Origin of the sequence: Herbaspirillum sp. VT-16-41, assembly GCF_001994935.1 — a bacterium.
Lineage (GTDB): Bacteria > Pseudomonadota > Gammaproteobacteria > Burkholderiales > Burkholderiaceae_D > Herbaspirillum > Herbaspirillum frisingense.
The window spans coordinates 1-54,192 of the sequence record NZ_MUXB01000019.1 but is presented as its reverse complement, the minus strand read 5'-3'; the positions used below and the strand labels follow the sequence as shown (position 1 = coordinate 54,192).

Below are 54,192 nucleotides of genomic sequence, written 5' to 3'. Positions count from 1 at the left end.
TCCACGTCAACGCCTACAAGCTCTCCGGCATGGTGCCGGGTGCGCTCTCGCTGGTGCTGGCCGACCAGATGCCGTGGTCCACCGTGTTCTGGATCACTGCCGCCTTCATGCTGCCGGGCCTGCTGTGCTCGCTGCTGGTGAAGGAGCCCAAGGTCTATGGGACGCCGCCCAAGAGCCTCTATGAAGCCGTGGTGCTGCCTTTCCGCGAATTCATCGCCCGTGGCGGCTGGGGCAATGCGCTCTGGGTGCTGGGCTTCATCTTCCTCTACAAGCTGGGCGACAGCATGGCCACGGCGCTGGCCACCAAGTTCTACATCGATCTGGGCTTCTCGATGACCGAGATCGGCGTCGTTTCCAAGACCACCAGTCTGTGGGCCAGCGTGGCCGGCGGCATCATCGGTGGCATCTGGATGGTGCGGCTGGGCATCAATCGTGGTCTGTGGGTGTTTGGCGTGCTGCAGGCGGTACCTATCCTGGGCTTTGCCTGGCTGGCCCATGTCGGCGCCAGCCTGCCGGTGCTGGCCGTGGTGATCGGGCTGGAGGCCTTCGGCGTCGGCCTGGGAACCACGGCCTTCGTCGCCTATATCATGCGCGAGACCGATCCACGCTATACCGCCACCCAGTTCGCGCTGTTCACCAGTTTGATGGCCGTACCCCGGACTTTCGTCAATTCTTCGGTCGGTTATATCGTCGCTGACACCGGCTGGTTAAATTTTTTTCTGATTTGCTTCGTTCTGGCCTTGCCTGGAATGCTGATGTTGCCTAGAATTGCGCCCTGGAATGAAAAGCCGGTTGAGTCGCAGACACAAAAAGCCTGAAGATTCGAAAAAACGTCGCGGGTCGTTCCTCTGAGCAATATCCGGCAGTTGATAAAATATTTAGCCCTGAAGCGAAAATATAGTTGACAGTCCAAAGATGTTCCTCTATAGTTTTGAGTTCCCTGCACGGAGAGGTGGCCGAGTGGTTAATGGCAGCAGACTGTAAATCTGCCCTCTTACGAGTACGCTGGTTCGAATCCAGCCCTCTCCACCATTAGGCCGGGAGTCAAAGCAGTCCTGCAGTACATACGCGATCGAAAGACGCGGCGGTTGTGAAGTGAAAGTTGTTTCCTCGCGGGTGTAGCTCAATGGTAGAGCTGAAGCCTTCCAAGCTTAAGACGAGGGTTCGATTCCCTTCACCCGCTCCAAGTTTTGGTCCGGTTGCATGTTTGGTTGTTGTGCAGTCGGAAAAATGCCCTTGTAGCTCAGTGGTAGAGCACTCCCTTGGTAAGGGAGAGGCCACGTGTTCAATCCACGTCAAGGGCACCAGTTTCTCGTCGTATCGCTGACAAGTCAGTAATCAGTCGGGCGTGTTGCCTGGACATTCTCATCAAATCTAGGAGTCTAAGATGGCAAAAGGCAAGTTTGAACGGACCAAGCCGCACGTGAACGTCGGCACCATCGGTCACGTTGACCACGGCAAGACCACCCTGACCGCTGCAATCGCAACCGTTCTGTCGAAGAAGTTCGGCGGCGAAGCGAAGGCATACGACCAGATCGACGCAGCGCCTGAAGAAAAGGCCCGCGGCATCACCATCAACACCGCGCACGTCGAATACGAAACCGCAAACCGTCACTACGCCCACGTTGACTGCCCAGGCCACGCCGACTATGTGAAGAACATGATCACCGGCGCTGCGCAGATGGACGGCGCGATCCTGGTGTGCTCGGCCGCTGACGGCCCGATGCCCCAGACCCGTGAACACATCCTGCTGTCCCGTCAGGTCGGCGTTCCTTACATCATCGTCTTCCTGAACAAGGCTGACATGGTGGACGACGAAGAACTGCTGGAACTGGTGGAAATGGAAGTCCGTGAACTGCTGTCGAAGTACGAGTTCCCTGGCGACGACCTGCCCATCGTGAAGGGTTCGGCCAAGCTGGCGCTGGAAGGCGACACCGGTCCCCTGGGCGAGCAAGCGATCATGGCCCTGGCTGAAGCGCTGGACACCTACATCCCGACCCCGGAACGTGCTGTTGACGGTACCTTCCTGATGCCGGTGGAAGACGTGTTCTCGATCTCTGGCCGTGGCACTGTGGTGACCGGTCGCGTTGAGCGCGGCATCGTCAAGGTCGGCGAAGAAATCGAAATCGTCGGTATCGCCGACACCCAGAAGACCACCTGCACCGGCGTGGAAATGTTCCGCAAGCTGCTGGACCAAGGTCAAGCTGGCGACAACGTTGGCGTTCTGCTGCGTGGTACCAAGCGTGAAGACGTGCAACGTGGCCAGGTTCTGGCCAAGCCGGGTTCGATCAAGCCGCACAAGCATTTCACCGGCGAGATCTATGTTCTGTCGAAGGATGAAGGCGGTCGTCACACTCCGTTCTTCAACAACTACCGTCCGCAGTTCTACTTCCGTACCACTGACGTGACCGGTGCGATCGAACTGCCGAAGGACAAGGAAATGGTCATGCCGGGCGACAACGTGTCGATCACCGTGCAACTGATCAACCCGATCGCCATGGAAGAAGGTCTGCGTTTCGCTATCCGTGAAGGCGGTCGTACCGTCGGCGCCGGCGTCGTCGCCAAGATCTTCGACTAATCGTCGAATCGCAGTAGTAGCAAGGCAACAAGCAACACTAGTCGCATTTTTAACATCGCCGGGGATGATCCCCATCCCCGGTTCGTTCTTTAAAGGAAAATCATGTCGGTTCCTAGCCAAAAAATCCGTATCCGTCTGAAAGCTTTCGACTATCGTCTGATCGACCAGTCCGCTCTGGAAATCGTTGACACCGCCAAGCGTACCGGCGCTGTCGTCAAGGGCCCGGTTCCCCTGCCGACCCGCATCCAGCGCTTCGACGTCCTGCGTTCGCCGCACGTCAACAAGACTTCCCGCGATCAGTTCGAAATCCGTACCCATCAGCGCCTGATGGATATCGTCGATCCGACCGACAAGACGGTTGACGCATTGATGAAGCTGGACCTGCCCGCTGGCGTTGATGTCGAAATCAAGCTGCAGTAATTGCAGTCATCAGCAGGTGTAGTGTTGGAAAAGCGCACAACCTCGGTTGTGCGCTTTTCTTTTAGGGGCTATAATACTCGGCTTCGATGTGGGTTTTGCGTCCGCAAAGCCTGCAATTTATGGTAGTACGAACATCAGCCCCGCCCAATCGCAGGCGGGAATGGAGAAAACAATGAGCCTGGGCCTTGTTGGTCGCAAGGTTGGTATGATGCGCATCTTCACGGAAGATGGGGATTCGATCCCTGTGACCGTGCTGGACGTGTCCAACAACCGCGTGACACAAATCAAAACGCCTGAAGTGGATGGTTATTCCGCTGTTCAGGTGACCTTCGGTCAACGCCGCGCTTCGCGCGTGGTGAAAGCCGCCGCCGGCCACTTCGCCAAAGCTGGCGTCGAGGCAGGTACTGTCCTCAAAGAATTCCGTGTTGACGCTTCCAAGGCTGCCGAACTGAAGGCAGGCGACGTCGTTGGCATCGGCATGTTTGAAGCTGGCCAGAAAGTCGACGTGCAAGGCGTGTCGATCGGTAAGGGCTACGCCGGTACCATCAAGCGTTACAACTTCGCATCGGGTCGCGCGACCCACGGTAACTCCCGCTCGCACAACGTTCCTGGCTCCATCGGTATGGCGCAGGATCCGGGCCGCGTGTTCCCCGGCAAGCGCATGACCGGTCATCTGGGTGATGTCAAGACCACCGTCCAGAACCTGGAAATCGCCCGTGTGGACGCAGAGCGTCAATTGCTGTTGGTGAAGGGTGCCGTTCCCGGCGCCAAGAACGGTCAAGTGATCGTTTCGCCGGCAGTCAAAGTCAAAGCGAAGAAGGGGGCTTAATCAATGGAACTGAAGCTCCTGAATGACCAAGGTCAAGCTGCTTCGAACGTCGCTGCACCGGATACCATTTTCGGTCGTGACTACAACGAAGCCCTGATCCACCAGGTCGTGGTTGCCTACCAAGCTAACGCTCGTAGCGGCAATCGCAAGCAAAAGGATCGTGAAGAAGTCAGCCACACCACCAAGAAGCCGTGGCGTCAAAAGGGTACTGGCCGTGCACGTGCCGGTATGTCCTCGTCGCCTCTGTGGCGCGGTGGTGGTCGTATCTTCCCGAACTCGCCTGACGAAAACTTCACCCACAAGGTCAACAAGAAGATGTATCGCGCAGGTGTCTGCTCGATCCTGTCCCAGTTGGCACGTGAAGGCCGCCTGTCGGTCGTGGAAGAATTCGCCGTCGAAGCCCCGAAGACCAAGCTGCTGGCCCAAAAGCTGAAGGGCATGGGCATGGAATCGGTGCTGGTTATTACCGACAGCCTGGACGAAAAGCTGCTGCTGGCCTCGCGCAATCTGCCGGGCGTGCTGGTGGTCGAGCCGCGTCAAGCTGATCCCGTGTCGCTGGTGTACTTCAAGAATGTCTTGATCACCAAGCCGGCTCTGGCAAAGATTGAGGAGTTGCTGGCATGAACGCAATCGTGAAACATAGCGAAGAGCGCCTGATGAAGGTGCTGCTGGCACCGGTGATCTCCGAAAAGGCAACTTTCGTCGCCGAGAAGAACGAGCAAGTCGTCTTCCTGGTCGCCAAGGATGCTACCAAGCTGGAAGTCAAGGCCGCCGTCGAACTGCTGTTCAAGGTGGAAGTGGAATCGGTGCAAGTCGCCAACCGTCAGGGCAAGCAGAAGCGCTCGCGCAACGGTATGGGCCGCCGCAACCACACCCGCCGTGCTTTCGTCAGCCTGAAGCCGGGTCAAGAAATCAACTTCACCGAGGAGGCTAAATAATGGCACTCGTAAAAGTGAAGCCGACCTCGCCCGGTCGGCGCGGCATGGTCAAGGTCGTCAATCCCGACCTGTACAAGGGCCGTCCGCTGGCATCGCTGGTCGAAAAGAAGTCCAAGACCGCCGGCCGTAACAACAACGGTCACATCACCACCCGCCACATCGGCGGTGGTCACAAGCAGCACTACCGTGTTGTCGACTTCCGTCGCAACAAGGATGGCATTCCTGCCAAGGTCGAGCGTATCGAATACGACCCGAACCGTACCGCGCACATCGCACTGCTGTGCTACGCGGACGGCGAGCGCAAGTACATCATCGCTCCCAAGGGCGTGTCGGTTGGCGATCAGCTGATCAGCGGTTCTGAAGCTCCGATCAAGTCGGGCAACACCCTGCCGATCCGCAACATCCCAGTCGGTACCACCATCCACTGCGTGGAAATGCTGCCGGGCAAGGGTGCTCAAATCGCCCGTACCGCCGGTGCCGCTGTCGTGCTGATGGCACGCGAAGGTACCTACGCTCAGGTTCGCCTGCGCTCCGGTGAAGTGCGTCGCGTTCACATCGAATGCCGCGCCACCATCGGTGAAGTCGGTAACGGCGAGCACAACCTGCGCAAGATCGGTAAGGCCGGTGCAACCCGTTGGCGCGGTGTGCGTCCGACCGTTCGTGGCGTTGTCATGAACCCGGTGGATCACCCGCACGGTGGTGGTGAAGGCAAGACCGCCGCTGGCCGTCACCCGGTTTCGCCGTGGGGCCAGCAGACCAAGGGCAAGAAGACTCGTAGCAACAAGCGTACGACTTCGATGATTGTCTCGCGTCGCGGCAAGAAATAAAGGATAAAACATGACACGTTCATTGAAAAAAGGTCCTTTCTGCGACGCCCACCTGGTGAAAAAGGTTGAGGCTGCCCAGGCTACCAAGGACAAGAAGCCGATCAAGACCTGGTCGCGTCGTTCGACCATCATGCCCGACTTCATCGGTCTGACCATCGCCGTGCACAACGGCAAGGCACACGTGCCTGTCTATGTGTCGGAAAACATGGTTGGTCACAAGCTCGGCGAATTCGCGCTGACCCGTACTTTCAAGGGTCACGCTGCCGATAAGAAGGCTAAGAAATAAGGTCCTATGATGGAAACTAAAGCTACTCTGCGCGGTGTGCACCTGTCGGCCCAGAAAGGCCGCCTGGTTGCAGACCTGATCCGCGGTAAAAAAGTTGATCAGGCACTGAATATCTTGGCCTTCAGCCCCAAGAAGGGCGCGGTCATCATCAAGAAGGTTCTGGAGTCCGCAATCGCGAACGCCGAGCACAACGATGGTGCCGACATTGACGAGCTGAAAGTCAAGACCATTTATGTGGAAAAGGGTGCGGTCCTGAAGCGCTTCACAGCGCGTGCAAAGGGCCGTGGTGATCGTATTTCCAAGCAGTCGTGTCACATCTACGTGACCGTCGGAAACTAAGGAGTCACGATGGGACAGAAGATTCATCCAACCGGTTTCCGTCTGGCGGTTACACGTAACTGGGGCTCGCGTTGGTATGCAGGCAACAACAACTTTGCCGACATGCTCAACGAGGACCTGAAGGTCCGTGCTTACCTGAAGAAGAAGCTGAAGAACGCCTCGGTCGGCCGTGTGGTCATCGAGCGTCCGGCCAAGAATGCCCGCATCACCATTTACAGCTCCCGTCCGGGCGTTGTGATTGGCAAGAAGGGTGAAGACATCGAAGTGCTGAAGTCGGCACTGGCCAAGCTGATGGGCGTGCCCGTGCACGTCAACATCGAAGAAATCCGCAAGCCGGAAGCCGATGCTCAGCTGATCGCTGACTCGATCTGCCAGCAGCTGGAAAAGCGCATCATGTTCCGTCGCGCCATGAAGCGTGCGATGCAGAACGCCATGCGTCTGGGCGCCCAAGGCATCAAGATCATGTCGTCGGGTCGTCTGAACGGCATCGAAATCGCACGTACCGAATGGTACCGTGAAGGCCGTGTGCCCCTGCACACCCTGCGCGCCGATATCGACTATGGCTTCGGCGAAGCTGAAACCACCTACGGCATCATCGGTGTGAAGGTGTGGGTCTACAAGGGCGATCGCCTGGCAAACGGCGAAGCGCCGGTGCTGGTCGGTGAACCGGAAGACGACAAGAAGCGTCGTGGTCCTCGTCGTGACGACGGCAAGCCGGGTGCACGTCCCCGCTCCAAGACTGGTGCTCCTGGCGCCGGTGCAAAGCGTGGCGGTGGTCGTCCTCAAGCTGCCGATGCCGGTGTGTCGGCTGAGAAAGCAGGAGAATAATCATGCTGCAACCAGCACGTAGAAAATATCGTAAAGAACAAAAAGGTCGTAACACCGGCATTTCGCACACCCGCGGAACCGCCGTCTCGTTCGGCGATTTTGGTCTGAAGGCAGTCGGCCGCGGCCGTATCACTGCTCGTCAGATCGAAGCTGCTCGTCGCGCGATGACCCGTCACATCAAGCGCGGTGGTCGTATCTGGATCCGCGTTTTCCCGGACAAGCCAATCTCCCAGAAGCCTGCTGAAGTGCGTATGGGTAACGGTAAGGGCAATCCGGAGTACTACGTGGCTGAAATCCAGCCGGGTAAGGTACTGTACGAGATGGACGGTGTGGACGAAACCCTGGCTCGCGAGGCGTTCCGTTTGGCTGCTGCCAAATTGCCGCTTGCGACGACTTTCGTTGTTCGCCAAGTCGGTCAATAATTAGGAGCGGAACATGAAAGCATCGGAACTCCGCGGTAAGGACAAGGCAGGGCTGGAAAAGGAACTGGGCGAGCTGTTGAAGGCCCAGTTCAGCCTGCGCATGCAAATTGCGACCCAGCAACTGAACAATACCGCACAGCTGAAGAAGGTACGTCGCGACATCGCACGTGTGAAAACTGTGATCAACTCGAAGGATGGCCAACAATGAACGATCAAGTGAAACAAGCGCTCAAGCGCACGCTGATTGGCAAAGTTGTGTCGGACAAGATGGACAAGACCGTCACTGTCGAAATCGAGCGTCAAATGAAGCACCCGCTGTACGGCAAGATCATCAAGCGCACCAAGAAGTACCATGCGCATGATGAGCAAAACTCGGCGAAGGCCGGCGATGTGGTGGAAATCACCGAAAGCCGTCCGATCTCCAAGACGAAGTCGTGGACTGTGACCCGTGTGGTGCAGGAAGCACAAATCGTCTAAGTAGTAAATGTAGTACTTGCGTGCTCGATATTATGCTGCCATAATATCGAGCTCTTTCTTTGTAAGCATAAGCCTGCAAAGAGAGGCTCAAGAGTAGCTCTATTCGTCCCCTAACTAGCGAGTTCGCTTGCTAACAGGACCAAGACTGACCGCCAGCGCATCGTGCGAAGCGGATTAAGTTGGGAAAGAAAATATCATGATTCAAACTGAAAGCCGGCTCGAAGTGGCCGACAACACTGGTGCGCGCGAAGTTCTGTGCATCAAGGTCTTGGGTGGTTCCAAGCGCCGCTATGCGGGCATTGGCGATGTGATCAAGGTTACTGTCAAGAGCGCAGCACCGCGTGGTCGCGTCAAGAAGGGTGAAATTTATAACGCTGTCGTCGTTCGCACCGCCAAGGGCGTGCGTCGTCAGGATGGTTCGCTGGTCAAGTTCGATGGTAATGCTGCCGTCCTGCTGAACGCAAAGCTGGAGCCCATCGGCACCCGTATCTTTGGGCCGGTGACTCGTGAGCTGCGTACAGAGCGCTTCATGAAGATCGTCTCCCTGGCACCTGAAGTTCTGTAAGGAGTGGTCATGGCAAAGATTCGTAAAAACGATGAAGTCATCGTGTTGACCGGCAAAGACAAGGGCAAGCGCGGTGTCGTGACCGCTCGCGTCAGCGCCGATTATGTCGTCGTGGAAGGCGTGAATGTCGCAAAGAAGGCGACCCGTCCCAATCCGATGACTGGTGCAACTGGCGGCATCGTCGATAAGCTGATGCCAATTCATGTGTCGAACGTCGCGTTGTTCAACGCTGCGACCGGCAAGGCAGATCGTGTGGCTTACAAGGAAGTGGACGGCAAGAAGGTCCGCGCTTACAAGTCCAACGGCGAAGTCGTTAAGGTTTAAACATCATGGCACGTCTTCAACAGTTTTATAAAGATAAGGTCGTCGCCGATCTGACTACGAAGTATTCGTACAAGTCGGTGATGGAAGTTCCGCGCATCCTGAAGATCACCCTGAACATGGGTCTGTCGGAAGCAGTTGCGGACAAGAAGATCATCGAGCACGCCGTTGGCGATCTGACCAAGATCGCTGGCCAGAAGCCGGTGGTGACCAAGGCTCGCAAGGCTATCGCAGGTTTCAAGATCCGCGAAGGCTATCCGATCGGTTGCATGGTGACCCTGCGTGGCGCCCGCATGTACGAATTCCTGGATCGTCTGATCACCGTGGCCCTGCCGCGCGTGCGTGACTTCCGTGGTGTGTCGGGTCGTGCGTTCGACGGTCGTGGCAACTACAACATCGGTGTGAAAGAGCAGATCATCTTCCCCGAAATCGAGTACGACAAGATCGATGCACTGCGTGGCATGAACATCAGCATCACCACGACTGCAAAGACCGACGACGAAGCGAAGGCGCTTCTCGCCGCATTTAAATTCCCGTTCAGAAACTGAGGATGCCATGGCAAAACTGGCACTGATTAACCGTGAACAGAAGCGCGCAGAAATGGTGAAGAAGTATGCTGCCAAGCGCGCCGAGTTGAAGGCTATTATCGACGACCAATCGAAGTCGGATGAAGAGCGTTACGAAGCACGTCTGAAGCTGCAGGCGCTGCCCCGTAACTCGGCTCCGACCCGCCAACGTAACCGTTGCGCGCTGACTGGCCGTCCCCGTGGTACTTTCCGCAAGTTCGGACTGGGCCGTATCAAGGTCCGTGAAATCGCCATGCGCGGCGAAATCCCGGGTTTGACCAAAGCTAGCTGGTAATAGGAGAAGAAGCAATGAGTATGAGCGATCCTATCGCCGATATGCTGACCCGTATCCGCAATGCACAAGGCGTGAACAAGACCACCGTCGTCATGCCGTCTTCCAAGGTGAAGGTTGCCATTGCCAACGTCCTCAAGGACGAGGGTTATATCGAAGATTTCGCCGTGGTTGCCGCAGATGGCAAGGCTGAATTGAAAATCGGTTTGAAGTATTACGCTGGCCGTCCGGTCATCGAGCGCCTGGAGCGCGTGTCCCGTCCGGGTCTGCGCATCTACAAGGGCAAGGATGATATTCCGAACGTCATGAATGGCCTGGGTGTGGCGATTGTGTCCACCCCGCGCGGCGTGATGACTGATCGCAAAGCACGCGCAACCGGTGTCGGTGGCGAAGTGATTTGCTACGTGGCCTAAGGAGTGCAAGATGTCTCGTGTAGGTAAAATGCCTGTTGCACTGCCGAGTGGCGCGGAAGCGACCATCACTGCAGAGCAAATCACCGTCAAGGGCCCGCTGGGCTCCTTGACCCAACCGCTGACCAAGAAGGTCAAGGTGGTCAACAACAATGGCTCGCTGAGCTTCGAAGTGGCTGATGACAGCCGCGAAGCCAACGCGATGTCGGGCACCTTGCGTGCTCTGGTCAACAACATGGTCAACGGCGTCACCAAGGGCTTCGAAAAGAAGCTGAACCTGGTCGGCGTGGGTTTCCGTGCACAAGCACAAGGCGACAAGCTGAACCTGTCGCTGGGCTTCTCGCACCCCATCGTTCACCAGATGCCTGCCGGCATCAAGGTTGAGACCCCGACCCAGACCGAAATCCTGATCAAGGGTATCGATCGCCAGGTGGTTGGCCAGGTCGCCGCTGAAATTCGCGCGTACCGCGAACCCGAACCCTATAAGGGCAAGGGTGTGCGCTACGCTGACGAAGTGGTGACGCTCAAAGAAACCAAGAAGAAGTAATAGGGGTTGACGATGGACAAGAAACAATCTCGCCTGCGCCGTGCGACTCAGACTCGCGCCAAGATCGCAGAACTGAAGGTGAATCGTCTGGCTGTGCACCGTACCAACACGCACATCTACGCCAGCGTCATCGGCCCCGACGCCAACGTGCTGGCCTCCGCTTCCACCCTGGAAGCAGAAGTCCGCGCCGAGCTGGCTGGTCAATCCGGCAAGGGTGGCAATGCCGCCGCTGCCGCCCTGATCGGCAAGCGCGTTGCAGAGAAGGCTCTGAAGGCCGGTGTGACTGAAGTCGCATTCGACCGCTCCGGTTTCCGTTATCACGGTCGCGTCAAGGCGCTGGCTGAGGCTGCGCGTGAAGCCGGCCTGAAGTTCTAAGGATTATCGATCATGGCAAAAATGCAATCGAAAACGCAAAGCGACAAGCCTGATGACGGCATGCGCGAAAAGATGATCGCAGTCAACCGCGTCACCAAGGTGGTGAAGGGTGGCCGCATCATGGGTTTCGCAGCGCTGGCAGTGGTTGGTGACGGCGATGGCCGCATCGGCATGGGCAAGGGCAAGTCCAAGGAAGTGCCCGTCGCCGTGCAGAAGGCAATGGAAGAAGCACGTCGCAAGCTGATCAAGGTCACCCTGAAGAACGGTACCGTGCAGCACACCGTCATCGGCAAGCACGGCGCTTCGTCGGTGATGATCTCGCCGGCCAAGGACGGTACTGGCGTCATCGCCGGTGGTCCGATGCGCGCGATCTTCGAGGTGATGGGCGTGACCAACGTGGTGGCCAAGTCGACCGGTTCGACCAACCCCTACAACATGGTCCGTGCCACCCTGGACGGTCTGTCGAAGATGAACACTCCGGCTGAAATTGCTGCCAAGCGCGGCAAGTCGGTCGAAGAAATCCTGGGCTAAGGTGATCGAGATGGCTAACACAATCAAAGTCAAGCTGGTCAAGGGTCTGATCGGTACTCGTCAGGACCACCGCGCAACCGTGCGCGGTCTGGGTCTGCGTCGCGTCAACTCGGTGTCCGAACTGGAAGACACCCCGTCGGTGCGTGGCATGATCAACAAAGTGTCCTATCTTGTGAAAGTGGTGTCGTAAGCGTCAGCTTGCGAACGGAGCGAATCATGCAATTAAACACTATCCAACCCGCAGAAGGCGCGAAGCACGCTAAGCGTCGCGTCGGTCGTGGTATCGGCTCTGGCCTGGGCAAGACCGCAGGTCGCGGTCACAAGGGTCAGAAGTCGCGTTCGGGCGGTTTCCACAAGGTCGGCTTCGAAGGCGGCCAGATGCCCCTGCAACGTCGTCTGCCCAAGCGCGGTTTCAAGTCGCTGGCTACGCCTTACAAGGCTGAAGTGCGCCTGTCCGACCTGGAAAAGCTGCCCGTCGCCGAGATCGACGTGCTGGCACTGAAGCAAGCCGGCCTGGTGTCGGAACTGGCTCGTGTCGTGCGTATCATCAAGGCTGGCGAACTGACCAAGAAGGTAACCGTCAAGGGTCTGATCGCAACTGCTGGTGCCAAGGCCGCTATCGAAGCAGCCGGTGGTTCCATCGCTGAGTGATCCGGTCCCGGAGCATTAATTGGCAACTACTCCTCAATTAGCGAAAGGTGCCGCAAAAGGCTTCCCCTGGGGGCGTTTGTGGTTCCTGCTGGGAGCGTTGATCGTTTATCGCATCGGTGCACATATCCCGGTTCCGGGTATTGATCCGACGCAGTTGGCGCAGCTGTTCAAGCAGAATCAGGGCGGCATTCTGGGCATGTTCAACATGTTTTCCGGTGGTGCCCTGTCGCGCTTTACGATCTTCGCACTGGGGATCATGCCGTATATCTCGGCATCGATCATCATGCAGCTGCTGTCGGTGGTTTCGCCGCAGCTGGAAGCATTGAAGAAAGAGGGTGAAGCCGGTCGTCGCAAGATCACGCAGTACACCCGTTACGGCACCCTGGTGCTGGCGACCTTCCAGGCGCTGGGCATTGCGGTGGCGCTGGAATCGCAAGCCGGCCTGGTGCTGGATCCGGGTCTGGCCTTCCGTATGACCACGGTGGTGACGCTCATCACCGGCACGATGTTCCTGATGTGGCTGGGCGAACAGATCACCGAACGGGGTCTGGGCAATGGCATCTCGATCATCATCTTCGCGGGTATTGCAGCAGGCCTGCCGAATGCTCTGGGTGGCTTGTTCGAGCTGGTTCGTACCGGTTCGATGAATGCCCTGTCGGCGATCCTGATCTGCGTGATCGTGGCTCTGGTGACGTTCCTGGTGGTCTTCATCGAACGTGGCCAGCGCAAGATCCTGGTGAACTATGCGAAGCGTCAGGTCGGCAACAAGATATACGGTGGTCAAAGCAGCCACCTGCCGCTGAAGCTGAACATGGCTGGCGTGATCCCGCCGATCTTTGCATCGTCGATCATCCTGTTCCCGGCCACGATCACCAGCTGGTTCACATCGGGTGATTCGTCAAATCCCTTCATTCGTTTCCTGAAGGATCTGGCGGCATCGATGGCACCAGGCGAACCGATCCATGCCTTGCTGTATGCGGTGGCTATCGTCTTCTTCTGCTTCTTCTACACCGCACTGGTGTTCAACAGCAAGGAAACGGCAGACAACCTGAAGAAGAGTGGTGCGTTTGTTCCGGGTATCCGTCCGGGTGATCAGACGGCGCGTTATATCGACAAGATCCTGATGCGCCTGACCCTGGCCGGCGCCGTGTACATCACTCTGGTGTGCCTGTTGCCAGAGTTCCTGATCGCACGCTGGAAGGTACCGTTCTATTTCGGTGGCACATCGCTGCTGATCATTGTGGTCGTGACGATGGATTTCATGGCCCAAGTGCAGAACTATGTGATGTCTCAGCAGTATGAATCGTTGCTCCGCAAAGCTAATTTCAAGGGTGGCATGACACCGCGATAAGCGGCCTCATGCCCCAGAGGAAGAAGACACGGAATGGCAAAAGACGACGTTATTCAGATGCAGGGCGAGATTCTTGAAAATCTGCCCAACGCGACATTCAGGGTTAAGTTGGAAAACGGTCACGTTGTACTCGGCCATATTTCCGGCAAGATGCGCATGAATTACATCCGTATCCTGCCTGGTGATAAGGTAACGGTGGAACTGACGCCTTACGATTTGAGCCGGGCACGTATCGTGTTCCGAACCAAGTAACAGTGAAACATTGAAAGAAAGAGGGCCACAATGAAAGTGCTCGCATCAGTCAAGCGGATCTGCCGCAACTGCAAAATCATCAAGCGCAATGGCGTCGTTCGTGTGATCTGCACCGAACCCCGTCACAAGCAGCGCCAGGGTTAACTTAACGTTATTGATCGAGGAATAACGAATGGCACGTATTGCAGGGGTCAACATCCCCAACCATCAGCACACCGTAATCGGCCTGACCGCCATCTATGGTATTGGCCGTCCGCGCGCACAAGACATTTGCGCTGCTACCGGCGTTCCGACCAACAAGAAGGTCAAGGACCTGGACGATAACGAGCTGGAAAAGCTGCGTGACGAAATCGCCAAGTTCGTCGTGGAAGGCGATCTGCGCCGTGAGTTGTCCATGAACATCAAGCGTTTGATGGACCTGGGTTGCTACCGCGGTCTGCGTCACCGTCGTGGCCTGCCGGTTCGTGGTCAACGCACCCGCACCAACGCCCGTACTCGCAAGGGTCCGCGCAAGGCCGCTCAATCGCTGAAGAAATAATCCCGGCAGGCGCAAGCACTGGTCGGATTCAAGGAAGAAATTATGGCAAAGTCCCCCAACAACGCAGCAGCATCGCGTGTTCGTAAGAAAGTTAAGAAGAACGTTGCTGAAGGCATCGCGCACGTTCACGCTTCGTTCAACAACACCATCATCACGATCACCGACCGTCAGGGCAACGCCCTGTCGTGGGCGACCTCGGGTGGTGCTGGCTTTAAGGGTTCGCGCAAGTCGACTCCGTTCGCCGCCCAGGTCGCCGCTGAAAGCGCCGGCAAGGTCGCGATCGAATGCGGCATCAAGAACCTGGAAGTGCGTATCAAGGGCCCTGGCCCGGGCCGTGAATCCGCAGTGCGCGCTCTGAACAACCTGGGTATCAAGATCACCCAGATCCAGGACGTGACCCCGGTCCCGCACAACGGTTGCCGTCCGCCGAAGCGCCGTCGCATCTAAGTTGTAGTATAATCTTGCGCTTTCGCCTGGCTTCAGGTGAAAGCGCTGGAAATCACCCGCCAATCGCCTTGGCGGGTTTTGTTCTTAAGACCACCGTCTGACCGCATGCAGGTCAGACTAGCGTCCGGCAGTCTGGGACGTCATTGATAAAGGAAATACCGTGGCACGTTACATCGGACCCAAAGCAAAACTCTCCCGCCGCGAAGGCACCGACCTGTTCCTGAAGAGCGCACGCCGCTCGCTGGATTCCAAGTGCAAGCTGGATTCCAAGCCAGGTCAACACGGCCGCACCTCCGGCGCCCGCACTTCCGACTACGGCAACCAGCTGCGTGAAAAGCAGAAGGTCAAGCGCATGTACGGCGTCCTCGAGCGTCAGTTCCGCCGCTACTTCGCTGAAGCCGACCGCCGCAAGGGCAACACCGGCGAAACCCTGCTGAAGCTGCTGGAATCGCGCCTGGACAACGTCGTCTACCGCATGGGCTTCGGCTCGACCCGCGCTGAAGCGCGTCAGCTGGTGTCCCACAAGGCCCTGACCGTGAACGGTCAAGTCGTGAACATCGCTTCCTACTCGGTCAAGGCTGGTGACGTCGTCGCCATCCGCGAAAAGGCCAAGAAGCAAGTGCGTATCGCCGAAGCCCTGTCGCTGGCCGAATCGAACGGTTTCCCGCAGTGGGTTTCCGTGGATTCGAAGAAGCTGGAAGGTACCTTCAAGTCCGCTCCGGACCGTAGCGAAATCGCTGCCGACGTCAACGAATCGCTGATCGTCGAACTGTACTCGCGTTAATCCGCCGTACCGCTGTACCTCTGTGCCCACCTCATGGTGGGCATTTTTCCGAACTGCCATCAGCCTTATCGGTGTAACGAGCCGAGGGTATTGAAAAGGACAATTCATGCAAAACAGTTTGTTGAAGCCCCGCATCATCGAAGTGGAAACACTGGCTCCCGGTCACGCCAAGGTCGTGATGGAGCCGTTCGAGCGCGGTTATGGTCACACCCTGGGCAACGCGCTGCGTCGCGTGCTGCTGTCGACCATGAGCGGTTACGCTCCCACCGAAGTCACCATCGCCGGTGTCGTGCACGAGTACTCCTCGCTGGACGGCGTGCAGGAAGACGTCGTGGATATCCTGCTGAACCTGAAGGGCGTGGTCTTCAAGCTGCACAACCGTGACGAAGTCACCCTGACCCTGAAGAAGGAAGGCGAAGGCGCCGTCCTGGCTTCCGATATCGATCTGCCGCACGACGTCGAACTGATCAACCCGGATCACATCATCGCCAACCTGACCGGTGGCGGCAAGCTGGACATGCAGATCAAGGTCGAAAAGGGCCGTGGCTACGTGCCGGGCAACGTGCGTCGCCTGTCCGAAGACACCAACAAGACCATCGGTCGCATCATCCTGGACGCGTCCTTCTCGCCGGTGCGTCGCGTGTCCTACGCTGTGGAATCCGCACGTGTGGAACAGCGTACCGACCTGGACAAGCTGGTCATGAACATCGAGACCAACGGCGTCATCACTCCGGAAGAAGCGATCCGCCAATCGGCTCGCGTGCTGGTTGATCAACTGAACGTGTTCGCTGCCCTGGAAGGCACCGAAGCGACTGCAGAAGCACCGTCGCGCGCACCGCAGGTCGATCCTATCCTGCTGCGTCCGGTGGACGACCTGGAACTGACCGTTCGTTCCGCAAACTGCCTGAAGGCCGAGAACATCTACTACATCGGCGATCTGATCCAGCGCAGCGAAAACGAACTGCTGAAGACCCCGAACCTGGGTCGCAAGTCGTTGAACGAAATCAAGGAAGTCCTGGCTTCGCGCGGCCTGACCCTGGGCATGAAGCTGGAAAACTGGCCGCCGGCCGGTCTGGAGAAGTAATTCCTGCTGCCTGGCTGGCGTGGAGCACCATCCCGCCGGCCAGGCTGGCAAGACGCTGTATCTGTCGCACCCGTCGTACCCGTAGCAATACTTTTATCCGTCATTTACCGGTCCGCGGTCCGGACAGCGAAGCTGGCCTGCCGATAGAAGAACTGGATCAAAACTGTAACCTGAAAGGAAATTACCATGCGTCACCGTCACGGTCTCCGCAAACTGAATCGTACTTCGTCCCACCGTCTGGCCATGCTGCGCAACATGACTGTCTCCCTGCTGCGTCATGAAGCCATCAAGACCACCCTGCCGAAGGCCAAGGAACTGCGCCGCGTCGTCGAGCCGATCCTGACCCTGGGCAAGACCGACACCTTGGCCAACAAGCGTCTGGCCTTCAACCGCCTGCGCGATCGCGAAATCGTCGGCAAGCTGTTCTCTGAACTGGGCCCGCGCTACGCTGCCCGTAACGGCGGCTACCTGCGCATCCTGAAGATGGGCTTCCGCCAAGGCGACAACGCACCGATGGCCTTCGTCGAGCTGGTGGACCGTCCGGAAGTCAGCGACGCCGCTGATGCCCCGACCGCTGAGTAATTCACTCGCTTGTCCGTCTCTGCAGAAAAGCCAGGCTCAGCCTGGCTTTTTTTGTTTTTGGCGGCCCTTTTCCACGGCATGTCCTGAGCTTGCATGGCGGCGCGCCGGCGCAGTCTGTGGTTGAATACGGCATGTGCAAGGAGATGCTGACATGACCTCGTCCCTGTTGAACCAACCGCTTCTGGTCCTGGCCAATGTGCCGGATCAGGCGCTGGCCGAAAAGATCGCCACAGCCCTGGTGGAACCAGGGCTGGCAGCCTGCGTCAATATCCTGGCGCCGGTGAGCTCGGTCTATCGCTGGCAAGGCAAGATGCAGCGTGAGAGCGAAATCCCCTTGCTGATCAAGACCACGCAGGCGCGCTACCAGGAGCTGGAGCGGACCATCCTGCAGTTGCATCCCTATGATGTGCCGGAGATCATCGCCTTGCCGCTCACGGCAGGTCTTCCGGCCTACCTCGCCTGGATGCAGGATGAAACCGCCCGGCCATTACGCCTGTAAAGCACACAAGGAACTCCGTTGAATCTCATGATGACGCGCCACCGGATTGGCCGGCGCCTGCAGCGCTTGTGGCTGCTCTCCCTGCAGTGTCTGCTGATGCTGGTGGCCACGCTGTCCACGATCGTGGCGCATGCCGCCGAAGATTATCTTCCGCCGGAGCAGGCCTTCCAGCTCAGCGGACGCATGGTCGATGCCGGGACCCTGGAATTGAGCTATCGCATCGCCGATGGCTATTACATGTACCGCGACCGCTTCCATTTCAGCGCCGAGGGCGCGACGCTGGGCGAGCCACAATTTCCCCCCGGCAAGCGCAAATATGACGACAACTTCCAGAAGGAAGTGGAGACCTATCACCAATCGGTGACGGCCCGCATGCCGGTCAGCGGCGCTGTGGACAGATTTACCGTGGTGGCGGTGTCTCAAGGTTGCGCCGACAAGGGGCTATGTTATCCACCGATGACGCTCAAGCTGACCATGTCGCCCCAGGCGACCGGCCAGAGCGTGGGCGCGGGCGGCGGTGATGCGATGCAGGCCACCGGCGGCAGCGATATCGACGGAATTGCCGCCGTACTGAAGAGCGGCAAGCTGTGGAGCATCCTGTCGCTGTTCTTCGTGCTGGGTATTGGACTCTCCTTCACGCCTTGCGTGCTGCCGATGCTGCCCATCCTGTCCTCGATCATCGTCGGCCAGCAGACTGCCGCCGGCGGTGGCCGCGCTCGCAGCTTCCTGATGTCGGTCGCCTACTCGCTTGGTATGGCCTTGGTCTATACCGCGCTGGGCGTGGCGGCTGGGATGCTGGGCGAGGGCTTGTCGGCCTATCTGCAAAACCCGTGGATGCTGGCCGGCTTTGCGCTGCTGATGGCGGTACTGGCCCTGTCGATGTTCGACGTCTACACGCTGCAGGTGCCGGCCTCCGTGCAATCCCGCCTGTCCTCGGCCTCGGGCAATGGCAGCGGCAAATGGCTGGGGGTGTTCCTGATGGGCGCGATCTCGGCGCTGATCGTCGGCCCGTGCGTGGCCGCGCCGCTGGCCGGGGCACTTCTCTACATCAGCCAGACCGGCAACGTGGTGCTGGGCGGTAGCGCCCTGTTTGCGATGGCCGCCGGCATGAGCGTACCGCTGCTGCTCATCGGTGCGTCTGCAGGTGCACTGCTCCCGCGCGCAGGCGCCTGGATGGATGCAGTCAAGCGCTTCTTTGGCGTGCTCATGCTGGGTACGGCGCTGTGGATGGTCTCGCCGGTGATCCCGTCCTGGCTGCAGATGGCGGGCTGGGCGATGCTGGGCATCGGCTATGGCGCCTTCCTGCTGTGGTCCCGCCCGGCAGGCTGGATCGCACGTGGACTCGGCCTGGCAGTGGTCACATTGGGTCTGCTGCAACTGGTCAGCGTGGTGACCGGTGGTCGCGACCCATTGGCGCCGCTGTCGCATCTGCGCGCGCAGGGTACCGCGGTGGCCGGCACGGACTTCGTGCGCATCCGTTCCAGCGCCGAGCTGGACGCGGCCCTGCAGCAGAATGCCGCCGGTGAGCGCCGTCCGGTGATGCTGGACTTCTACGCCGACTGGTGCGTCTCCTGCAAGGAAATGGAACGCTTCACCTTCAGTGACCAGCGCGTGAAGGAACGCTTCGGCCAGATGTTGCTGCTGCAGATCGATGTGACCGCCAACAATGCCGATGACCGCGCCATGCTCAAGCGCTTCAATCTCTTCGGCCCGCCCGGGATCATGTTTTTCGATGCGGATGGACGCGAACTGGTACAACGCCGCGTGATCGGTTACCAGGATGCAGACAAGTTCATGTCCACGCTGCAAAACCTGTAGAAACCATTGCGCTGCGTTATTTGGATACCACTTTATAGTCGTTGGCCTGACGCGGGCATCGCGTTATAGTCAGCCTTTCTGTTTTCAACCGTTCATCCAAGGAGACCACCATGACGCTGCGCCTGGGCGATACTGCACCGGATTTCGAGCAAGAATCCTCGATCGGCAAGATCAAATTCCACGACTGGGCCGGTGATTCCTGGGTCGTGCTGTTCTCCCACCCGGCCGACTTCACGCCGGTCTGCACCACCGAGCTGGGCCTGACGGCCAAGCTCAAGCCCGAATTCGACAAGCGCAACGTCAAGGCCATCGCCCTGTCGGTGGACGGTGCCGAGGCCCACAACCAGTGGATCAAGGACATCGAGGAAACCCAGCAGACCGTGGTCGGCTTCCCCATAGTGGCCGACGTCGACAAGAAGGTCGCCGGTCTTTACGACATGATCCACCCCAACCAGTCCGAAACGGCCACGGTGCGTTCGCTGTTCGTCATCGATCCCAAGAAGAAAGTGCGCCTCATCATCACCTACCCGATGAGCACCGGCCGCAACTTCGACGAAGTGCTGCGCGTCATCGATGCCCTGCAACTGACCGATGGCTACACCGTGGCCACCCCGGGTAACTGGAAGGACGGCGACGACGTCATCATCCCGCTGTCGGTCAAGGATGAGGAAGTCATCAAGCAGAAATATCCCAAGGGCTACAAGTCGCCGCGCCCTTACCTGCGTATTACCCCGCAACCGAACAAGTAATCCGGCAAGCGGTCAGCCGGACCAGAGAAAAGCGCTCCTGCGGGAGCGCTTTTTGTTTGGCGCGCCAGGCGGGCCGGGCTCACTCTTGCGGCGCCACCGTGCGCGCAAAGTCGTCGATGAACAGCCGTGCCACCGGGGAGAGCATGGTGCCGTGCCGTGTCACGAGCTGGTAGGGTTCGCTGCGGGTATGCAATTGCAGCGGCAGGATGCGCGTCATGCCGAAACGTGTGCAGAACTGCGCCACGTCCACCGACAGCAGGGCCACGAAATGCGGATTCTTCTGCAGCAGCGACAGCGTGGTGAAGGCCGAGGTGGTTTCCATCAGGTGCAGCGGGAAGCGCAGGTCGGCGTCGTGGAATTCCCGCTCCAGCGTGAGCCGCATCGGCATGTTGGCCGAATACACCACCCATCGCGAATCGGCCAGGTCCGCCAGTTGCAGACTGGATGCTCCGGCCAGGGGATGCTGCACACTGGCCACCACCGCCAGTTGTTCGTCATGGATGTTGAAGGCGTCATACAGGTCCGGGCGCTGGCTGATGCTGGTGCGGCAGATCGCCAGATCCAGCCGGCCCTGGTCGAGCAGGCGCAGCAATCGGGCACTGGTGTCTTCCACGATCTCCACCGACAACGAGGGATGGCTCTCCAGCAGGCGCGTCAGCGCATCGGTCAATAGCGGCACTGCTCCCATGATGGTCCCCACTGCCAGCCGGCCGCCGTGACCTTGCATGATCGACAGCATCTCCTCCCGCAGGTGGGTCAGGTCGGTCTGGATCAGCCTTGCATAGCGGATCACGCAATGGCCCAGCTCGGTGGGTTCCAGCCCGCGGTTGGTGCGGGTGAACAGTTGCACGCCCAGGGTGCTTTCGATCTCCTGCAGCGCCTTGCTGGCGCCCGGTTGGGTCAGGGCCACCTGCTCGGCCGCCTTGAGCAGCGAGCCGTGGTCGGACAGGGCAATCAGAAGCCTTAACTGGCGCAGGTGCAGGCGGGAGGTGATGGAGGCCAGGGAGGGCAGGGTGTTGTGCATGGCGTTAATCCTCGAATAGGCCTCCAGTATGAGCTTTGGTTATACCCATATCAACAGCTCTCATTAGCCAAGGGCCGGGCGATGGCTTAGAGTTTCGCTTTCAAAAGCAGGTCGCAGAGGGAAAAGGTCGGGCTCGCAGGACGGCGTCGACACCTTCCAGACCGCGGCCTGGCTGGCGACATCTATGAATCATGGCTATGTAATCGCAGCTTGATTCGAAGCTTAATTGCACCTAACGGTACCCTAATGGCACTCATCAACTACATCACCCAGGTCCAGTTCGACTACGGCGCACTGGCGCTGCTGCAGCAGGAATGCGATCGCATCGGCATCAAGAAGCCGCTGGTGGTCACCGACATGGGCATCCGCAATGCCGGTCTGCTGGACAAGGTCCTGGCGCAGCTCAAGGAAGGCAGTGCGGCCGTGGTCTACGACCAGACCCCGCCCAACCCCAACGAAGGTGCCGTACGTGCGGCTGTGGCGCTGTTCCGCGAGCAGGGCTGCGACGGTATCGTGGCCGTGGGTGGCGGCTCTTCCATCGACCTGGCCAAGGGCGTGGCGGTCTGCGGTACGCATGAGGGACCGCTGAAGTCGTTCGCGCTGATCGAAGGCGGCCTGTCCAACATCACCGCCCGGACCGCGCCGGTGATCGCCATTCCGACCACCGCCGGTACCGGCAGCGAAGTCGGCCGTGGCGCCATCCTGATCCTGGACGACGGCCGCAAGGTCGGCATCATCTCGCCCTACCTGGTGCCCCGGCTGGCCATCTGCGACCCCGAGCTGACGCTGGGCCTGCCGCCGCTGATGACCGCCGCCACCGGCATGGACGCCATCGCCCACTGCCTGGAAACCTTCATGGCGCCGTCCTTCAATCCGCCTGCCGATGGCATCGCGCTGGATGGCCTGTGGCGCGCCTGGGCGCATATCGAACGCGCCACCCGTGAGCCGGGCGACCGCGAAGCACGACTCAACATGATGAGTGCCTCGATGCAGGGCGCCATGGCCTTCCAGAAGGGCCTGGGTTGCGTACACAGCCTGTCGCACTCGCTGGGCGGCATCAATCCCAAGCTGCACCACGGCACCCTCAATGCCATCTTCCTGCCGGCCATCATCGCCTTCAACGAAAGCGCGCCGACCATGGTCAAGGACAACAAGATGGCGCGCATGGCCCATGCCATGGGCCTGGCCAGCGGTGCCGAGATCGGCCCGGCGATCCGCGATATGAGCCGTCGCCTGGGCTTGCCGGCCGGCCTGGGTGAACTGGGCGTGAGCGAGTCCATGTTCCCGCAGATCATCAAGGGCGCGCTGGCCGATCACAGCCACAAGACCAACCCGCGCGAGGCCTCGGAACAGGATTACCTGCAGATGCTGCAGCAATCCATGTGATGGCGGACAATGACCGGCGCAGGGCAGCGGCCACGGCCGGCCTGTCCTGCAAGTCCCCCTCAGCTGCTCCCGCATTGCGCGGGCGCGGCTCTCATGCCTGACCCGAACCCGGGCGGCATCAACGAAACCAGCAGGAGCACATCGTGAGCTACAAGATCCTTGGACACAACTACATCGGCGGCCAGCGCAGCGGTCAGGGCGACGTCGCCCTGCATAGCGTGGACGCGACCACCGGCGCGCTCTTCGAGACCCCCTTCCTGACCGCCACCGAAAACGAAGTGGCCGCCGCCGTGGATGCGGCCGAGAAGGCCTATCCCCTGTACCGCGCCACCACCTCGCAACAGCGCGCCCAGTTCCTGGAAGCCATCGCCGACGAGATCGATGCCCTGGGTGAGGATTTCCTCGCCGCCGTGGCCCGTGAAACCGCCCTGCCGGCCACTCCGCGCCTGGCCGGTGAACGCGCCCGCACCAGCGGCCAGATGCGCCTGTTCGCCAAGGTCCTGCGCCGTGGCGACTTCTACGGTGCGCGCATCGATACCGCCCTGCCGCAGCGCCAACCGCTGCCGCGTCCGGACATCCGCCAATACAAGATCGGCGTGGGTCCGGTGGCCGTGTTCGGCGCCAGCAACTTCCCGCTGGCCTTCTCGGTGGCCGGTGGTGATACCGCCGCCGCCCTGGCAGCAGGCTGCCCGGTGGTCTTCAAGGCCCACAGCGGCCACCTGGTGACCTCCGAACTGGTGGCCGATGCCATCGAGCGCGCCGTCAAGAAGACCGGTATGCCGGCCGGCACCTTCAACATGGTCTATGGCGACCGTGTGGGCGCCCAGCTGGTCAAGAGCGCCGGCATCCAGGCAGTCGGCTTCACCGGCTCGCTGCGTGGCGGCCGTGCCCTGTGCGACATGGCGGCTGCCCGTCCGCAACCGATTCCGGTGTTTGCCGAGATGTCCAGCATCAACCCCATCATCCTGATGTCGGAAGCGCTGAAGGTGCGCGGTGACGCCATTGCCAAGGACCTGGCCGGTTCGGTCACGGTCGGCGTGGGCCAGCTGTGCACCAGCCCGGGCCTGCTGCTGGGTGTGCGTTCGCCCGAGCTGACCGCCTTCATCGAAAAGCTGTCGGCGGCCTTCGGCGGCAGCAATCCGGCCACCATGCTCAACAGCGGCGGCCTGACCCACTACAACGGCGGTGTTGCCCGCCTGACCCAGTTGCCGGGCGTGAAGGTGATCGCCACCGGAGGCACCAGCTACACCCAGGCCGTGCCGCATCTGTTCAAGGCTGACGCCGCGCTGCTGTTCTCCAAGGAAGCACCGCTGGAAGAAGAAGTCTTCGGCCCCTCCACCGTCATTGTCGAACTGGAAAGCCGCGAACAACTGCTGGACTTCGCCGCCAAGATGAACGGCCAGCTGACCGCCACCCTGCAAGCCGAGATCGGTGATCTGCAAGGCAACCAGGACCTGATCGCGATCCTGGAACAGAAGGCCGGCCGCCTGCTGCTCAACGGCTTCCCGACCGGTGTCGAGGTGTGTGATGCGATGGTTCACGGTGGCCCCTATCCGGCCACCTCGGACGCCCGTGGCACCTCGGTCGGTACGCTGGCCATCGAGCGCTTCCTGCGTCCGGTGTGCTACCAGAACTACCCCGACGCGATGCTGCCGGCACCGCTGCAGAACGCCAACCCGCTGGGCCTGATGCGCCTGGTCGATGGCGAGCAGACCCGCGCCACCGTCGCCTGATCCAGCACGTTGCAGCACCCGGACCGGCGCCTTGTCGTCGGTCCTGTTCCACCTTCCCCGCACTCGATTGCGGGGTCGCAACAACAATATCCCAAGACCCCAAGAGGAGGAGACTCATGATGAAATCCATCCAGCGCGCTGCGCTGTCTGCTACCGTCTGCGCGCTGTTCGGCGCAGCGACCATCCCTTCCGCCCACGCGGCGGGCGACACCATCAAGATCGGCTTCATCACCGACATGTCCGGCACTTATGCCGACTTCGACGGCCAGGGCGGCGTCGAGGCGATCCGCATGGCCATCGCCGATGCCGGCGGCACCATCAACGGCAAGAAAGTGGAACTGGTCTTTGCCGACCACCAGAACAAGGCCGACATCGCCGCCAACAAGGCGCGTGAGTGGTTCGACCGCGACGGCGTGGACATGCTGGTCGGTGGCGTGAACTCGGCGGCCAGCCTGGCCATGGGCAAGGTGGCGGGCGAAAAGAAGAAGGTCTTCATCTCGGTCGGCGCCGGCACCACGCGCCAGACCAACGAGGAATGCAATGCCTACACCATCCAGTACGCCTACGACACCACGGCCCTGGCGCGCGGCACGGGGGCAGCCATCACCCGTCAGGGCGGCAAGTCCTGGTACTTCCTGACGGCCGACTATGCCTTCGGCACCTCGCTGGAAAAAGACACCAGCGATGTCGTCAAGAGCAATGGTGGCAATGTCGTGGGCGCCACCCGGGTCCCGCTGGCGACCTCGGATTTCTCGTCCTTCCTGCTGCAGGCGCAATCCTCCAAGGCCCAGATCCTCGGGCTGGCGGTGGCCGGTGGCGACGTCATCAATGCCATCAAGGCGGCCAATGAATTCGGCGTGAACAAGACCATGAAGCTGGCGGGGCTCCTGATCTTCATCAACGATACCCACTCGCTGGGCCTGCAGCTCACGCAAGGGATGTACCTCACCGATGGCTGGTACTGGGACCTCAACGACCAGAGCCGCGCCTGGGCCAATCGCTACTTCATGAAGATGAAGAAGATGCCGTCCATGTTCCAGGCTGGTGATGCCTCGGCCGTGGGCCAGTATCTGAAGGCGGTGAAAGCGGTGGGCAGCACCGATCCGGACCAGGTCATGGATTACCTGCGCAAGAACCGCATCAACGATTTCTTCACCAGCAATGGCGTGGTGCGTCCGGACGGCCGCATGGTGCATGACATGTATCTGATGGAGGTGAAGAAACCTTCAGAATCCAAGCGCCCCTGGGATTATTACAAGCTGGTGCAGACCATTCCCGGCGAGCAGGCCTACATGACCAAGGCCGAATCCAAGTGCGCGCTCTGGAAGTAAGCCAGCGCCGATATTGAAACGCCCAGCAGGGCGCCGCCCGTGAGTGCGCCGCCCGCCCCTTTTTGAGCAGAAAGTCTGATGTGGATCGGACCATGTTCTACGCATCCCGGGTGACCGGGGTGCGTTTTTTTTCGTCCGGACGCTGCGTTCTCAGGCGCGGCGCGGTACCTGCGGACGCATGGCCACGCCCAGGCGGTTCCAGGCGTTGATGATGGCCACTGCGAAGGTCAGGTTGGCGATCTCGGCCTCGCTGAAGTGCTGTTGCAGCAGGGCGAATGCGGCATCGTCCTTCTCGCCATCCTGCTGGTGCAGATAGGTGAAGCGTTCGGCCCAGTTCAGCGCGGCGCGCTCCTGTTCGGTGAAGAAGGGGATTTCGCGCCAGGCGGCCAGGGTGTTGAGGCGCTGCTGGTCTTCGCCATTCTTGAGCAGGTCATGCGAGTGCATGTCGGCGCAGAAGGCGCAACCGTTGAGTTGGGAGACGCGCAGGAATACCAGTTCCAGCAGCTTGGGATCGACCCCGCTCTGGTGCACCGCTTCGCTAGCCTTGAGCAGGGCGTTGAAGGCGGGAGCGGCGAGCTTGGCGTGGGGCAGACGTTGCTTGAAGTCGGACATGACAATTCTCCATCAATGGGTGAGGTGACAGCGGCGCGAATCGCCGGTGTTCCTCCACTAGACGGAGCGGGGTGTCGTCTTGTGACAGTTTTCGGAAAAAAGAAGCGAAATAATCTTCAGGCCGGGTCCAGCTGCTGACGGGCAATGGCCGCCAGCTTGTCCGGATTGCGGACCACGTAGATCTCGCGAATGCGCCCACCCTCGGTTTCCAGCACCTGGGCCGATTCCAGCGTGCCATCGACGTAGCGCAGCAGGCCCGGCGTGCCGTTGACCGAGGCTGCACGATAGGCGATGCGCTCGCCGAAGCGGCGCAGGTTGGCGTAGTACAGCCAGGAGATGCGCTCGGCGCCGGCCAGCGGATGGGGGAAGGAAGCGACCTTGCCACCGCCGTCGCCGATCAGGCGGGCATCCTCGGCCAGCAGGCCCAGCATGGCGTCGCGCTGGCCGCTCTGGACCGCTTGCATGAACTTTTCCAGCAACAGGGCATGGGTTTCGCGGGTGACCGGGCTGGAGGCTGCACGCTGGGTGGTGCGCGGGGTCACGCTGCCCGGCGCGCCGGCCGATTTGGCGTCATGGCGCGACAGGCGTTCGCGGGCGCGGTGCACCAGCTGGCGACAGCTGGCTTCGGATTTCTGCAGGATGGCGGCGATGTCGGGGTAGTCGTTGTCGAATACTTCGCGCAGCAGGAAGGCGGCGCGCTCCTCGGGTTTGAGGCGTTCCAGCAGCAACAGGTAGGCAAAGGATACGTCGCTATGCTGCTCCAGCAGCGCCTCCGGCGAAGGCGCCAGGCTGGCCTGGCCGTACAGGTCGATCTCGGCAGCCGGTTCGGCCAGGTCCACCAGGGGTTCCGGCAGCCAGTGGCCGACGTAGTGCTGGCGCTCCTGCTGCAGCTGGCGCAGGCGATCGATGCACAGCCGCGTCACCACCGTCACCAGCCAGGCCTCGGCCGATTCCAGTTGCTGCCGGTCCTGGGCATGCCAGCGCAGCCAGGCGTCCTGCAGCACGTCTTCGGCGTCGCTGCGCGAGGCCAGCATGCGGTAGGCCACGCCGAACAGGCGCGGCCGGTGACGGGTGAAGAGGTCGAGATCGTCTGCCATCAGCGCAGCCAGTGGGTGCCGAGGATCAGCCCTGCTTGAGCTTGCGCGCGATGTCCAGCGCGAAGTAGGTCAGCACGCCATCGGCACCGGCGCGCTTGAAGGCCATCATGGCTTCCATCATGGTCTTGTCGTGATCCAGCCAGCCGTTCTGGGCGGCGGCCTTGATCATCGCGTATTCGCCGCTGACCTGGTAGGCGAAGGTGGGCACGCGGAATTCGTCCTTCACGCGGCGCACGATGTCCAGGTAAGGCATGCCCGGCTTGACCATCACCATGTCGGCGCCTTCCTTGAGGTCCAGCGCCACTTCGCGCAGGGCCTCGTCGCTGTTGGCCGGGTCCATCTGATAGGTGGCCTTGCTGCCCTTGCCCAGGTTGGCGGCCGAGCCGACTGCATCGCGGAAGGGGCCGTAGAAGGCCGAGGCATACTTGGCCGAGTAGGCCATGATGCGGGTGTAGATGTGGCCCTTGGCTTCCAGCATGGCGCGGATGGCGGCGATGCGGCCGTCCATCATGTCCGAAGGGGCGACCACGTCCACGCCGGCATCGGCCTGGGTTTGCGCCTGCCTGACCAGCAGCGCGAGGGTTTCATCGTTGAGGATGTAGCCGGTCTCATCCAGCACGCCGTCCTGGCCGTGGCTGGTGTAGGGGTCCAGCGCCACGTCGCACAGCACGCCCAGTTCGGGGAAGCGCTCTTTCAGCGCTCGCACCACACGCGGGACCAGGCCATCCGGGTTGGTGGCTTCGATGCCATCGGGCGTCTTCAGGGCCGGATCGATCACCGGGAACAGCGCCAGCACCGGCACGCCCAGCTTCACGCATTCTTCGGCCACCGGCAGCAGCGCATCCAGCGACAGGCGTTCCACGCCCGGCAGCGAGGCCACGGGGGTGCGCAGGTTCTGACCTTCCTGCACGAATACCGGATAGATCAGGTCGGCGCTGGTGATGACGTTTTCGGCCATCAGCGCGCGCGAGAAGGCATCGCGACGCATGCGGCGCATGCGCAGGGCAGGGTAGGCGGCGTTGGAACTGAAATCGGTCAAGGACATAGGTTCGCTTTCAATAAAGAGATGTTGTATGACGCTATCTTGAAATATTTTCTAGGCAAATATCGCTAACTTCGGAAAATTGCCTGCTTAGATTCGAGCGGCGAACAACTTTCCCTCGGTATGGCTTATCTTTGCTGCGGGTAATTCATTTGCCCCCCGCTTCCCCTTCCCTCCCTGAGCGGGGCCGATCGCGCTAGCGATAGGCGTTCGCCCCGGAGAATATCCCTGTTCTCCGGGGTTTTTTTTCGTCATGACGTTTTACTCCGGTCCGAAGGATGTCGCCTTGTCGGCGATCAGGCTTGCTGCGTGTCCTGATCTTGGGCGACGTCGTCGTCGGCCACCGCGGCCGAGGCTGCTGGCTGGTTCAGGCCGGCCAGTTCCACGATCTTGTCGTTGGCCTCTTCCAGGCCGGTCCGCTTGAGGGCGGAAAACAGTTGCACCGTGAACGGGAAGGGCTGGCCGTTTTCATCGACGTAGCTCTGCAGGTAGGTCTGGGCCTGGCGCAGGGCGTTGGTGGACTCATTGCGGTTGAGCTTGTCGGCCTTGCTCAGAATGCAATGGATGGGTTTGCCGGTCGGTGCGAACCACTCGATCATCTGGATATCCAGGTCGGTGAAGGGACGGCGCGAATCGACGATCATCACCAGCGCTGCCAGCTGTTCGCGCTGCCGTACGTAGTCGCCCAGCAGGGCTTGCCAGTGGTGCTTGGCCGAGCCGGACACCTCGGCATAGCCATAGCCTGGCAAGTCCACCAGCATGGCCCGGATGTCATCCGGGCGCGCCTCGTCGTTGCGGTGCTGCCCGACGTGGGCGCCGCCGATGGAGAAATAGTTGATGTGCTGGGTGCGTCCCGGCGTCTTGGAGGCGAAGGCCAGGCGTTTCTGGTTGCACAGTACGTTGATGGCACTGGACTTGCCGGCATTGGAACGCCCAGCGAAGGCGATCTCCGGTACGCTGGTCTTGGGCAGGTCCCGCAGGTGATTGACGGTGGTGAAGAAACGGGCTTGCCAAAGTTGCGACATGGTGGGGGGAAATCCGAAAGAGGAGGGAAAAACGCGGAGAAGCTATTGTACAATGGCCCGAAACCCAACGCCTCGTTGACGCCGGGCAAGTAAAAAATATGGCGGCCATTGGAGACAGGTCAAACGACGGGCATTTGGTTTAGGGGCAGCTAGCCGCCGAACGGGCAAAATCTCTCAATTCCACAATAAGTATTAGGGTGACGAATGAACCGTGCCTTTTCCCCACTGTTGTACTCCGTTTTTGCTGCCATCCTGGCAGTGGCCAGCGCAGCCCACGCGGCTGACGACAAGAAGACCCCGATCAAGGCCGATCCGGCCAAGGGCGAAGCGCTCTACACCAATGGCGACAATGCGCGCAACATCGTGGCCTGCGTGTCTTGCCACGGCGCGGCAGGCAATTCGACCATCACCCAGAATCCCAAACTGTCCGGCCAGCATGAGGCCTACATCGCCAAGCAGTTGCTGAACTTCCGTACCCCGGATCGCAACAATCCGGTGATGTCGCCGATGGCCAAGGCCTTGTCCGACGAGGACATCCACAACGTTGCGGCTTATCTGGCCACCCAGGCGCCCAAGCCCGGCGCGGCCAAGAACAAGGACACCATCGACCTGGGCAAGCACATCTGGCGCGGTGGCATCGCCGCCAAGAACGTGCCGGCCTGTGCCGGCTGCCACAGCCCCAATGGTGCCGGCATCCCGGTCCAGTATCCGCGCCTGGCCGGCCAGCACCAGGATTACACGGTAGCCCAGTTGACCAACTTCCGCGGCGGCGCGCGTACTAACAGCGTGCAGATGACCAGCATTGCCGAACGCCTGTCGGACAAGGAAATCAAGGCAGTGGCCGATTACATCGCCGGCCTGAAATAAGCCCTCTGAGGCATTGCGCAGAGGGATGGCAAGATCAAAGGCGGCCGCGTGCCGCCTTTTTTCATCGGCTTCATTTGCCCTCCATCTGCCTTCACCTGCCTTGATGCAGGTCGTGGCATTCCGGGCCCGCCTGGCCGAAGATATCGCCCGTCGCGCTGGTCCGGCTCCGGCCCAGCGCGCCGACATACCCGGATGGCGTTGGCGCCTATTGCCGATGGCATATCACGGACTTTCTCCCGGAGCGGTAAAATCCGGGTTCGCATCGCTTTGCCGACCGGCAAGGTGCCCCCCAGGTAAGCGGAACCGGCAGGCCCGGTCCGGTAAGGCAGGAATATGACGACGGGCAGCAGTACCCAAGGAATCCAGATCAGGACCCGCCAGCGCTGGTTGGGAGAGGCGGTCGAAATGATCTCATCGATGCGCTTTGCCATCAGCCTGTTGACGCTGATCGCCATCGCCTCGGTGATCGGTACGGTGATGAAGCAGAACGAGCCGATGCCCAACTACGTCAACCAGTTCGGCCCGTTCTGGTTCGAGATCTTCGCCAAGGTGGGTCTGTACGCGGTCTACTCGGCCTGGTGGTTCCTGCTGATCATGGGTTTCCTGGTGTTGTCGACCTCGCTGTGCATCGCCCGCAACGGTCCCAAGATGCTGCGCGACGCCAAAAGCTGGCGCGACAACGTGCGCGAGCAGTCGCTGCGCAATTTCCATCACAAGCACGAGTGGCAGAGCGGCGAGGCGCCGGCCGAGGCTGCGGCCCGACTGGTGCGGCAGGTGGCGTCCAAGGGCTACAAGACCAAGCTGGCCGACCGGGATGGCGCAATGCTGCTGGCGGCCAAGCAGGGCGCGGCCAACAAGTGGGGCTACATCTTCGCGCACGCGGCCATCGTCATCATCTGCCTGGGTGGCTTGCTCGACTCGGACCTGCCGATCCGCTTCCAGCAGTGGTTCTATGGCAAGCAGGCCTTTGCCGGCAACGGCATCATTTCCGAGATTCCTGAACGCTATCGCCTGGGTCTGAACAACCCGACCTTCCGCGGCAATACGCTGATCCCGGAAGGCTCCAGCAGTAGCACGGCCATCATCCCGCAAAAGGATGGCGTGATGATCCAGGACCTGCCCTTCACCATCACGCTCAAGCGCTTCATCATCGATTTCTACTCCACCGGCATGCCCAAGCTGTTCGCCAGCGAAGTGGTGGTGCGCGACCATGAGACCGGCCGCGAGACCGCCGCCACCATCAAGGTCAACGAGCCGCTGATCTACAAGGGCGTGGCGATCTACCAGTCCAGCTTCGAGGACGGCGGCAGCAAGCTCAAGCTGGTCGGCTATCCGATGCGGGGCGGTGCCAACGGTCGTTTCGAACTGGCCGGTGAGGTCAACGGCACCACTGCGCTGCCCACCGCGCTGGGCGACTACACCATCGAATGGAGCGGCTTCCGTCCCTTCAATGTGGAAAACATGCAGGCTGCGGCCTCGGGCTCCACTGCCGGCTCCACCTCGGGTGATGCACGCGCGGTCAACGTCGGCAAGAACGTCAATCGCGGCTTCATCGAGGGCCTGGACAAGCACCTGGGCTCCAGTGCCAAGAATGCCAACAGCAAGGACTTCAAGAACGTCGGCCCGAGTGTGCAATACAAGTTGCGCGACAAGACCGGCCAGGCCCGCGAGTATTTCAACTACATGCAGTCGCTGCCCATCGACGGCGCCGACGTCTTCCTGGCCGGCATGCGCGAGCAGCCCGACCAGCCTTTCCGCTACCTGCGCATCCCGGCCGACGACAATGACAGCGTGGCCGAGTGGATGCGCCTGCGCGCCGCTCTGGCCAATCCGGCGCTGCGCGAGGAAGCCGCCCGTCGCTATGCCCAGCAGGCCATCAGCAGCGGGCGCGACGCCTCGCCGGTGCTGCGCGAGCAGCTGCAGCAGTCGGCGCTGCGCGGCCTGTCGATCTTCGCCGGTGACGGCAAGGTGTCCGGCTATATCGCCGTGACCCGCTTCCTGGAGCAACTGCCGTCGGCCGAACAGGAAAAGGCCGCCGATATCTTCATGAAGATCCTCAACGGCAGCATGTGGGAGCTCTGGCAGGCGGCCCGCGCCAAGGATGGCCTGGCGGCGGTGAGCAGCGACGAGAAGCATGGTCGCTTCCTGCAGCTTTCCATCAATGCGCTGGCTGATGCCGCCTTCTATCCGGCCCCGGTGTTCCTGCAACTATCTGGCTTCCAGGAGATCAAGGCATCGGTGCTGCAGGTGACGCGTTCGCCGGGCAAGAAGGTGGTCTACCTGGGCTGTCTGTTCCTGGTGCTGGGGGTGTTCGCGATGCTGTACATCCGCGAGCGTCGTCTGTGGATCTGGATCAAGCCGGCCGCCGATGGCCAGGGCAGCCAGGCGCTGATGGCCATGAGCACCCAGCGCCGTACGCTGGACTTCGACAAGGAATTCGAGCAGATGAAGGGCCGCCTCTCGGGGGCGGTATCGCCGGCCGCAAGCGGAACCGGTAAAGATTGAACATGCAATTGAACATGCCGCCGACGTATGGCGGTTATCATCCGGAGCAGATCAGCGCGCCAGCCGCTTTGGCTGGCACCGCCCGGGACAGCAGCAGTGGAGAACACAATGGAACTGACCCAAGCAAACCAGGCCTATTCTGAAGAACAGGGCTTCTTCCGCCGCCTTGGCATCGTGGACTGGCTCTACGCCGCCCTGCTGGTGGCCGGCGCGCTGTACGCCTTCGGGCGCTTCGGCGCCTACATGGATTACTACGAGAAGGCGGTGCTGCTGCTGGCCGCACCCACCTTCGCCTGGCTGGGCTGGCACTGGAAGCCGGTACGCCTGCTGATGGTGGTGATCGCGGTGCTCTCGCTGGGTGCCATCGCCATGTACGGCGGCGCACTGGAGTTGGCCGACAAGAAGTTCTTCCTGAAATACATGCTCTCCAGCCAGTCCGCCATTCTCTGGATGAGTGCGCTGTTCTGCCTGTCCACCCTGTTCTACTGGGGCGGCCTGGCCACCACCGCCGGCACCGGCAACGCCATCGGCTCGCGCCTGTGCTGGGCGGCCGTGGTGCTGGGCTTTACCGGCCTGATGGTGCGCTGGTACGAGTCCTACCTGATCGGGCCGGACGTGGGCCACATCCCCATTTCCAACCTGTATGAAGTCTTCATCCTGTTCTGCCTGATCACGGCGCTGTTCTATCTGTATTACGAAGAGCGCTACGCCACCCGCCAGCTGGGTGCCTTCGTGCTGACCGTCATCACGGCGGCGGTGGGCTTCCTGATGTGGTATACCGTCTCGCGGGATGCGGCCGAGATCCAGCCTTTGGTACCGGCGCTGCAAAGCTGGTGGATGAAGATCCACGTGCCGGCCAATTTCATCGGTTATGGCACCTTCGCCCTGGCCGCCATGGTGGCCGTGGCCTATCTGCTGCGCGAGCGTGGTTACCTGGCCGATCGCCTGCCCCCGCTGGAGGTGCTGGATGATGTGATGTACAAGGCCATCGCCGTCGGTTTCGCCTTCTTCACCATCGCCACCATCCTGGGTGCGCTGTGGGCGGCCGAAGCCTGGGGCGGCTACTGGTCGTGGGACCCGAAGGAAACCTGGGCGCTCATCGTCTGGCTCAACTACGCGGCCTGGTTGCACATGCGCCTCATGAAGGGCCTGCGCGGCCGTGCCGCGGCCTGGTGGGCGCTGGTCGGCCTGCTGGTGACCACCTTCGCTTTCCTGGGAGTCAATATGTTCCTCTCGGGTCTGCATTCCTACGGCGAACTTTGATGGCGTCGGCGGCTCCTTGATCAGGGCGGCCTCGCCCCCTGAACCATAAGGAGCAAGCATGAACGACAGCACCCTGGCGCCGGAACTGGTCATCTTCGATTGCGACGGCACCCTGGTCGACAGCGAAGTGGTGGCGGCGCGGGCCTGGTCCGAGTACGTGGCCAACTATGGCGTGAGCCTGAGCGCTGAGGAAGCGCTGGCGCGCTTTCGCGGCGTCAGCATGAAGTGGTGCATTTCCCACATCGAACAATTGCACGGCCAGGCGCTGCCCGCCCATTTCGAAGAAGAATTGCGCGCGCTGATGGGCAGCCTGCTCGAGCAGCACCTGCAGCCGATCAGCGGTGCCGTGGAGATGCTGGAAAAGCTGCACCTGCCCTTCGCCCTGGCCTCCAACGCCCCGCATCACAAGATCGAGCTGTGCCTGCGCGTCACCGGCCTGCTGCCGCATTTCGCCGGGCGTATCTTCAGTGCCTACGATGTCCAGCGCTGGAAACCCGATCCCGCGCTCTTCCTGTTTGCCGCCGAACGCTTGGGCGTGCCGCCGCAGCGCTGCACCGTGGTGGAGGACAGCCTGCCGGGCGTGCAGGCGGGTCTGGCGGCCGGCATGAAGGTGATCGCCCTGCAGGAGCATGCGCCGCACCCGGAGCTGCCCGCCGGCGTGGCGGTCATCACCCATCTCGGGCAACTGCATGCGCAGCTTGCCTGAGTGCGCAGGCTTTCCAAGCAATGGCCGGCTTCGGTAAGATCACTCACACTTTTCACCCTGGGTAACCTTGGAAAGCATGCTCCACCCCATCGACCGCGAACGGCAGATCATCTATTGCGACCGGGCCATCGAAGTGCGCCCCCTGGGTTTGCGCGAAGCGCCGGCATTGTTCGACGCCGTGCGCCAATCGATGCAGGCGATCAGCCAGTGGGAGGCCTGGTGCACCCCGGATTACAGCCTGGTCGACGCCAAGCTGTTCCTGCAGCGCGCCATCGAGCAATGGCAGGTCCATGCTGCCTATGACTTCAACATCATCGATCGCACCAATGGCCTGGTGATCGGGTCGGTTGCCGTCAATCAGGTCAGCCAGCTGAACCAGATGGCCAACCTGGGCTATTGGATCCGTGACGGTTATACCGGCCGCGGCATCGCCGCCGTGGCGGCCCGGGCCGCGGCCGCTTTCGCCTTTGCCAAGACCGGCCTCACCCGCCTGGAGATCGTGGCCCAGGCCGGCAATCTGCGCAGCCAGCGGGTCGCGGAGAAAACCGGGGCGACGCTGGAATGCCTGGCCCGCAATCGTCTGGTATTTCATGGCGAGCCACGCGATGCCACCGTCTTTTCACTGGTCCCGAGCGACCTGGGACGGCCGGTACCGGTGCATACCTGACCCCTGTCGCATCCTCTGATAAAAATGCCGGCAGGTAATCTTCTGTCGCTTTTTCGTCGCCTGAACTGAAATAAAGATACGTTTCGCAACAAAATTTTTGATCAGTCTTTGGTCAGAAAACCTGCACAATCCCGTCCATTCTGACAGCGCTGTCAGCCTTGATGGCTGCGGGTTTGCGCCGTTTTTGCGGGGCCGCATAAAAAGATTGTCGTGAAGTAATTTCGATTTGGCTGACAAAATACTGACTTTTCACGTATTCCAAATCGCTGCTCGGGCGTTACATAGCTAAAGCGCTGTCAAGAAACGTAGCGCTTTGTGTATCTGGAGCAGTTTCCCGGAATCAGGCAGCAAGCAAGATCTTCCGGGGCGCTGCGTGTTCTCCCGAAAAAAACTCAGGACGGGAGAACGTTGAGCGTCAGCGACGTAAGAGGAAATACGATGCAAGCCATACAACGCAACAAGACCACGAACAATAATCACGCCGGCCGCGCCGCCCAACAATACGTCATGGGCGGGGAAGCGCGCACTTCCCGCCTGGCCAAGCGCCTCAAGGGTGCCGAGGCGGTACATCAGGACGATGATTGCAACGCGCGTTACGACAAGATCTCCAAGCAGATGGATGACGCGCTGGAGGGCGGTTCGCCCCAGCGCTTCAAACGTCCCAAGATGGAAAGCGACATCATCGCGCGTTGATGCCTGCTCAATGAAAAACAGCCGGAGGCAGGTCCGCTCCGGCTGTCATTTTCTCCAGCATGGGCTGCTGGCGTGAGGTTTTCTGAATTTTCGTCACGCAGCCCCGGGGGCCAAGCCTGGAGGTCCAGGCCTAGAGATTTTCCTCGCGCGGGTCCCGTGCCAGCAGCCTGGCAACCATCTCCTGCACCGAAACGCCATCGAACAGTGCCGCCGCCACGGCATCGGTGATCGGCATGTCGATGCCTTTTTCGCGTGCCAGTGCGCGCACCGCCTGTGCACAGCGCACGCCTTCGGCAACGTGACCCAGCTCGGTCACGATATCTTCCAGCTTCTTGTTCTGCGCCAGCCCCAGCCCCACGCGACGGTTGCGGGAGAGGTCGCCGGTGCAGGTCAGGATCAGGTCACCCACGCCCGAGAGTCCCATGAAGGTCTCGGGACGCCCGCCTAGCGCCACCCCCAGCCGGGTGATTTCTGCCAGACCGCGGGTGATCAGCGCAGCGCGGGCATTCAATCCCAGTTGCAGGCCATCGGCCACGCCCGTGGCGATGGCCAGGATGTTCTTGACCGCACCGCCAATCTCCACCCCCACCAGGTCATCGCTGGAATAGATGCGGATATTGTTGCCATGTACGGCCTTGACCACGCGTTCGCACAGGGCCGCGTCGGCACCGGCGATGGTCAGCGCGCAAGGCAGGCCGCGCGCCACTTCCTGCGCAAAGGATGGCCCCGACAGCACGCCGGCCGGCAGGTCGCTGCCCAGGACCTCCTGCACAACCTGATGCGGCAACAGGCGCGTACCTTCTTCCAGCCCCTTGCACAGCCAGACCAGGTTGGGAATCGGGTGATGGCGCAGATGGCCCGCCAGTTCACGCAGGCCGGAGACCGACGAGGCGGCGATCAGCAGCGACTCGGCCGGATCGGCGCAGACGTGCTGTACGGCGGCGTCGAAATCGGAACCGACCTGCAGCTCCGGCGGCAGGGCAAATCCGGGCAGGTAGAGGCGGTTTTCGCGCTGCTGGTCGGCTTCCTGCATGGCCTGGGCATTACGGCCCCACAGCACGACCTGATGCTTGCGCGCCAGCGGGATGGCTAGCGCGGTCCCCCATGCGCCGGCGCCCAGAATGGTGATCTTCATGGCAGGTCCGTTCAGTCGCCCCAGACGTCGCCGGCCTTCACGAAGCCGCTCTGGCCATCGCGATGGCGCACCTTGACCCAGCCGTTGTTGGGGCTCTCCAGCATTTCCAGCAGCACCGACTTGTCGGCGCTGAAGACCACCGGGCTGCTTTCATCGGCCGCATTGAAGACGCGGGCGTTGGTCGCCGACACCACCAGCATGCGCTTGGGCGTGAGGGTCTTGGACTGGACCCAGGAAAGGGTTCCGGCGGCATCCCTGACCTTGCTCCATTCGCCATAGGTCAAGACCACTTCCACCGGCATGCCACGCGGCGCAACGTAGACGCGACGACCTTTCTCGGAAGGGGCGTCGTACATGATGGCGGGGGCCGCACCGACCGACTTGAAGTCCAGGGCCAGGGCATCCTTGGCCATGAAGGCGCCGAGCAGGGTGGCGGAAAGAATCAGGGACAGGCGTTTCATTGAGAAAGTCTCCGCAGAAGGGAAAGCGCCGCAGCGTGGGCTGCGGCGGCTTGGTGTCGTGCCGGCAGGCCGCAGGGGATGCGGCCGTCCGGCAGGCGGACAAGTGCTGAAAGCAGGATGGTGAAACCGGATCAGTTGACGGCGGTGGAGCCGTTGTTGACCAAGGTTGCGCCTTGCTGCTCGGCCAGCGCCTGCAGGCGCTGCTGGTAGAACACCTCGAAGTTGATCTCGGCCAGGTGCACCGGCGGGAAACCGGCGCGGGTGATGGCGTCGGCGATGTTGGCGCGCAGGTACGGGTAGATGATGTTGGGGCAGCCGATGCCCAGCAGCGGGTCCAGCTGTTCGGCGGGCACGTTGCGGATCTCGAAGATACCGGCTTGCTTGCCCTCGACCAGGAAGGCGACCTTGTCCTTGACCTTGGCGGTCACGGTGATGGTCACGGTCGATTCGAAGACGCCTTCAGCCAGCGCCTCGGCACCGACGTCCACCGACACTTCGATCGAGGGGGCTTCCTGCTCCAGGAAGATGGCCGGCGAATTCGGCTGTTCCAGCGACAGATCCTTCAGGTAGACGCGCTGGATCTGGAAAACGGGTTGCTCTTGGGCTTCTTGGTTCTGTTCCGACATGGATCTCTTTCAGGTTCGGTGAATCGATAGGGGAGGTTTGCTGTCCTGGCGTCAGGCTTGCAGCAGCGGGTCCAGCTTGCCGGCGCGGTCCATTGCGTTCAGATCGTCAAATCCGCCGACATGGGTGTCGCCGATATAGATCTGTGGCACGGTGCGACGGCCTGTCTTTTGCATCATCAGCTCGCGCTGTTGAGGTTCGAGGTCCACGCGGATCTTGTCGATCTGCGTGATCCCCTTGCTGGCGAGCAAGCGCTCGGCCATCATGCAATACGGGCATACGGCGGTGCAGTACATCGTGACCGGGGCGCTCATTTTGCCTCCTTGGTGGTCAGCGGCAGGCCCTGGCCCTGCCAGGCGTCGATGCCGCCATGCAGGCCGTAGACCTCGGTAAAACCGGCCTTCTTGAGCGAACCCTCGGCGCGATTGGCCTGGGTGCCGTTCTTGCAGACCACGATGACCGGACGGCCCTTCATCTTGTCCAGTTCGCCGATGCGCTGCGGCAACTCCTTCAGGGGGATATTGCGGGCTTCGCGCAGGTGGCCGGCGGCGAATTGTTCCGGTTCACGCACGTCCAGCACCAGCACCTTGCCCTGGTTGAGCATCTGCGTGGCCTGTAGCAGGCTGAGCTTGTTGCCACGCTGTTGCAGGTAGGGAACCAGCAGGGTACCGCCAGAGACCAAGGCCAGGGCGATCAGGAAAATATTGTCGATGATGAATTTCACGGCAGTCCAATGAGTTTACTGAATCCCGGCATTATAAAATAGAAGCATTCGTGGTTTGCATCCGGACCGAACAGTCTAAGGTCTGCACCCGGTCTCGCGTAGTCGACCTTGGGGCAACCGCACCGCTTTCTCCATCATCAAAACTAGTCCCGCTATGTACAAAATCGTATTCATGCGCCACGGCGAATCGACCTGGAACCTGGCCAACCGCTTCACCGGCTGGGTCGATGTCGACCTCACCGAAAAAGGCGTGGCCGAAGCCCGTCAGGCCGGCAAGCTGCTCAAGGAAGCCGGTTTCTCCTTCGACCTGGCCTATACCTCGGTGTTGAAGCGCGCCATCCGCACCCTCTGGACCACGCTGGATGAAATGGACCAGATGTACATCCCCATCAAGAACGACTGGCGCCTGAACGAACGCCACTACGGCGCCCTGCAAGGTCTGAACAAGGCCGAGACCGCCGCCCAGTATGGCGACGAGCAGGTGCTGGTCTGGCGTCGCAGCTACGATACCCCGCCCAACCCGCTGACCCCGGGCGAAGAGCGCGATGCCTTCGGCGACGCCCGCTACGCCGGCCTCTCGCGCGAACAGGTGCCGCTGACCGAATGCCTGAAGGACACTGTGGCCCGCGTGCTGCCGGCCTGGAATGATTCCATCGCCCCGGCCATCCGTGCCGGCAAGCAGATCATCATCTCCGCCCACGGCAACAGCCTGCGCGCCCTGATCAAGTACCTCGACGGCATCAGCGACAACGATATCGTCGGCCTGAACATCCCCAACGGCCAGCCGCTGGTCTATGAGCTGGACGCCGATCTGAAGCCCATCAAGAGCTACTACCTGGGCGACCAGTCCGCCATCGAGGCCGCACTCAAGGCCGTGGCCAATCAAGGGAAGTCGAAATAAAACTGCGTTTCTCCAGCAAGGCGCCGGCCGCACTGGCCGCGCCCGTTCCCGGCAAGTGCACAGCACCGGCGCGCTCCGACCTGTTGGCCGACGCGCTGCGGGGACGTTTGCGCCCGCTGGTCCACGCACTGGCCGGATTGGCGTGCCTGTGGCTGGCACTGTCTGCAGCCCAGGCCCAGCCGATTACCGAACGGACCAGGCAGAAGCAGGCCGCCGAGAAGGAACGTGCCGACCTGCAGCAGCGTCTGACCAGCCTCAAGCGCGACATCGACCAGACCGAAACCGCCAAGGACAACGCCGCCGACGCGCTGGCCGTCTCCGAACAGGCCATCTCCAAGGCCAATCGTTCCCTGCGCGACCTGGCCCAGGAACAGCAGGAAACCGAGTCCCGCCTGGCACAACTGGTCAAGCAGCTCAATGAGCTCACCGCCCTGGTCAACGCCCAGCAGGCCCAGCTTTCCAGGCTTCTACGCGAGCAGTACGTGGCCGGTAATGAAGATCGCATCAAGTTGCTGCTCTCCGGGGACAACCCCAATCGCATCAACCGTGAATTGCAGTACATGGGCTATGTCTCCCAGGCCCAGGCCAGGTTGATCGAAACCCTGCGCGCCAACCAGCAGGCCATCCGCGCCAACAAGGCCGACACCCAGAACGCCAAGTACGAACTGGAAGAAATCGCCCAGGAAGAACTGGAACAGAAGAAGGTCCTGGAGCGCGAAAAGGGCCGTCGCCAGACCTTGCTGTCGCAACTCTCCACCAAGCTCAATGCCCAGCGCCAGGAGGTCGGTCGCATCGAGCAGGACCAGCAGCGCCTCTCCAGTCTGGTGGACAAGCTGGCGCAGATCATCGAACAGCAGAAAAAGGCCGAAGCCGAAGCCCGCGAAAAGCGGCGCCAGGAACAATTGGCCAAAGCCAGGGCCGAACGCGAGAAGCGGCTGGCTGAACAGCGCGCCCGGGCGGCCGAGCGCGCCGCCGAAGCGGCACGGGCCGCCAGGGAGGGCAAGCCGGTACCGAAGCAGCCCGACCCGGCCGACGCCATCGACGATGACGAACCGCCGCAGAGCACCTCCCTGGCGCGCAACGACACCCTGCCCGAGCCGCAGTCGGACAATTTCGGCAAGCCCTTCGCCAGCCTGCGCGGCCAGCTGCACCTGCCGGTCAAGGGTGACCTGACATCGAAATTCGGCAGTCGCCGGGGTGACGGACCGACCAGCCGGGGCCTGTTCATCCGCGCCCACGAAGGCTCGGAAGTGCGCGCCGTGGCGGCCGGCCGGGTGGTCTTCGCGGACTGGTTGCGCGGCTTCGGCAATCTGATCATCGTGGATCACGGCAATCAGTACATGACGATTTATGGCAACAACCAGTCGGTGCTCAAACGTGCCGGCGATGTGGTAAAAGCGGGCGACACTATTGCTACTGCAGGCAACAGCGGCGGTAACGAGCAATCGGGTTTATACTTTGAAATGCGGTATCAAGGCCGCGCATTCGACCCACTGGGGTGGGTAACTACTAGGTGACACATGGGCAGCAAACTCAAGAATATCGGTTTGATCGGGTTGGGCATGGTGGCAGGCGCCACTGCGATGATTCAGTTCGACGCCATCGCGCAGAAGAATGCAACGGCGTCGCTGCCCCTGGAGGAGCTGCGCCAGATGGCCGACGTGTTCGGCCTCATCAAGTCGGATTACGTCGAGCAGGTCGACGACAAGAAGCTGCTGACCGAAGCCATTTCCGGCATGGTCGCCTCGCTTGATCCGCACTCCGCCTATCTGGACAAGAAGGCCTACAAGGAACTGCGCGAAGGCACCATGGGCAAGTTCGTGGGCCTGGGTATCGAAGTCGGCATGGAAGATGGCTACGTCAAGGTCATCTCCCCGATCGAGGATTCGCCGGCCTTCCGCGCCGGGATCAAGGCCGGTGACCTGATCACCCGCCTGGACAGCACCCCGGTCAAGGGCCTGACCCTGGATGAAGCCGTCAAGAAGATGCGCGGCGAACCCAACACCAAGATCACCCTGACCATCGCCCGCAAGGAAGAGGACAAGCCCATCATCCTGACCATCACCCGTCAGGAGATCCGCGTGCAGAGCGTCAAGTCCAAGGTGATCGAACCCGGCTACGCCTGGCTGCGCGTGACCCAGTTCCAGGAGCCGACGGTGGACGACATGTCCAAGAAGCTGGCCGCTATCTACGCCCAGGAGCCCAACCTGAAGGGCATCGTGCTGGACCTGCGCAACGATCCGGGCGGCGTGCTGCCGGGCGCCATCGGCGTGGCTGCAGCCTTCCTGCCCAAGGATTCGGTGGTGGTGTCCACCAACGGCCAGCTCCCCAGCTCCAAGCAGACGTTCTACGCCAAGCGCGAATACTACGCCGCCAACCCGCTGTCGGACCCGCTCTCGCGCCTGCCGGATGCCATCAAGAAGGTGCCGATGGTGGTCCTGATCAACAGCGGCTCGGCCTCGGCTTCCGAAATCGTGGCCGGCGCCCTGCAGGATTACAAGCGCGCCACCATCATGGGTACCCAGTCCTTCGGCAAGGGTTCGGTGCAGTCGGTGATCGCCCTGCCGCCGGAAAAGAACACCGCCGTCAAGCTGACCACCGCCCGCTACTACACGCCCAAGGGTCGTTCCATCCAGGCCCGTGGCATCGTGCCGGACATCATGGTGGACGAATTCCCCGATGGCGATGGCCTGAACGGCCTGCGTCTGCGTGAAGCCGACCTGTCCAAGCACCTCTCCAACGACACCGACAAGTCGGCCGAAGTGAAGGCGCAAGCCCTGGACGAGCAGTCGGAAGAACGCCTGATCGCCGCCGAGAAGAAGCGCAAGCCGCTGGAATTCGGCAGCAAGGACGACTTCCAGCTGGGACAAGCCCTGAATCACCTCAAGGGCTTGCCGGTGAAGGTCTCCAACGCCAAGCCGGAAGTGCGCAACGAAGAGGGCAAGAACGCCACCCCGGTCAAGGACGAGCGCAAGGACAACAAGGCGCCGGCCGAGAAGATCGACACCACCAAGTAATCCGCCGCCCTCGGGCTGGCACACCGGGCCGCTAGCTAGCGGCCCTTTTTCATTACTGGAACGAGACACGACCTGACCATGGATGACCAACAGCTGCTGCGCTATTCGCGCCACATCCTGCTCGACGAGATCGACATCGAGGGCCAGACCCGGCTGTTGCAGGGGCATGCCCTGGTGATCGGCGCCGGCGGGCTGGGCTCGCCGGCGGCCATGTATCTGGCTTCGGCCGGCGTGGGCCATATCACCCTGGTCGACCATGACACGGTGGACCTGACCAACCTGCAGCGCCAGATCATGCACACCACCGCGCGCGTCGGCCAGCCCAAGGTCGACTCCGGCCGCGAGGCGCTGCACCAGATCAACCCCGGTGTGCAGGTCACGGCACTGGCCGAGCGGGTCGAAGGCGAGCGCCTGCAGGCGCTGGTGGTCGATGCCGATGTGGTGCTGGACTGCAGCGACAACTTCGCCACCCGTCACGCCGTCAACCGCGCCTGCGTGGCGGCCGGTGTGCCGCTGGTCTCGGGCGCGGCGATCCGCTTCGACGGCCAGGTCAGCGTCTTCGACAGCCGCCAGGAAAAGGCCCCCTGCTATGCCTGCCTGTTCCCGCCCGAGCGCGAGTTCGAGGAAGTGCAATGTTCCACCATGGGCGTCTTCTCGCCGCTGGTCGGCATCATCGGCACCATGCAGGCGGCCGAGGCCATCAAGCTGCTGGCCGGCATCGGTCGCTCCCTGGCCGGGCGCCTGCTGCTGCTGGACGCCCGGGAGATGGAATGGACCTCGATCACCGTGGGCCGCGACCACCAGTGCCCGGTCTGCGCGCAGCGGCACGACTGAGCGCCGTAGCTTGCTGCCCGGTCTTCTGGTATAAACTCGGTTGGATGTTGCAATGCAATTGCTACGCGGCATCAAGCCAGGCTGATGTTCGGAACGACCATAATTCATAAGCGCGATCAGCCCGCCCCGCCTTGCCCGTCAAAGGGGAGTCATGAACCGCTCCATGAACCACCGCGCCGCCGGCGCGTCGCTGCCCGAGGTCAGGATCCTGTTGTGCCCGAGGCTTGGCATCCGGAATCGTTGGTGTACAATCCTTGACCGCGAAAAAGCGTACGCCATCGGCCTGCAGGCCAGCCCGGAGATCCCGCAACGGCCCCACCGAGCGTCAACGTCAATCGAAGAGGTGCCCACGCGGCTAGGGAAGTGGATTCAAAAGCGACCTGTTCCGGCAGCCAAGTATCAGCCGGGATAATGGATATAGTTGAAAAACCCGTAGTATTGAAAGTAAGCGAAGTGGCAACCAAGACTCCCAAAACTACCCCTGCAGCGCAGTTGCTGACCGAGGAAGAAATCCTCAAGATGGACGAGAAGGACTACATGAACGAAGCGCAGCTTGCTTTCTTCAAGGCCCGTCTCCAGCAGCTGGAAAAGGATCTGCTCAAGAACGCGGATGAAACCACCGAACACCTGCGCGAAACCGTGCTGGTGCCGGATCCGGCCGACCGCGCCACCATCGAGGAAGAACACGCCCTCGAACTGCGTACCCGTGACCGTGAACGCAAGCTGCTCAAGAAGGTGCAGCAGTCCATCGTGTCCATCGACAACGGCGAGTACGGATGGTGCGAAGAGACCGGCGAACCGATCGGCATCCCGCGTCTGCTGGCGCGCCCGACCGCGACCCTGTCGCTGGAAGCGCAGCAACGCCGCGAGTTGAAGCAGAAGCTCTACGGCGACTGATCCCCGCCCCGCAGGATGAAGCCTGTGCCGCGACGCGGCCAGGCATGGCGCCGGCAGCCCGTGTTGCCGGTGCAGGATCATTGACCCCGGTTTTTCGGACTGGCCAGCTATGAGCCACGGGGTAGAATCCTTCATATCCGAATTTAAAGACCACCGGTAGTACTGCATGTTGAGCGGCATTGCAGGGTGTTCGATGTCAGTACCTTCAGTTCATCGTCAGTAGCCCCTGAAAAAGCTGCAAACGCTGCAAACGCGGTCGAAGCTGTTGCGTCATCCGTATTGCACTGGTCTGCCCGCCTCTGCCCTGTTTTGTGTTGCGTGTGTTTGCAGCCCTGTCGTCCACTTGCCGATCCGTTCCATGAACCGACTGCGTTCCCTGCGTAGCTTCACCGTCATTGCCATGCTGGCGATGTCGTTGCTGTTCGCGCAGATGCTGGGGTTTGTCCACGGCATCGCGCACGCGGGCTGGGCACCGGGCACGGTGCACTCGCTGATCAGCGACGCCCTCTTCGACGAAGCCGAGCCGGCCTCGGTCAGTACCGGTCAGGATGCGCATGTGCACGGTCCCCATGCCCACGACCTGCATCACTCCTGCGTCGCCTACGATGCCGCAGCCCTGTCGGCCGGTGTCCATTTCAGTTTCCCTCCCTTGCCGCTGTTGCCGCCGCTACGCGTGCTGGCCCTGTGGCTGGCGTTCTCCTCGTGGGACGCCCCGCTCAACTGCCATTTCTCCTCCCGCGCCCCGCCGCGCTGAGTTCCTTCCCCTCGCAAGACCCATCTGACTGGTTGCCGGTTGTCCCTCGCGCCTCCGTATGCCGCGCGCCCTCGTTCGTGACGAGGCGCCTGCGTACGGGCGCGTGCTGACGGCCGGTGTATCCGCGCCGCCTGTCTCCACCAGAACAGGACAGGCAGCGCCTCGCGCAAAACAAGGAATTCACAATGGCTTTCCAACGCCAACTCATTGCTTCGGCCGTCCTCACCGCCCTGGCTGCCTGGTCCATGTCCGCTACGGCCCAGACCACCTCTGCGACCACCACTGACTCCGCCGCGCTGGCCGCCACCCCGCCGGCTGCGCCCGCACCAGCGCCCCTGCAGCCCATCGTCGTCACCGCCACCCCCTTCGCATCACAGGAAGACGTGCAGGTGCTCGCGCCCGCCAAGGTGATCACCGGCGACGAACTGCGCAACAAGCTCGGCAACTCCCTGGGTGACACCCTCTCCGGCGAATTGGGCGTGTCGGCCTCGGCCTTCGGCGCCGGTGCATCGCGTCCCATCATCCGCGGCATGGAAGGCCCGCGCGTGATGATCCTGCAGAACGGCATGGGCGTCTCCGATGTTTCCACCGTCTCCAACGACCACGCCGTCGCCACCGAAGCCGCCACTGCGCGCCAGATCGAAATCCTACGTGGCCCGGCCGCGCTGCTGTACGGTTCGGGCGCCATCGGTGGCCTGGTCAACGTGGTCAACGACCGCATCCCGACCGAACTGGTGGGCAAGCCCACCGGCACCGTCGAAGCCCGCTACGGCACCGTCGACGGCGAAAAGAACAGCTCCTTCTCGCTGGACACCTCGGCCGGCCAGATCGGCCTGCACCTGGACGGCAACTATCGCGACACCGACAACTACAAGATCCCCGGTAATGCGCGCCAGGGCGATACCGCCAGCGCCTCCGGTCGCCTGCCCAATTCCTTCACCCACGAGACCAGCCTGGGTGCCGGCATTTCCTACGTCGCCAACTGGGGCTATATCGGCCTGTCGGCGGCAACCCTGGATGATCACTACGGCATCCCCACCGATGAAATGTCCTTCATCGACCTGCACCAGAACCGCTACGACCTCGACACCGTCGTCAACAACCCGTTTGCCGGCATCGAGAAATTCCGCTTCCGCATGGGTTATACCGATTACACCCATATCGAAAAGGAGCAGGATGGCACCCCCGCCACGGTGTTTGCCAACCGCGCCCTGCAGACCCGCTGGGAGTTGACCCACGCACCGCTGGCCGGTTGGCACGGTACCTTCGGCATACAGACCGAGCAGAGCAATTACTCGGCCCTGTCGGCCGACACCGGCGCGGCCGAACTGACTCCGCCGACCCGTTCCACCTCGTTTGCCGGCTTCCTGGTCGAAGAACGTCAGTTCGGCCAGGTGCTGGTCAGCGGCGGCCTGCGCGGCGAGAGTGTCAAGCGCAGTCCCGACAGCGGCAGCGGCCTGCCAGGACGGGACTTCAGCCTGCTGTCCTGGTCCACTGGTGCCCTGTGGAGCTTCCAGCGGGGCTATGGCCTGGGCCTGACCTATTCGTTCGCCCAACGCGCACCGACGGTGGAAGAGCTGTACTCCAACGGCCCGCACGAATCGACCGCCACCTTCGACATCGGCGATAACCAGCTGAAGAAGGAAACTTCACACAACATCGAACTGAGCCTGCAGAAGACCGAAGGCCTGGTGCGCTGGAAGGGCAATGTCTTCCGCAACAAGGTCAACAACTACATCTACGGCCGTACCAACGGCCAGGTCGATGACAGCGGTGCTGCAGATCCCACCGGCGAATTCACCCAGCGCTTCTGGTCGCAGGCCGACGCCACCATCCGTGGCGTGGAAGCCGAGATCAGCTACAACTGGAACGGCGAAGGCCTCTCCAGCCGGGTCTTTGCCGACACCTCGCGTGGCACCCTCGATAGCCTCGGCAACCTGCCCCTGCAGCCGGCCACCCGCTATGGCGTCGAGATGGCCTACAAGACCGGCCCCTGGGCCAGCGGCGTGAAGGTGTTGCGCGCCCAGAAGCAGGATCGCCTGGCCTCCTTCGAAAACTACGAGACCCCGTCCTATACCCAGCTGGACGCCAACCTGTCCTACACCCAGCGCCTCAATGGCGTGAAGCTGACCTGGTTCGCCCTGGCGCGCAATCTCCTGAACCAGGACATCCGCCTGTCCACCTCGGTGCTGCGTGAATCGGTGCCACTGGGTGGCCGCAACTTCATCGTGGGGGTGCGCAGCGCCTTCTGATCGCTGATCACGACCGACAGGCCAGCGGACCCGGATCCGCTGGCCCTCCAGTGCGAGCGGGAGACTGCGCCTCCCGCCAGCGCGGCTTGCCCGCCGTCTCCGCAAGGAGGCGCCGGGCTTTTTTTGCGCCCCGGGTCGGGGCGCGCTGGATCAACTGCATGGCCGCATCACGGTGCCGGCGGGAAGTCCAGAACGGTGTCGTTCACACGGTTGAACAGGTTGGTGAAGGTGATCGCAGTCACGGCCAGCAGGGTATCGACGATCTGCGCATCGCTATAGACAGCCCGCACGCGTGCCACCACGTCGGCCTCGACGGTGCCGCTGCTGCCCACCAGCAGGCGGGCGAAATCGGCCAGCACGTCCAGCTTGTCGTCGCCGGAGGCCTGGCCGTGGCGCACGCCCTGGATGGCCTGGGCCGACAGACCGACCTTCTTGCCCATCAGCGAGTGCGCCGCCAGGCAGTAGTCGCAACCGGCCTTTTCGCTCACGGCCAGCTTGATGGCTTCGATTTCCTGGGCCGACAGGCTGCTCTTGCGCAGAGCGCCATCCAGATGCAGGGCCGATTCCAGGGCGACCGGGCTGAGCGAGCCGATGCCGGCGTAGGCATTGGGCACCATGCCGACAGCCGACTTGATGGCGGCAAACAGTTGGGCGGCCTGGCCGGTGGCTTCGGTAACGGGGGTAGTGGTAAGACGGGGCATGACAGTTCTCCTGTGAGAGGTTAGCGCCGGCGTTGGCGGGATTGCCGTGAGTGCCGTGTTGCGCATGGATGTACTGTAGGCCTGTAGATTGAAATTATGAATGCTTGAAAATGACTTAAAATTGCTCAAAAAACTCAACCACCCTGAATTCGTTGAAGGAATCCGCCGATGGACGCGCTCAGTCGTCTCCTCTCTCTCCACCCCGTGCGAGCCGGGCTGGATATCCGCTGCCGCTTCGGCCAGCCCTGGGACCTGCCCAATCCGGCCTTGCCCACCGGGGTGGCCCCGTATCACTTCATCCTGGAAGGGCAGGCCCAACTGCAGCTGCCCGATAGCGAAGCCCTGACCCTGCAGGCCGGCGACCTGGTGATCCTCACCCGTGGCGCCGCCCACCATCTCTCCATCGCTCCCGCCACCCCTGCCACCCAGGCCAGTCCTGTGCGCCTGGGCAGCACGGCGGCGCCGGTCACGCTGCATGTCAACGATGACCAGGGCGGAGGCAGCCAGCCTCTCTCCGATTTCCTCTGTGGACAATTTCATTTCGAGGCCCCGCATTCCAACGCCCTGATGCAGGCCCTGCCCGAGCTGCTGCTGGTGCGCAGCGCCGAACTGCCCGAAGGCGATGGCCTGCGCACGCTGGCCACGTTGTTGCGCAACGAATGCGGCGGCGCCGATGGACAGGGTGAACTGCGCTCCGGCGCCCAGGCCGTGGTGGCCGGGCTGGCAGCGGCCCTGTTCGGCCTGGCCCTGCGCGCCTGGCTGGCACGGGGCGGTCCGCAACCGGGTTTGCTGGCGCTGCTGGCGCATCCGGTCTTGCAGAGCGCGATGCAGGCCATGCTGGAATCACCCCAGGAGGACTGGCCGCTGCCGCGCCTGGCCGGCCTGTGCCACATGTCGCGTGCCACCTTCGTTCGACGCTTCCAGGAAGTGGGTGGCACCACGCCTGGTGAGGTTCTGCAGCAGTTGCGCATGGCGCGCGCCGCCCGCCTCTTGAGCTACAGCAAGCTGGGTACGGCACAGATCGGCGAAGCAGTGGGTTATCAGTCGGAAGCGGCCTTCAATCGCGTCTTCAAGAAATACAGCGGACTCGGGCCGGGTGCCTACCGGCGCAAGAGCAGGGCCGCAGAGGCGGTGGGAGAAGAGGGCGGGGGCTAGGGCAGGGGGGAGGAGGAGGGGCGGCGGGGCGGAGGGATTCAGCGGATCGGCAGGCGGATGGTGTTCTTCACCTCTTCCATCACCGCATAGGTATGCGTCTCGCGCACGCCTTTGAGCTGCAGCAGCGACTTGCCCAGGAATTCTCGATAGGCATTCATGTCCTTGACCCGCGACTTGACCAGATAGTCGAAGCCGCCCGCCACCATGTGGCATTCCATGATCTCGGGAATGCTCTGCACGCTCTTCTTGAACTCGGCGAAGACATCCGGCGTGGTGCGGTCCAGCACCACCTCGATGAACACCAGCAGCGACACATCGAGCAATTCCGGATTCAACTGCGCCGCAAAACCCAGGATATAGCCTGCCTCCTGCAGCTTGCGCACCCGTTCCAGGCAGGCTGCCGGCGACAGGTTCACACGGGCGGCGAGATCGACGTTGCTGATGCGACCGTCGTTTTGCAGCTCCGCCAGAATTTTCTTGCTGATCTTGTCGAGTCCGGCCATGGTTTCTGAACTTTATTCAGTTAAAAAAATTTAGAATGAATTTTATTCTGATTATAAAGGGAATAAACGCGCCTAATATCAAGGAAGAGTCAATAGAATCCTCCCTCATAAAAAACACAACGTAATGCGGGCATGAAGCGCCGGAAACGGCCTTCTGCGCGGATGACAGCAGTATCTCGGCCAGAGTGTTGACGAGTTTTGTTTTGCCAGGGCTTGCCTGCGCTTACCCCTGTATTCGCAGAAAGTACAGCATCAACGGAATTGCATCACCCGCGCCCACAAGGCGCGGGGTGGCGCAAATCCTGCTTTTCCAGCGTTTTCAATGCAATCACCAACCGCAGTCTGACTTTCTAGAAGAGAGGAAACACCCCATGTTCAAGCGCGTCTCCGGACTCAACATCATCGCAGCCTCGCTGGCGCTGATCCCCGCCTTCGCCATGGCGCAAGAAGCGCAGGTCGTCAAGATCGGTTTCTCCAGCCCCCTGACCGGTCCCCAGGCATCGGCCGGCAAGGACAACCAGGGCGGTCTGATGATGGCAGTCGAGCGTCTGAATGCGCAACCCATCACCGTGGGCGGCAAGAAGATCAAGTTCGAAGTCATCGCCGAAGACGACCAGGCCGATCCCAAGCAGGGCGTGGCCGTGGCACAGAAGCTGGCTGACCAGGGTGTCAAGGCCATCGTCGGTCCCTACAACTCGGGCGTGACCATCCCCGCCTCGCGCGTCTACAACGATGCCGGCATCGTGGTGGCCACCGTCGCCTCCAACCCCAAGATCACCCAGCAAGGTTTTGCCACCCTGTTCCGCGTGGCCGCCAGCGACAGCCAACTGGGCGGCAAGATGGCCCTGTACGCAGCCAAGGAGCTCAAGCTCAAGCGCGTGGCCGTGATCGATGACCGCACCGCCTACGGCCAGGGCCTGGCCGAGGAATTCGCCAAGGTCGCCAAGGCCAACGGCATCGAAGTGGTCAGCAAGGACTTCACCAACGACAAGGCCACTGACTTCACCGCCATCCTGACCTCGATCAAGGGCAAGAAGCCCGACGCCGTGTTCCTGGGCGGCTACGCTCCGCAAGGCGGCCCGATCAAGCGCCAGATGAAGCAACTGGGCATCGACGTCCCCCTGATGGGCGGCGACGGCATCTGCTCGCCGGAAATGGGTCGTCTGGGTGGCGACGCCATCGGCGAGACCGTCTACTGTACCCAAGGCGGCACCATGCTGGACAAGGCCAAGGACGGCAAGATCTTCGCCGACGACTACCAGAAGAAGTACAGCCGTCCTGCCGAAACCTATGCGGTCTCGTTCTATGACGGCATGATGCTGATCGCCCAGGCCATGAAGCAGGCCAACTCCATCGAGCCCAAGGCCTTCGGCCCGGCCCTGGCCAAGATCAGCTACAAGGGCGTGGCTGGTCAGTACGACTTCGACGCCAACCACGACCTGAAGCAATCGCCCGTGACCGTCTATCGCTTCAAGGACGGCCTGCCGGTCCCCCTGACCAGCTACTGATCGGTCCGCCAGACGGCCTGATCCAGCCGCCCGCTTTTGCGGGCGGCGCGCCAGGCGTCCCTTACCCCGCTCCAGAGTTGCACATTCCCGCTTCCCGCCGGCCCAGGCCGGCTCGGGAGCGGTTTGTCGCACCCGCTTGGCCCCGCTTGTACCCCGCCTGTGCCCAGCTTGAGGCTGCCAGGCGGGCCATTTCGGCGGCCGGCGCGGAACAGTGTTAGGCTGTGCCTTTGGCGGCGCGCAGCATACCCGGAAGGAAGTCACATGCTCAGCTACACCCGTACCGTCCAGACCATCGATGCCCACACCGGCGGCGAACCGCTGCGCATCGTCGTCTCCGGGCTGCCCAAGATCCCCGTCGGCACCATCCTGCAGCAGCGCGCCTGGCTGCGCGAACACCGCGACGACCTGCGCTGTTTCCTCATGAACGAGCCGCGCGGCCACGCCGACATGTATGGCGCCTACCTGCTGCCGCCGGTCACCGCCGGTGCCGACTTCGGCGTCATCTTCATCCACAACGAAGGCTATAGCGACATGTGCGGCCACGGCATCATCGCCCTGGGCAAGGTGCTGGTCGAAATGGGTTACGTCGAGCGCACGCAGCCGCAGACCCGCATCTGCTTCGATGCCCCGGCCGGCTTCATCGAAGCCTTCGTCGAGTGGGACGGTGTGCGTGCCGGCAAGGTCAGCTTCAACAACGTACCGGCCTTCATCTATCGACGCGATGTCGAGGTGCAGACCCCCAGCTTTGGCAAGATCACCGGTGACATCGTCTTCGGCGGCGCCTTCTACTACTACATCAACGCCGCCCAGGCCGGCCTGACCGTCAAGCCCGAACTGGTGCGCCAGCTGATCCAGCTGGGCGCCGAGACCAAGGCCGCCGTCATCGCCAAGGTCGCCATCCAGCATCCGCTGGAGCCCGGCCTCAATACGTTGTATGGCACCATCATCGACAGCGAACCCAATTTCCCCGGTGCCGATCAATCCAATGTCTGCATCTTCGCCGACCGCGAGGTGGACCGCTCGCCCACCGGCACCGGTACCTCCGGCCGCGCCGCCCAACTGTTCCTGCGCGGACAGCTGGCGCTGAACCAGGCCTACGTCAACGGCAGCATCGTCGGCAGCAATTTCGGCGTGCGCGTGACTGCCGCCACCCAGGTCGGCGAGTTCGATGGCGCGCTCACCGAAGTCAGCGGCCATGCCCACATCATGAGCACCAACCAATGGGTGCTGGAAGAGTCCGATCCCTTCCCGACCGGCTTCTTCCTGCGCTGAGCGCCCCCTTCGAGACAGGACTTCCATGCACATCCTCGATCCCCACCAGAGCGCCCAGGCGCTGCCCTATGCGGCCCTGGTCGATGCCCTGGCACGCGCCGCGCAGGAACTGGCCAGCGGCGCCATCCGCGCGCCCGAACGCCAGGTCGTTCCCATCGATGCCGCTAGCGTCCTGCTGGGCATGCCGGCCATTGCCGAGGATCTCTCGGTGACCAAGCTGATCACCGTCCACGCCGACAATGCGCGCCATCACCTGCCCGTGATCCAGGGCGAGGTCATCGCCTTCGACACCCACACCGGCCGCCGCCTGGCGCTCATCGATGGTCCCACCGTCACGGGCCGTCGCACCGCCGCCATGAGCATGCTGGGCATACGCACCCTGTTGCCGCGCAGGCCGCAATCGGCACTGCTGATCGGCACCGGCGCCCAGGCCGCCGCCCACGCCGATGCCCTGGTCGAGTATTTCGGCGTATCGCAATTCTGGGTCGCCGCACGCGACCTCGAACGCACCCAGGCTTTTTGCCGCGCTATCAGCGAACGTCATCCGCAGGCCGTGGCCAGTCCGCTCCCGGCACGGATGTTGCAAGAGGAATTACCGCGCACCGACGTGGTGATCGCCATGACCACCTCGCGCGTGGCGGTGATCCCCGAAGGGATCGCAGCGGATACCCTGGCCATTGGCGTGGGCGCCTTCAAGCCTGACATGGTGGAATTCCCGGCCACGCTGTTGCATGCCCGTCGCATCGTCGTCGATGACCTGCCCGGATCGCACCACGAGGCGGGTGATCTGATCCAGGCCAAGGTCGATTGGGCGCAGGTGGTGGGCATCGCCGACGTGCTGGCCGGCAAGGCGCCGGCCGCCACGCTGCACAAGGACGGGGCACTGCCGGTGTTCAAGACCGTGGGCCAGGCGTCCTGGGACCTGGCTGCTGCGCGCGTAATGCGTCAAACCTTGGGGCTCTGAATTTGAACGTGCAATCGCAGGAAATTTGATAAATAATTTACGGTTTTCTGCGATTGCGGTTTTCCTTGCGGCTGTTGTTCCTCTTTTTTTCGTCTTTTTTTCGCATTCCCCTTTTGCAGTTTTTCATATAAATCATCCTCCACAAGGAGACACCGTTTCATGGACATTTTCATCCAGCAGATCATCAACGGATTGGTGCTAGGCAGCATGTACGCACTGATCGCCCTGGGCTA

At 61.7% G+C, this 54,192-nt stretch carries 66 protein-coding genes and 3 tRNA genes (1 of these 69 only partly in view); 57 read left to right on the top strand and 12 right to left on the bottom strand.

Annotation, left to right across the window (positions count from 1 at the left end):
• From BTM36_RS01705 to BTM36_RS01525, 37 genes are all read left to right on the top strand, one after another.
• On the top strand, positions 1–818 hold the 3' portion of the coding sequence (locus tag BTM36_RS01705; RefSeq protein ID WP_077234961.1) for an AmpG family muropeptide MFS transporter. 445 nt of this gene lie to the left of the window's left edge; 818 of the gene's 1,263 nt are visible here — the last part of the coding sequence; its start codon lies off the left edge, out of view; its stop codon occupies positions 816–818.
• A 128-nt stretch (positions 819–946) separates the two neighbouring features.
• Positions 947–1,032 (top strand) — tRNA-Tyr (locus BTM36_RS01700).
• A gap of 80 nt (positions 1,033–1,112) precedes the next feature.
• Positions 1,113–1,186, top strand: a tRNA-Gly gene (locus tag BTM36_RS01695).
• 46 nt (positions 1,187–1,232) lie between these two features.
• Positions 1,233–1,307, top strand: a tRNA-Thr gene (locus BTM36_RS01690).
• A gap of 80 nt (positions 1,308–1,387) precedes the next feature.
• Positions 1,388–2,578 (top strand): elongation factor Tu, encoded by a 1,191-nt coding sequence (tuf, locus tag BTM36_RS01685; protein ID WP_077234960.1) that lies wholly within the window; start codon positions 1,388–1,390, stop codon positions 2,576–2,578.
• A gap of 102 nt (positions 2,579–2,680) precedes the next feature.
• Positions 2,681–2,998 carry a 30S ribosomal protein S10 gene (rpsJ, locus tag BTM36_RS01680; protein WP_006464935.1) on the top strand — a complete coding sequence of 106 codons (318 nt, stop codon included), beginning with the start codon at positions 2,681–2,683 and terminating at the stop codon, positions 2,996–2,998.
• A gap of 172 nt (positions 2,999–3,170) precedes the next feature.
• Entirely contained in the window at positions 3,171–3,827 is a 657-nt protein-coding gene (rplC, locus tag BTM36_RS01675) for a 50S ribosomal protein L3 (protein ID WP_006464934.1), read from the top strand.
• A 3-nt stretch (positions 3,828–3,830) separates the two neighbouring features.
• On the top strand, positions 3,831–4,451 hold the full coding sequence (gene rplD / locus BTM36_RS01670; protein ID WP_006464933.1) for a 50S ribosomal protein L4: 621 nt from the start codon (positions 3,831–3,833) through the stop codon (positions 4,449–4,451).
• On the top strand, positions 4,448–4,765 hold the full coding sequence (gene rplW, locus BTM36_RS01665) for a 50S ribosomal protein L23 (RefSeq protein ID WP_006464932.1): 318 nt from the start codon (positions 4,448–4,450) through the stop codon (positions 4,763–4,765). Before rplD ends, rplW begins: the two co-directional genes overlap by 4 nt.
• On the top strand, positions 4,765–5,592 hold the full coding sequence (gene rplB / locus BTM36_RS01660; protein WP_006464931.1) for a 50S ribosomal protein L2: 828 nt from the start codon (positions 4,765–4,767) through the stop codon (positions 5,590–5,592). The genes rplW and rplB overlap by 1 nt, the downstream gene beginning before the upstream one ends.
• Before the next feature lie 10 nt (positions 5,593–5,602).
• Positions 5,603–5,878, top strand: coding sequence for a 30S ribosomal protein S19 (gene rpsS / locus BTM36_RS01655; protein ID WP_006464930.1), 276 nt, complete (start codon positions 5,603–5,605; stop codon positions 5,876–5,878).
• A gap of 6 nt (positions 5,879–5,884) precedes the next feature.
• A complete protein-coding gene (gene rplV, locus BTM36_RS01650; RefSeq protein WP_008334132.1) occupies positions 5,885–6,217 on the top strand; it encodes a 50S ribosomal protein L22 in 333 nt (110 codons plus the stop codon).
• A gap of 9 nt (positions 6,218–6,226) precedes the next feature.
• Entirely contained in the window at positions 6,227–7,045 is an 819-nt protein-coding gene (rpsC, locus tag BTM36_RS01645) for a 30S ribosomal protein S3 (RefSeq protein WP_006464928.1), read from the top strand.
• 2 nt (positions 7,046–7,047) lie between these two features.
• Positions 7,048–7,467 carry a 50S ribosomal protein L16 gene (gene rplP / locus BTM36_RS01640; protein ID WP_006464927.1) on the top strand — a complete coding sequence of 140 codons (420 nt, stop codon included), beginning with the start codon at positions 7,048–7,050 and terminating at the stop codon, positions 7,465–7,467.
• A gap of 13 nt (positions 7,468–7,480) precedes the next feature.
• On the top strand, positions 7,481–7,675 hold the full coding sequence (rpmC, locus tag BTM36_RS01635; RefSeq protein WP_006464926.1) for a 50S ribosomal protein L29: 195 nt from the start codon (positions 7,481–7,483) through the stop codon (positions 7,673–7,675).
• A complete protein-coding gene (gene rpsQ, locus BTM36_RS01630; protein ID WP_006464925.1) occupies positions 7,672–7,944 on the top strand; it encodes a 30S ribosomal protein S17 in 273 nt (90 codons plus the stop codon). Before rpmC ends, rpsQ begins: the two co-directional genes overlap by 4 nt.
• A 196-nt stretch (positions 7,945–8,140) precedes the next feature.
• Complete coding sequence (gene rplN / locus BTM36_RS01625; RefSeq protein ID WP_006464924.1) at positions 8,141–8,509, top strand: 50S ribosomal protein L14; 369 nt, start codon at positions 8,141–8,143, stop codon at positions 8,507–8,509.
• Positions 8,510–8,518: 9 nt separating this feature from the next.
• Positions 8,519–8,833 carry a 50S ribosomal protein L24 gene (gene rplX / locus BTM36_RS01620; protein WP_006464923.1) on the top strand — a complete coding sequence of 105 codons (315 nt, stop codon included), beginning with the start codon at positions 8,519–8,521 and terminating at the stop codon, positions 8,831–8,833.
• A 5-nt stretch (positions 8,834–8,838) separates the two neighbouring features.
• Positions 8,839–9,378 (top strand): 50S ribosomal protein L5, encoded by a 540-nt coding sequence (gene rplE, locus BTM36_RS01615; RefSeq protein WP_006464922.1) that lies wholly within the window; start codon positions 8,839–8,841, stop codon positions 9,376–9,378.
• A gap of 7 nt (positions 9,379–9,385) precedes the next feature.
• Positions 9,386–9,691, top strand: a complete 306-nt coding sequence (gene rpsN, locus BTM36_RS01610; RefSeq protein ID WP_006464921.1) for a 30S ribosomal protein S14 — start codon at positions 9,386–9,388, stop codon at positions 9,689–9,691.
• Positions 9,692–9,705: 14 nt separating this feature from the next.
• On the top strand, positions 9,706–10,101 hold the full coding sequence (gene rpsH, locus BTM36_RS01605) for a 30S ribosomal protein S8 (protein WP_006464920.1): 396 nt from the start codon (positions 9,706–9,708) through the stop codon (positions 10,099–10,101).
• 10 nt (positions 10,102–10,111) lie between these two features.
• Positions 10,112–10,645: a 50S ribosomal protein L6 gene (gene rplF, locus BTM36_RS01600; protein WP_006464919.1), complete on the top strand. Its 534-nt coding sequence runs from the start codon at positions 10,112–10,114 to the stop codon at positions 10,643–10,645.
• 12 nt (positions 10,646–10,657) lie between these two features.
• Entirely contained in the window at positions 10,658–11,020 is a 363-nt protein-coding gene (gene rplR / locus BTM36_RS01595) for a 50S ribosomal protein L18 (protein WP_006464918.1), read from the top strand.
• A gap of 12 nt (positions 11,021–11,032) precedes the next feature.
• Entirely contained in the window at positions 11,033–11,551 is a 519-nt protein-coding gene (gene rpsE / locus BTM36_RS01590) for a 30S ribosomal protein S5 (RefSeq protein ID WP_006464917.1), read from the top strand.
• Between the two features lie 10 nt (positions 11,552–11,561).
• Entirely contained in the window at positions 11,562–11,741 is a 180-nt protein-coding gene (gene rpmD / locus BTM36_RS01585; RefSeq protein ID WP_006464916.1) for a 50S ribosomal protein L30, read from the top strand.
• Between the two features lie 26 nt (positions 11,742–11,767).
• Entirely contained in the window at positions 11,768–12,202 is a 435-nt protein-coding gene (gene rplO / locus BTM36_RS01580) for a 50S ribosomal protein L15 (RefSeq protein ID WP_006464915.1), read from the top strand.
• Positions 12,203–12,221: 19 nt separating this feature from the next.
• Entirely contained in the window at positions 12,222–13,553 is a 1,332-nt protein-coding gene (gene secY / locus BTM36_RS01575) for a preprotein translocase subunit SecY (protein ID WP_006464914.1), read from the top strand.
• Between the two features lie 33 nt (positions 13,554–13,586).
• Positions 13,587–13,805, top strand: a complete 219-nt coding sequence (gene infA, locus BTM36_RS01570; protein ID WP_005663428.1) for a translation initiation factor IF-1 — start codon at positions 13,587–13,589, stop codon at positions 13,803–13,805.
• A gap of 30 nt (positions 13,806–13,835) precedes the next feature.
• The gene (gene rpmJ, locus BTM36_RS01565) at positions 13,836–13,949 is read left to right on the top strand and encodes a 50S ribosomal protein L36 (RefSeq protein WP_006464913.1); all 114 of its coding nucleotides are present in this window, start codon (positions 13,836–13,838) and stop codon (positions 13,947–13,949) included.
• Positions 13,950–13,977: 28 nt separating this feature from the next.
• Complete coding sequence (gene rpsM / locus BTM36_RS01560) at positions 13,978–14,343, top strand: 30S ribosomal protein S13 (RefSeq protein WP_006464912.1); 366 nt, start codon at positions 13,978–13,980, stop codon at positions 14,341–14,343.
• A gap of 42 nt (positions 14,344–14,385) precedes the next feature.
• Positions 14,386–14,790 carry a 30S ribosomal protein S11 gene (gene rpsK / locus BTM36_RS01555; protein ID WP_006464911.1) on the top strand — a complete coding sequence of 135 codons (405 nt, stop codon included), beginning with the start codon at positions 14,386–14,388 and terminating at the stop codon, positions 14,788–14,790.
• Positions 14,791–14,950: 160 nt separating this feature from the next.
• The gene (gene rpsD, locus BTM36_RS01550) at positions 14,951–15,574 is read left to right on the top strand and encodes a 30S ribosomal protein S4 (RefSeq protein WP_006464910.1); all 624 of its coding nucleotides are present in this window, start codon (positions 14,951–14,953) and stop codon (positions 15,572–15,574) included.
• A 106-nt stretch (positions 15,575–15,680) separates the two neighbouring features.
• On the top strand, positions 15,681–16,658 hold the full coding sequence (rpoA, locus tag BTM36_RS01545) for a DNA-directed RNA polymerase subunit alpha (RefSeq protein WP_077234959.1): 978 nt from the start codon (positions 15,681–15,683) through the stop codon (positions 16,656–16,658).
• Positions 16,659–16,844: 186 nt separating this feature from the next.
• Positions 16,845–17,240 carry a 50S ribosomal protein L17 gene (gene rplQ / locus BTM36_RS01540; RefSeq protein ID WP_006464908.1) on the top strand — a complete coding sequence of 132 codons (396 nt, stop codon included), beginning with the start codon at positions 16,845–16,847 and terminating at the stop codon, positions 17,238–17,240.
• A 151-nt stretch (positions 17,241–17,391) separates the two neighbouring features.
• On the top strand, positions 17,392–17,739 hold the full coding sequence (gene cutA / locus BTM36_RS01535; RefSeq protein WP_077234958.1) for a divalent-cation tolerance protein CutA: 348 nt from the start codon (positions 17,392–17,394) through the stop codon (positions 17,737–17,739).
• A 27-nt stretch (positions 17,740–17,766) separates the two neighbouring features.
• On the top strand, positions 17,767–19,557 hold the full coding sequence (gene dsbD, locus BTM36_RS01530; protein ID WP_139347018.1) for a protein-disulfide reductase DsbD: 1,791 nt from the start codon (positions 17,767–17,769) through the stop codon (positions 19,555–19,557).
• 110 nt (positions 19,558–19,667) lie between these two features.
• A complete protein-coding gene (locus BTM36_RS01525) occupies positions 19,668–20,306 on the top strand; it encodes a peroxiredoxin (protein WP_006464905.1) in 639 nt (212 codons plus the stop codon).
• Positions 20,307–20,385: 79 nt separating this feature from the next.
• Here BTM36_RS01525 and BTM36_RS01520 read toward each other — a convergent pair whose 3' ends face one another.
• A complete protein-coding gene (locus BTM36_RS01520) occupies positions 20,386–21,330 on the bottom strand; it encodes a LysR family transcriptional regulator (protein ID WP_006464904.1) in 945 nt (314 codons plus the stop codon).
• A 246-nt stretch (positions 21,331–21,576) separates the two neighbouring features.
• On the opposite strand from BTM36_RS01520, the gene BTM36_RS01515 reads away from it, so the two are divergent.
• From BTM36_RS01515 to BTM36_RS01505, 3 genes are all read left to right on the top strand, one after another.
• Entirely contained in the window at positions 21,577–22,716 is a 1,140-nt protein-coding gene (locus BTM36_RS01515) for an iron-containing alcohol dehydrogenase (protein ID WP_077234957.1), read from the top strand.
• 143 nt (positions 22,717–22,859) lie between these two features.
• Positions 22,860–24,449, top strand: coding sequence for an aldehyde dehydrogenase (NADP(+)) (locus BTM36_RS01510; RefSeq protein ID WP_077234956.1), 1,590 nt, complete (start codon positions 22,860–22,862; stop codon positions 24,447–24,449).
• A gap of 116 nt (positions 24,450–24,565) precedes the next feature.
• The gene (locus BTM36_RS01505) at positions 24,566–25,780 is read left to right on the top strand and encodes an ABC transporter substrate-binding protein (RefSeq protein ID WP_006464901.1); all 1,215 of its coding nucleotides are present in this window, start codon (positions 24,566–24,568) and stop codon (positions 25,778–25,780) included.
• A 150-nt stretch (positions 25,781–25,930) separates the two neighbouring features.
• Here the strand turns inward: BTM36_RS01505 and BTM36_RS01500 are convergent, their stop codons facing one another.
• The 4 genes from BTM36_RS01500 to yihA all read right to left on the bottom strand — a co-directional run bounded on the left by BTM36_RS01500 (position 25,931) and on the right by yihA (position 29,556).
• Positions 25,931–26,392 (bottom strand): carboxymuconolactone decarboxylase family protein, encoded by a 462-nt coding sequence (locus BTM36_RS01500; protein WP_006464900.1) that lies wholly within the window; start codon positions 26,390–26,392, stop codon positions 25,931–25,933.
• Between the two features lie 116 nt (positions 26,393–26,508).
• Positions 26,509–27,489: an RNA polymerase sigma factor SigJ gene (sigJ, locus tag BTM36_RS01495; protein ID WP_077234955.1), complete on the bottom strand. Its 981-nt coding sequence runs from the start codon at positions 27,487–27,489 to the stop codon at positions 26,509–26,511.
• A gap of 25 nt (positions 27,490–27,514) precedes the next feature.
• Positions 27,515–28,534, bottom strand: coding sequence for a porphobilinogen synthase (gene hemB / locus BTM36_RS01490; RefSeq protein WP_077234954.1), 1,020 nt, complete (start codon positions 28,532–28,534; stop codon positions 27,515–27,517).
• 293 nt (positions 28,535–28,827) lie between these two features.
• Positions 28,828–29,556, bottom strand: coding sequence for a ribosome biogenesis GTP-binding protein YihA/YsxC (gene yihA / locus BTM36_RS01485; RefSeq protein ID WP_006464897.1), 729 nt, complete (start codon positions 29,554–29,556; stop codon positions 28,828–28,830).
• A 204-nt stretch (positions 29,557–29,760) separates the two neighbouring features.
• Here yihA and BTM36_RS01480 point away from each other — a divergent pair, with 204 nt between their 5' ends.
• From BTM36_RS01480 to BTM36_RS01455, 6 genes are all read left to right on the top strand, one after another.
• Positions 29,761–30,423, top strand: a complete 663-nt coding sequence (locus tag BTM36_RS01480; protein WP_077234953.1) for a cytochrome c — start codon at positions 29,761–29,763, stop codon at positions 30,421–30,423.
• Between the two features lie 333 nt (positions 30,424–30,756).
• Complete coding sequence (locus tag BTM36_RS01475) at positions 30,757–32,928, top strand: cytochrome c biogenesis protein ResB (protein ID WP_077234952.1); 2,172 nt, start codon at positions 30,757–30,759, stop codon at positions 32,926–32,928.
• 108 nt (positions 32,929–33,036) lie between these two features.
• A complete protein-coding gene (ccsB, locus tag BTM36_RS01470) occupies positions 33,037–34,191 on the top strand; it encodes a c-type cytochrome biogenesis protein CcsB (RefSeq protein WP_077234951.1) in 1,155 nt (384 codons plus the stop codon).
• 58 nt (positions 34,192–34,249) lie between these two features.
• Positions 34,250–34,897, top strand: coding sequence for an HAD family phosphatase (locus BTM36_RS01465; protein WP_077234950.1), 648 nt, complete (start codon positions 34,250–34,252; stop codon positions 34,895–34,897).
• A gap of 76 nt (positions 34,898–34,973) precedes the next feature.
• Positions 34,974–35,564 (top strand): GNAT family N-acetyltransferase, encoded by a 591-nt coding sequence (locus BTM36_RS01460; protein WP_077234949.1) that lies wholly within the window; start codon positions 34,974–34,976, stop codon positions 35,562–35,564.
• Positions 35,565–36,002: 438 nt separating this feature from the next.
• Positions 36,003–36,257: a hypothetical protein gene (locus BTM36_RS01455; protein ID WP_006464891.1), complete on the top strand. Its 255-nt coding sequence runs from the start codon at positions 36,003–36,005 to the stop codon at positions 36,255–36,257.
• Between the two features lie 130 nt (positions 36,258–36,387).
• On the opposite strand, the gene BTM36_RS01450 is transcribed toward BTM36_RS01455, so the two are convergent.
• The 5 genes from BTM36_RS01450 to BTM36_RS01430 all read right to left on the bottom strand — a co-directional run bounded on the left by BTM36_RS01450 (position 36,388) and on the right by BTM36_RS01430 (position 39,201).
• Positions 36,388–37,392: an NAD(P)H-dependent glycerol-3-phosphate dehydrogenase gene (locus BTM36_RS01450; RefSeq protein WP_077234948.1), complete on the bottom strand. Its 1,005-nt coding sequence runs from the start codon at positions 37,390–37,392 to the stop codon at positions 36,388–36,390.
• 11 nt (positions 37,393–37,403) lie between these two features.
• Positions 37,404–37,853 carry an SH3 domain-containing protein gene (locus BTM36_RS01445; protein ID WP_006464889.1) on the bottom strand — a complete coding sequence of 150 codons (450 nt, stop codon included), beginning with the start codon at positions 37,851–37,853 and terminating at the stop codon, positions 37,404–37,406.
• Between the two features lie 131 nt (positions 37,854–37,984).
• On the bottom strand, positions 37,985–38,479 hold the full coding sequence (gene secB, locus BTM36_RS01440; RefSeq protein ID WP_006464888.1) for a protein-export chaperone SecB: 495 nt from the start codon (positions 38,477–38,479) through the stop codon (positions 37,985–37,987).
• A gap of 51 nt (positions 38,480–38,530) precedes the next feature.
• A complete protein-coding gene (gene grxC, locus BTM36_RS01435) occupies positions 38,531–38,791 on the bottom strand; it encodes a glutaredoxin 3 (RefSeq protein ID WP_006464887.1) in 261 nt (86 codons plus the stop codon).
• A complete protein-coding gene (locus BTM36_RS01430; protein WP_006464886.1) occupies positions 38,788–39,201 on the bottom strand; it encodes a rhodanese-like domain-containing protein in 414 nt (137 codons plus the stop codon). Before BTM36_RS01430 ends, grxC begins: the two co-directional genes overlap by 4 nt.
• A gap of 154 nt (positions 39,202–39,355) precedes the next feature.
• Here BTM36_RS01430 and gpmA point away from each other — a divergent pair, with 154 nt between their 5' ends.
• The 7 genes from gpmA to BTM36_RS01390 all read left to right on the top strand — a co-directional run bounded on the left by gpmA (position 39,356) and on the right by BTM36_RS01390 (position 47,856).
• A complete protein-coding gene (gpmA, locus tag BTM36_RS01425) occupies positions 39,356–40,102 on the top strand; it encodes a 2,3-diphosphoglycerate-dependent phosphoglycerate mutase (RefSeq protein ID WP_006464885.1) in 747 nt (248 codons plus the stop codon).
• A gap of 116 nt (positions 40,103–40,218) precedes the next feature.
• Positions 40,219–41,619 (top strand): murein hydrolase activator EnvC, encoded by a 1,401-nt coding sequence (locus tag BTM36_RS01420; protein ID WP_234296973.1) that lies wholly within the window; start codon positions 40,219–40,221, stop codon positions 41,617–41,619.
• A gap of 3 nt (positions 41,620–41,622) precedes the next feature.
• The gene (locus BTM36_RS01415) at positions 41,623–43,119 is read left to right on the top strand and encodes a S41 family peptidase (protein WP_006464883.1); all 1,497 of its coding nucleotides are present in this window, start codon (positions 41,623–41,625) and stop codon (positions 43,117–43,119) included.
• Positions 43,120–43,197: 78 nt separating this feature from the next.
• Positions 43,198–43,953 carry a HesA/MoeB/ThiF family protein gene (locus BTM36_RS01410; RefSeq protein WP_077234947.1) on the top strand — a complete coding sequence of 252 codons (756 nt, stop codon included), beginning with the start codon at positions 43,198–43,200 and terminating at the stop codon, positions 43,951–43,953.
• 411 nt (positions 43,954–44,364) lie between these two features.
• On the top strand, positions 44,365–44,850 hold the full coding sequence (gene dksA, locus BTM36_RS01400; protein ID WP_174616797.1) for an RNA polymerase-binding protein DksA: 486 nt from the start codon (positions 44,365–44,367) through the stop codon (positions 44,848–44,850).
• 358 nt (positions 44,851–45,208) lie between these two features.
• Positions 45,209–45,604 carry a hypothetical protein gene (locus BTM36_RS01395; protein WP_006464879.1) on the top strand — a complete coding sequence of 132 codons (396 nt, stop codon included), beginning with the start codon at positions 45,209–45,211 and terminating at the stop codon, positions 45,602–45,604.
• A gap of 185 nt (positions 45,605–45,789) precedes the next feature.
• Positions 45,790–47,856: a TonB-dependent receptor gene (locus BTM36_RS01390; protein ID WP_077234945.1), complete on the top strand. Its 2,067-nt coding sequence runs from the start codon at positions 45,790–45,792 to the stop codon at positions 47,854–47,856.
• Positions 47,857–48,023: 167 nt separating this feature from the next.
• Here the strand turns inward: BTM36_RS01390 and BTM36_RS01385 are convergent, their stop codons facing one another.
• Complete coding sequence (locus tag BTM36_RS01385; protein WP_006464877.1) at positions 48,024–48,557, bottom strand: carboxymuconolactone decarboxylase family protein; 534 nt, start codon at positions 48,555–48,557, stop codon at positions 48,024–48,026.
• A gap of 168 nt (positions 48,558–48,725) precedes the next feature.
• Between BTM36_RS01385 and BTM36_RS01380 the strand changes: the two genes are divergently transcribed.
• On the top strand, positions 48,726–49,712 hold the full coding sequence (locus BTM36_RS01380; RefSeq protein WP_077234944.1) for an AraC family transcriptional regulator: 987 nt from the start codon (positions 48,726–48,728) through the stop codon (positions 49,710–49,712).
• A 38-nt stretch (positions 49,713–49,750) separates the two neighbouring features.
• On the opposite strand, the gene BTM36_RS01375 is transcribed toward BTM36_RS01380, so the two are convergent.
• Positions 49,751–50,215 (bottom strand): Lrp/AsnC ligand binding domain-containing protein, encoded by a 465-nt coding sequence (locus tag BTM36_RS01375; RefSeq protein ID WP_006464875.1) that lies wholly within the window; start codon positions 50,213–50,215, stop codon positions 49,751–49,753.
• Positions 50,216–50,586: 371 nt separating this feature from the next.
• Here BTM36_RS01375 and BTM36_RS01370 point away from each other — a divergent pair, with 371 nt between their 5' ends.
• From BTM36_RS01370 to BTM36_RS01360, 3 genes are all read left to right on the top strand, one after another.
• Positions 50,587–51,723 carry a branched-chain amino acid ABC transporter substrate-binding protein gene (locus tag BTM36_RS01370; RefSeq protein WP_077234943.1) on the top strand — a complete coding sequence of 379 codons (1,137 nt, stop codon included), beginning with the start codon at positions 50,587–50,589 and terminating at the stop codon, positions 51,721–51,723.
• Between the two features lie 261 nt (positions 51,724–51,984).
• Positions 51,985–52,995: a trans-3-hydroxy-L-proline dehydratase gene (gene lhpH, locus BTM36_RS01365; protein WP_077234942.1), complete on the top strand. Its 1,011-nt coding sequence runs from the start codon at positions 51,985–51,987 to the stop codon at positions 52,993–52,995.
• 25 nt (positions 52,996–53,020) lie between these two features.
• Positions 53,021–53,959: a delta(1)-pyrroline-2-carboxylate reductase family protein gene (locus BTM36_RS01360; protein WP_077234941.1), complete on the top strand. Its 939-nt coding sequence runs from the start codon at positions 53,021–53,023 to the stop codon at positions 53,957–53,959.
• Positions 53,960–54,192 lie beyond the last annotated feature (233 nt).

Coding starts and splice junctions, on each gene's coding strand:
- BTM36_RS01385 (WP_006464877.1), bottom strand. CDS start 48,557: ATGCCCCGTCTTACCACTACCCCCGTTACCGAAGCCACCGGCCAGGCC.
- BTM36_RS01395 (WP_006464879.1), top strand. CDS start 45,209: ATGAACCGACTGCGTTCCCTGCGTAGCTTCACCGTCATTGCCATGCTG.
- rpsK (WP_006464911.1), top strand. CDS start 14,386: ATGGCAAAGTCCCCCAACAACGCAGCAGCATCGCGTGTTCGTAAGAAA.
- rpmJ (WP_006464913.1), top strand. CDS start 13,836: ATGAAAGTGCTCGCATCAGTCAAGCGGATCTGCCGCAACTGCAAAATC.
- rplF (WP_006464919.1), top strand. CDS start 10,112: ATGTCTCGTGTAGGTAAAATGCCTGTTGCACTGCCGAGTGGCGCGGAA.
- sigJ (WP_077234955.1), bottom strand. CDS start 27,489: ATGGCAGACGATCTCGACCTCTTCACCCGTCACCGGCCGCGCCTGTTC.
- BTM36_RS01370 (WP_077234943.1), top strand. CDS start 50,587: ATGTTCAAGCGCGTCTCCGGACTCAACATCATCGCAGCCTCGCTGGCG.
- rpmD (WP_006464916.1), top strand. CDS start 11,562: ATGGCTAACACAATCAAAGTCAAGCTGGTCAAGGGTCTGATCGGTACT.
- rplB (WP_006464931.1), top strand. CDS start 4,765: ATGGCACTCGTAAAAGTGAAGCCGACCTCGCCCGGTCGGCGCGGCATG.
- hemB (WP_077234954.1), bottom strand. CDS start 28,534: ATGTCCTTGACCGATTTCAGTTCCAACGCCGCCTACCCTGCCCTGCGC.
- BTM36_RS01465 (WP_077234950.1), top strand. CDS start 34,250: ATGAACGACAGCACCCTGGCGCCGGAACTGGTCATCTTCGATTGCGAC.
- rplQ (WP_006464908.1), top strand. CDS start 16,845: ATGCGTCACCGTCACGGTCTCCGCAAACTGAATCGTACTTCGTCCCAC.
- tuf (WP_077234960.1), top strand. CDS start 1,388: ATGGCAAAAGGCAAGTTTGAACGGACCAAGCCGCACGTGAACGTCGGC.
- dksA (WP_174616797.1), top strand. CDS start 44,365: ATGGATATAGTTGAAAAACCCGTAGTATTGAAAGTAAGCGAAGTGGCA.
- secB (WP_006464888.1), bottom strand. CDS start 38,479: ATGTCGGAACAGAACCAAGAAGCCCAAGAGCAACCCGTTTTCCAGATC.
- BTM36_RS01480 (WP_077234953.1), top strand. CDS start 29,761: ATGAACCGTGCCTTTTCCCCACTGTTGTACTCCGTTTTTGCTGCCATC.
- rpsQ (WP_006464925.1), top strand. CDS start 7,672: ATGAACGATCAAGTGAAACAAGCGCTCAAGCGCACGCTGATTGGCAAA.
- rplW (WP_006464932.1), top strand. CDS start 4,448: ATGAACGCAATCGTGAAACATAGCGAAGAGCGCCTGATGAAGGTGCTG.
- BTM36_RS01500 (WP_006464900.1), bottom strand. CDS start 26,392: ATGTCCGACTTCAAGCAACGTCTGCCCCACGCCAAGCTCGCCGCTCCC.
- rplV (WP_008334132.1), top strand. CDS start 5,885: ATGATGGAAACTAAAGCTACTCTGCGCGGTGTGCACCTGTCGGCCCAG.
- BTM36_RS01450 (WP_077234948.1), bottom strand. CDS start 37,392: ATGAAGATCACCATTCTGGGCGCCGGCGCATGGGGGACCGCGCTAGCC.
- rpsN (WP_006464921.1), top strand. CDS start 9,386: ATGGCAAAACTGGCACTGATTAACCGTGAACAGAAGCGCGCAGAAATG.
- BTM36_RS01415 (WP_006464883.1), top strand. CDS start 41,623: ATGGGCAGCAAACTCAAGAATATCGGTTTGATCGGGTTGGGCATGGTG.
- rpsH (WP_006464920.1), top strand. CDS start 9,706: ATGAGTATGAGCGATCCTATCGCCGATATGCTGACCCGTATCCGCAAT.
- grxC (WP_006464887.1), bottom strand. CDS start 38,791: ATGAGCGCCCCGGTCACGATGTACTGCACCGCCGTATGCCCGTATTGC.
- rpsE (WP_006464917.1), top strand. CDS start 11,033: ATGGCAAAAATGCAATCGAAAACGCAAAGCGACAAGCCTGATGACGGC.
- BTM36_RS01520 (WP_006464904.1), bottom strand. CDS start 21,330: ATGCACAACACCCTGCCCTCCCTGGCCTCCATCACCTCCCGCCTGCAC.
- yihA (WP_006464897.1), bottom strand. CDS start 29,556: ATGTCGCAACTTTGGCAAGCCCGTTTCTTCACCACCGTCAATCACCTG.
- ccsB (WP_077234951.1), top strand. CDS start 33,037: ATGGAACTGACCCAAGCAAACCAGGCCTATTCTGAAGAACAGGGCTTC.
- BTM36_RS01380 (WP_077234944.1), top strand. CDS start 48,726: ATGGACGCGCTCAGTCGTCTCCTCTCTCTCCACCCCGTGCGAGCCGGG.
- rplO (WP_006464915.1), top strand. CDS start 11,768: ATGCAATTAAACACTATCCAACCCGCAGAAGGCGCGAAGCACGCTAAG.
- BTM36_RS01455 (WP_006464891.1), top strand. CDS start 36,003: ATGCAAGCCATACAACGCAACAAGACCACGAACAATAATCACGCCGGC.
- BTM36_RS01390 (WP_077234945.1), top strand. CDS start 45,790: ATGGCTTTCCAACGCCAACTCATTGCTTCGGCCGTCCTCACCGCCCTG.
- rplN (WP_006464924.1), top strand. CDS start 8,141: ATGATTCAAACTGAAAGCCGGCTCGAAGTGGCCGACAACACTGGTGCG.
- rpsJ (WP_006464935.1), top strand. CDS start 2,681: ATGTCGGTTCCTAGCCAAAAAATCCGTATCCGTCTGAAAGCTTTCGAC.
- rplE (WP_006464922.1), top strand. CDS start 8,839: ATGGCACGTCTTCAACAGTTTTATAAAGATAAGGTCGTCGCCGATCTG.
- gpmA (WP_006464885.1), top strand. CDS start 39,356: ATGTACAAAATCGTATTCATGCGCCACGGCGAATCGACCTGGAACCTG.
- BTM36_RS01410 (WP_077234947.1), top strand. CDS start 43,198: ATGGATGACCAACAGCTGCTGCGCTATTCGCGCCACATCCTGCTCGAC.
- BTM36_RS01375 (WP_006464875.1), bottom strand. CDS start 50,215: ATGGCCGGACTCGACAAGATCAGCAAGAAAATTCTGGCGGAGCTGCAA.
- dsbD (WP_139347018.1), top strand. CDS start 17,767: ATGATGACGCGCCACCGGATTGGCCGGCGCCTGCAGCGCTTGTGGCTG.
- cutA (WP_077234958.1), top strand. CDS start 17,392: ATGACCTCGTCCCTGTTGAACCAACCGCTTCTGGTCCTGGCCAATGTG.
- rplC (WP_006464934.1), top strand. CDS start 3,171: ATGAGCCTGGGCCTTGTTGGTCGCAAGGTTGGTATGATGCGCATCTTC.
- rplR (WP_006464918.1), top strand. CDS start 10,658: ATGGACAAGAAACAATCTCGCCTGCGCCGTGCGACTCAGACTCGCGCC.
- rpsS (WP_006464930.1), top strand. CDS start 5,603: ATGACACGTTCATTGAAAAAAGGTCCTTTCTGCGACGCCCACCTGGTG.
- rplX (WP_006464923.1), top strand. CDS start 8,519: ATGGCAAAGATTCGTAAAAACGATGAAGTCATCGTGTTGACCGGCAAA.
- BTM36_RS01505 (WP_006464901.1), top strand. CDS start 24,566: ATGATGAAATCCATCCAGCGCGCTGCGCTGTCTGCTACCGTCTGCGCG.
- lhpH (WP_077234942.1), top strand. CDS start 51,985: ATGCTCAGCTACACCCGTACCGTCCAGACCATCGATGCCCACACCGGC.
- rpoA (WP_077234959.1), top strand. CDS start 15,681: ATGCAAAACAGTTTGTTGAAGCCCCGCATCATCGAAGTGGAAACACTG.
- rplD (WP_006464933.1), top strand. CDS start 3,831: ATGGAACTGAAGCTCCTGAATGACCAAGGTCAAGCTGCTTCGAACGTC.
- BTM36_RS01525 (WP_006464905.1), top strand. CDS start 19,668: ATGACGCTGCGCCTGGGCGATACTGCACCGGATTTCGAGCAAGAATCC.
- BTM36_RS01475 (WP_077234952.1), top strand. CDS start 30,757: ATGACGACGGGCAGCAGTACCCAAGGAATCCAGATCAGGACCCGCCAG.
- BTM36_RS01460 (WP_077234949.1), top strand. CDS start 34,974: ATGCTCCACCCCATCGACCGCGAACGGCAGATCATCTATTGCGACCGG.
- rpsC (WP_006464928.1), top strand. CDS start 6,227: ATGGGACAGAAGATTCATCCAACCGGTTTCCGTCTGGCGGTTACACGT.
- rpmC (WP_006464926.1), top strand. CDS start 7,481: ATGAAAGCATCGGAACTCCGCGGTAAGGACAAGGCAGGGCTGGAAAAG.
- rpsM (WP_006464912.1), top strand. CDS start 13,978: ATGGCACGTATTGCAGGGGTCAACATCCCCAACCATCAGCACACCGTA.
- BTM36_RS01360 (WP_077234941.1), top strand. CDS start 53,021: ATGCACATCCTCGATCCCCACCAGAGCGCCCAGGCGCTGCCCTATGCG.
- infA (WP_005663428.1), top strand. CDS start 13,587: ATGGCAAAAGACGACGTTATTCAGATGCAGGGCGAGATTCTTGAAAAT.
- BTM36_RS01445 (WP_006464889.1), bottom strand. CDS start 37,853: ATGAAACGCCTGTCCCTGATTCTTTCCGCCACCCTGCTCGGCGCCTTC.
- BTM36_RS01515 (WP_077234957.1), top strand. CDS start 21,577: ATGGCACTCATCAACTACATCACCCAGGTCCAGTTCGACTACGGCGCA.
- rplP (WP_006464927.1), top strand. CDS start 7,048: ATGCTGCAACCAGCACGTAGAAAATATCGTAAAGAACAAAAAGGTCGT.